The organism is Bacillus sp. TH30, assembly GCF_016650875.1.
GTDB lineage: Bacteria > Bacillota > Bacilli > Bacillales > Bacillaceae_G > Bacillus_A > Bacillus_A mycoides.
Window position 1 is genome coordinate 1,612,865 of the sequence record NZ_JAEKEY010000002.1, and the last position, 57,671, is coordinate 1,670,535.

The 57,671-nt window shown below is 35.6% G+C and carries 46 protein-coding genes and 1 pseudogene (2 of these 47 running past the window's edge); 11 read left to right on the forward strand and 36 right to left on the reverse strand.

Going from position 1 to position 57,671, the window contains the following annotated elements; genetic code table 11:
* From JFU20_RS10550 to JFU20_RS10590, 9 genes and pseudogenes are all read right to left on the reverse strand, one after another.
* Positions 1–17, reverse strand: partial view of a WXG100 family type VII secretion target gene (locus JFU20_RS10550; RefSeq protein WP_000918596.1) — the start only. The gene continues 280 nt to the left of window position 1, outside the view; the window shows 17 of its 297 coding nt (coding positions 1–17); its start codon is at positions 15–17; the stop codon falls past the left edge of the window.
* Between the two features lie 149 nt (positions 18–166).
* Positions 167–319 carry an ornithine cyclodeaminase gene (locus tag JFU20_RS30415; RefSeq protein ID WP_265182787.1) on the reverse strand — a complete coding sequence of 51 codons (153 nt, stop codon included), beginning with the start codon at positions 317–319 and terminating at the stop codon, positions 167–169.
* A gap of 124 nt (positions 320–443) precedes the next feature.
* The gene (locus JFU20_RS10560; protein ID WP_002010871.1) at positions 444–1,073 is read right to left on the reverse strand and encodes a hypothetical protein; all 630 of its coding nucleotides are present in this window, start codon (positions 1,071–1,073) and stop codon (positions 444–446) included.
* A gap of 169 nt (positions 1,074–1,242) precedes the next feature.
* Positions 1,243–1,465: pseudogene (locus tag JFU20_RS10565) on the reverse strand (GIY-YIG nuclease family protein); the annotation flags it as partial.
* A gap of 117 nt (positions 1,466–1,582) precedes the next feature.
* Positions 1,583–2,554 (reverse strand): ABC transporter ATP-binding protein, encoded by a 972-nt coding sequence (locus tag JFU20_RS10570; RefSeq protein ID WP_002166287.1) that lies wholly within the window; start codon positions 2,552–2,554, stop codon positions 1,583–1,585.
* Positions 2,547–3,539, reverse strand: coding sequence for an ABC transporter ATP-binding protein (locus JFU20_RS10575; protein WP_201038604.1), 993 nt, complete (start codon positions 3,537–3,539; stop codon positions 2,547–2,549). The genes JFU20_RS10570 and JFU20_RS10575 overlap by 8 nt, the downstream gene beginning before the upstream one ends.
* A gap of 26 nt (positions 3,540–3,565) precedes the next feature.
* Complete coding sequence (locus JFU20_RS10580; RefSeq protein ID WP_002010878.1) at positions 3,566–4,417, reverse strand: ABC transporter permease; 852 nt, start codon at positions 4,415–4,417, stop codon at positions 3,566–3,568.
* Positions 4,418–4,423: 6 nt separating this feature from the next.
* Entirely contained in the window at positions 4,424–5,374 is a 951-nt protein-coding gene (locus tag JFU20_RS10585) for an ABC transporter permease (RefSeq protein WP_201038605.1), read from the reverse strand.
* A gap of 197 nt (positions 5,375–5,571) precedes the next feature.
* Complete coding sequence (locus tag JFU20_RS10590) at positions 5,572–7,158, reverse strand: ABC transporter substrate-binding protein (RefSeq protein WP_201038606.1); 1,587 nt, start codon at positions 7,156–7,158, stop codon at positions 5,572–5,574.
* Positions 7,159–7,629: 471 nt separating this feature from the next.
* Between JFU20_RS10590 and JFU20_RS10595 the strand changes: the two genes are divergently transcribed.
* Positions 7,630–7,968 (forward strand): hypothetical protein, encoded by a 339-nt coding sequence (locus tag JFU20_RS10595; protein WP_201038607.1) that lies wholly within the window; start codon positions 7,630–7,632, stop codon positions 7,966–7,968.
* 1,069 nt (positions 7,969–9,037) lie between these two features.
* Here JFU20_RS10595 and JFU20_RS10605 read toward each other — a convergent pair.
* The 8 genes from JFU20_RS10605 to JFU20_RS10635 all read right to left on the reverse strand — a co-directional run bounded on the left by JFU20_RS10605 (position 9,038) and on the right by JFU20_RS10635 (position 17,905).
* Positions 9,038–11,539 (reverse strand): SIR2 family protein, encoded by a 2,502-nt coding sequence (locus tag JFU20_RS10605; protein ID WP_201038608.1) that lies wholly within the window; start codon positions 11,537–11,539, stop codon positions 9,038–9,040.
* Positions 11,540–11,774: 235 nt separating this feature from the next.
* A complete protein-coding gene (locus JFU20_RS10610; protein ID WP_201038609.1) occupies positions 11,775–12,752 on the reverse strand; it encodes an ornithine cyclodeaminase family protein in 978 nt (325 codons plus the stop codon).
* A gap of 19 nt (positions 12,753–12,771) precedes the next feature.
* Entirely contained in the window at positions 12,772–13,824 is a 1,053-nt protein-coding gene (locus tag JFU20_RS10615; protein WP_002010887.1) for a proline racemase family protein, read from the reverse strand.
* A 296-nt stretch (positions 13,825–14,120) separates the two neighbouring features.
* On the reverse strand, positions 14,121–14,582 hold the full coding sequence (locus JFU20_RS10620; protein WP_002010888.1) for a VOC family protein: 462 nt from the start codon (positions 14,580–14,582) through the stop codon (positions 14,121–14,123).
* Between the two features lie 240 nt (positions 14,583–14,822).
* Positions 14,823–16,025, reverse strand: a complete 1,203-nt coding sequence (gene lhgO, locus JFU20_RS10625) for an L-2-hydroxyglutarate oxidase (protein WP_201038610.1) — start codon at positions 16,023–16,025, stop codon at positions 14,823–14,825.
* A 58-nt stretch (positions 16,026–16,083) separates the two neighbouring features.
* Positions 16,084–17,022 (reverse strand): glutarate dioxygenase GlaH, encoded by a 939-nt coding sequence (gene glaH / locus JFU20_RS10630; protein WP_201038611.1) that lies wholly within the window; start codon positions 17,020–17,022, stop codon positions 16,084–16,086.
* A gap of 310 nt (positions 17,023–17,332) precedes the next feature.
* The gene (locus JFU20_RS30420) at positions 17,333–17,461 is read right to left on the reverse strand and encodes a hypothetical protein (protein ID WP_002010892.1); all 129 of its coding nucleotides are present in this window, start codon (positions 17,459–17,461) and stop codon (positions 17,333–17,335) included.
* 90 nt (positions 17,462–17,551) lie between these two features.
* Complete coding sequence (locus JFU20_RS10635; protein ID WP_002010894.1) at positions 17,552–17,905, reverse strand: DUF3870 domain-containing protein; 354 nt, start codon at positions 17,903–17,905, stop codon at positions 17,552–17,554.
* A gap of 311 nt (positions 17,906–18,216) precedes the next feature.
* Here JFU20_RS10635 and JFU20_RS10640 point away from each other — a divergent pair, with 311 nt between their 5' ends.
* Positions 18,217–18,363 (forward strand): YflJ family protein, encoded by a 147-nt coding sequence (locus tag JFU20_RS10640; RefSeq protein ID WP_002010895.1) that lies wholly within the window; start codon positions 18,217–18,219, stop codon positions 18,361–18,363.
* Between the two features lie 152 nt (positions 18,364–18,515).
* Here the strand turns inward: JFU20_RS10640 and JFU20_RS10645 are convergent, their stop codons facing one another.
* The 6 genes from JFU20_RS10645 to JFU20_RS10670 form a co-directional block, all read right to left on the reverse strand.
* Positions 18,516–19,469, reverse strand: a complete 954-nt coding sequence (locus JFU20_RS10645) for a TRM11 family SAM-dependent methyltransferase (protein WP_002166292.1) — start codon at positions 19,467–19,469, stop codon at positions 18,516–18,518.
* Positions 19,470–19,630: 161 nt separating this feature from the next.
* Positions 19,631–21,220 (reverse strand): N-acetylmuramoyl-L-alanine amidase, encoded by a 1,590-nt coding sequence (locus JFU20_RS10650; RefSeq protein WP_002010897.1) that lies wholly within the window; start codon positions 21,218–21,220, stop codon positions 19,631–19,633.
* Positions 21,221–21,439: 219 nt separating this feature from the next.
* On the reverse strand, positions 21,440–22,489 hold the full coding sequence (locus tag JFU20_RS10655; RefSeq protein ID WP_002010898.1) for a M42 family metallopeptidase: 1,050 nt from the start codon (positions 22,487–22,489) through the stop codon (positions 21,440–21,442).
* Between the two features lie 276 nt (positions 22,490–22,765).
* Positions 22,766–23,092 (reverse strand): nucleoside triphosphate pyrophosphohydrolase, encoded by a 327-nt coding sequence (locus JFU20_RS10660; protein ID WP_002125566.1) that lies wholly within the window; start codon positions 23,090–23,092, stop codon positions 22,766–22,768.
* A 17-nt stretch (positions 23,093–23,109) separates the two neighbouring features.
* Positions 23,110–23,430, reverse strand: coding sequence for a hypothetical protein (locus tag JFU20_RS10665; protein ID WP_002010902.1), 321 nt, complete (start codon positions 23,428–23,430; stop codon positions 23,110–23,112).
* A 137-nt stretch (positions 23,431–23,567) separates the two neighbouring features.
* Positions 23,568–24,356 (reverse strand): enoyl-CoA hydratase, encoded by a 789-nt coding sequence (locus JFU20_RS10670; protein ID WP_002010905.1) that lies wholly within the window; start codon positions 24,354–24,356, stop codon positions 23,568–23,570.
* Between the two features lie 329 nt (positions 24,357–24,685).
* Here JFU20_RS10670 and JFU20_RS10675 point away from each other — a divergent pair, with 329 nt between their 5' ends.
* The gene (locus JFU20_RS10675) at positions 24,686–26,080 is read left to right on the forward strand and encodes an O-antigen ligase family protein (RefSeq protein ID WP_002166293.1); all 1,395 of its coding nucleotides are present in this window, start codon (positions 24,686–24,688) and stop codon (positions 26,078–26,080) included.
* 36 nt (positions 26,081–26,116) lie between these two features.
* On the opposite strand, the gene JFU20_RS10680 is transcribed toward JFU20_RS10675, so the two are convergent.
* On the reverse strand, positions 26,117–26,311 hold the full coding sequence (locus JFU20_RS10680; protein WP_002010910.1) for a putative quinol monooxygenase: 195 nt from the start codon (positions 26,309–26,311) through the stop codon (positions 26,117–26,119).
* Between the two features lie 384 nt (positions 26,312–26,695).
* On the opposite strand from JFU20_RS10680, the gene JFU20_RS10685 reads away from it, so the two are divergent.
* Together JFU20_RS10685 and patB1 are read left to right on the forward strand one after the other, a co-directional pair.
* Complete coding sequence (locus JFU20_RS10685) at positions 26,696–28,111, forward strand: MBOAT family O-acyltransferase (RefSeq protein ID WP_002166294.1); 1,416 nt, start codon at positions 26,696–26,698, stop codon at positions 28,109–28,111.
* Positions 28,112–28,290: 179 nt separating this feature from the next.
* A complete protein-coding gene (patB1, locus tag JFU20_RS10690; protein ID WP_002010914.1) occupies positions 28,291–29,481 on the forward strand; it encodes a secondary cell wall polysaccharide O-acetyltransferase PatB1 in 1,191 nt (396 codons plus the stop codon).
* Between the two features lie 312 nt (positions 29,482–29,793).
* Here the strand turns inward: patB1 and JFU20_RS10695 are convergent, their stop codons facing one another.
* The 3 genes from JFU20_RS10695 to JFU20_RS10705 form a co-directional block, all read right to left on the reverse strand.
* Entirely contained in the window at positions 29,794–32,238 is a 2,445-nt protein-coding gene (locus JFU20_RS10695; protein WP_201038612.1) for an S-layer homology domain-containing protein, read from the reverse strand.
* A 646-nt stretch (positions 32,239–32,884) separates the two neighbouring features.
* Positions 32,885–33,985, reverse strand: a complete 1,101-nt coding sequence (csaB, locus tag JFU20_RS10700; protein WP_002125544.1) for a polysaccharide pyruvyl transferase CsaB — start codon at positions 33,983–33,985, stop codon at positions 32,885–32,887.
* A gap of 165 nt (positions 33,986–34,150) precedes the next feature.
* Positions 34,151–35,671: a putative polysaccharide biosynthesis protein gene (locus tag JFU20_RS10705; protein WP_201038613.1), complete on the reverse strand. Its 1,521-nt coding sequence runs from the start codon at positions 35,669–35,671 to the stop codon at positions 34,151–34,153.
* Between the two features lie 269 nt (positions 35,672–35,940).
* Between JFU20_RS10705 and secA2 the strand changes: the two genes are divergently transcribed.
* Together secA2 and JFU20_RS10715 are read left to right on the forward strand one after the other, a co-directional pair.
* Positions 35,941–38,310 (forward strand): accessory Sec system translocase SecA2, encoded by a 2,370-nt coding sequence (secA2, locus tag JFU20_RS10710; RefSeq protein WP_201038614.1) that lies wholly within the window; start codon positions 35,941–35,943, stop codon positions 38,308–38,310.
* An 11-nt stretch (positions 38,311–38,321) separates the two neighbouring features.
* Entirely contained in the window at positions 38,322–39,203 is an 882-nt protein-coding gene (locus JFU20_RS10715) for an accessory Sec system S-layer assembly protein (protein ID WP_002030040.1), read from the forward strand.
* A 70-nt stretch (positions 39,204–39,273) separates the two neighbouring features.
* On the opposite strand, the gene JFU20_RS10720 is transcribed toward JFU20_RS10715, so the two are convergent.
* Together JFU20_RS10720 and JFU20_RS10725 are read right to left on the reverse strand one after the other, a co-directional pair.
* Complete coding sequence (locus JFU20_RS10720; RefSeq protein WP_002166296.1) at positions 39,274–39,645, reverse strand: hypothetical protein; 372 nt, start codon at positions 39,643–39,645, stop codon at positions 39,274–39,276.
* A gap of 234 nt (positions 39,646–39,879) precedes the next feature.
* Complete coding sequence (locus tag JFU20_RS10725; protein ID WP_201038615.1) at positions 39,880–41,358, reverse strand: SulP family inorganic anion transporter; 1,479 nt, start codon at positions 41,356–41,358, stop codon at positions 39,880–39,882.
* A gap of 233 nt (positions 41,359–41,591) precedes the next feature.
* Here JFU20_RS10725 and JFU20_RS10730 point away from each other — a divergent pair, with 233 nt between their 5' ends.
* Positions 41,592–42,062, forward strand: a complete 471-nt coding sequence (locus JFU20_RS10730; RefSeq protein WP_002166298.1) for a hypothetical protein — start codon at positions 41,592–41,594, stop codon at positions 42,060–42,062.
* A 192-nt stretch (positions 42,063–42,254) separates the two neighbouring features.
* On the opposite strand, the gene JFU20_RS10735 is transcribed toward JFU20_RS10730, so the two are convergent.
* Positions 42,255–43,103, reverse strand: a complete 849-nt coding sequence (locus JFU20_RS10735; protein ID WP_002166299.1) for a MerR family transcriptional regulator — start codon at positions 43,101–43,103, stop codon at positions 42,255–42,257.
* A gap of 79 nt (positions 43,104–43,182) precedes the next feature.
* On the opposite strand from JFU20_RS10735, the gene JFU20_RS10740 reads away from it, so the two are divergent.
* Both JFU20_RS10740 and JFU20_RS10745 read left to right on the forward strand, forming a co-directional pair.
* Positions 43,183–43,815, forward strand: coding sequence for a GNAT family N-acetyltransferase (locus JFU20_RS10740; RefSeq protein ID WP_002166300.1), 633 nt, complete (start codon positions 43,183–43,185; stop codon positions 43,813–43,815).
* A 200-nt stretch (positions 43,816–44,015) separates the two neighbouring features.
* A complete protein-coding gene (locus tag JFU20_RS10745; protein WP_002166301.1) occupies positions 44,016–44,621 on the forward strand; it encodes a DedA family protein in 606 nt (201 codons plus the stop codon).
* A gap of 40 nt (positions 44,622–44,661) precedes the next feature.
* Here the strand turns inward: JFU20_RS10745 and JFU20_RS10750 are convergent, their stop codons facing one another.
* From JFU20_RS10750 to JFU20_RS10775, 6 genes are all read right to left on the reverse strand, one after another.
* Positions 44,662–44,802: a hypothetical protein gene (locus JFU20_RS10750; RefSeq protein WP_002166302.1), complete on the reverse strand. Its 141-nt coding sequence runs from the start codon at positions 44,800–44,802 to the stop codon at positions 44,662–44,664.
* Between the two features lie 91 nt (positions 44,803–44,893).
* A complete protein-coding gene (locus tag JFU20_RS10755) occupies positions 44,894–47,233 on the reverse strand; it encodes a Cna B-type domain-containing protein (RefSeq protein ID WP_201038616.1) in 2,340 nt (779 codons plus the stop codon).
* Positions 47,234–47,888: 655 nt separating this feature from the next.
* Positions 47,889–49,445, reverse strand: coding sequence for a fatty acid--CoA ligase (locus JFU20_RS10760; RefSeq protein WP_002166306.1), 1,557 nt, complete (start codon positions 49,443–49,445; stop codon positions 47,889–47,891).
* Positions 49,446–49,716: 271 nt separating this feature from the next.
* On the reverse strand, positions 49,717–51,207 hold the full coding sequence (locus JFU20_RS10765; protein ID WP_002010930.1) for a coproporphyrinogen III oxidase: 1,491 nt from the start codon (positions 51,205–51,207) through the stop codon (positions 49,717–49,719).
* 141 nt (positions 51,208–51,348) lie between these two features.
* A complete protein-coding gene (locus tag JFU20_RS10770; RefSeq protein WP_201038617.1) occupies positions 51,349–55,677 on the reverse strand; it encodes an MSCRAMM family protein in 4,329 nt (1,442 codons plus the stop codon).
* 407 nt (positions 55,678–56,084) lie between these two features.
* Positions 56,085–56,957, reverse strand: coding sequence for a Cof-type HAD-IIB family hydrolase (locus JFU20_RS10775; protein WP_000640394.1), 873 nt, complete (start codon positions 56,955–56,957; stop codon positions 56,085–56,087).
* A 134-nt stretch (positions 56,958–57,091) separates the two neighbouring features.
* Between JFU20_RS10775 and JFU20_RS10780 the strand changes: the two genes are divergently transcribed.
* Positions 57,092–57,671 carry the 5' portion of a DNA-3-methyladenine glycosylase gene (locus JFU20_RS10780; RefSeq protein WP_201038618.1) on the forward strand. 35 nt of this gene lie beyond the right edge of the window, so only the first 580 of its 615 coding nucleotides appear in the window; it begins with the start codon at positions 57,092–57,094; the stop codon falls past the right edge of the window.

A 57,671-nucleotide genomic window follows, 5' to 3' on the forward strand; every position in this document is an offset into this window, starting at 1 on the left:
CGAATTTGTCCAGCCATTTTCATTTCCCCTTTAATACATAATAAGTAAAATATATTTTGGTTAATTTTACTAAAAATATTATAATGTATTATTTTGAACTTTTAAACATTTTATCTTTCTATTGAATATTAGAATATTATCAATTTTAATCATTAAATATTCTACTTTATCTTGCTTTACAAGATTTTATGCAAAAAAGAACACCAAAAGGCAGTCCCTCAAAACTCAATCCTATCCCGCACTCCACCGCTTTCTCATACAAATAATTCGCAACGATAATATCTACTACAGCCAAACCAACTGATTTGAAAATAGTAATCTCTTCGTCTAGGGGTAGCGTCCTATCTCCATCAACTTAAAAATTTAATAGTGTCCTCAGAACGGAATTTTGTGTTAACTTGTAACAAAAAAAAGAGGAGCCATCTCCTCTTAATAAATAAACACTATTTAATTTGTTCCTTATACTCATGGTTAACAAGTACATACCATTTTCCTGTATCAAATTTTTCTTTATTAATCACGTAAACTTTATTTTGTCTCCTTACCTCCCCTGGTTTTAATTCCTTAGTAATAGTAGAGGTCTCACCTTTTTCAACCTCATAACTACTAGCTGCCCACACATCACTTTGGTAAGCATTATCATTTTCATCCACTAAATCCACTGATGGTAAAACGGCTAATTTCATCGGTTCGTTTGTGATGTTTTTCCCTTCTGCTTCTACAACAATAAAGACATGTCCATCTTCAGGTTTTTGGAATCCTATACTTTCTTTACCAACCTTATCTCTTTCTACAACTCTTTTTACAGTTACATCAAATTTAGGTGTATGAAAATCCTTGTTTACAGCATACTCTTTTTCTTTTATTTTTGATTTCTCTTTTGTTTGTTCTGTATTTTTCTGCTTTGTATTCTCTTTCGTTTTCGCCTCATCAGTTGTTTGCACTTTCTTTTCTTCTTGTTTAGAATTAGTTTCTTTAGATTCTGAAGAAGTTTTGTCGGATGTATTGCCGCAACCAGATAAATTGAATACTAAAGCGCCCCCTAAAATACATGTAGTAAATTTTTTCAACATCTCTTTTTATCCCCCAATAACACGATATATAAATTCCTTACTTATCATAGCAAAAAATACGATCTTAAATTGTTGTATTTTGTCGAATGATTAAGAATAATCAATCGTTTTTATTACATATAAAAAACATGATCTTGATGTAGTACCAAGATCATGTTTTACGTTAATGTTATTTATAAAATACTTTATCCACATTATACTTCGCTTGAAATTCGTTAATCATATATGTTTCGTAAATTTCTCTTTCCATCGGATCTTCTACAATACACTTCATCACGATGATTTTTAATTGGTGATACATTATCTTCAAAATGCTTTTTAATACGTTGTCTTACTTTACGTGCTTTCCCAACAAAAAGAAGTTCATCATTAAAATTATAGTTAAAAAATAAGGAGAATTATATGATAGGAGATGCAAATATAAACAGTCGCTGGCCATTAGTCCACAAGTAATCCCACGCCCCTTCCAAAGAAAAAAAGCACCAGGTCCCCCCAGTGCTTTCCCCACTCTAAAACAAATGACAAGCCACCTCATGTCCCTTCGCAATCTCAACCATCTTTGGTACTTCCTGCGCGCATTTTTCAGTAGCGAATTTGCAGCGCGTTCTGAATTTGCAACCGGATGGTGAGTTTAGTGGGCTTGGTACTTCTCCCTCTAGAATGATCCGTTCTTTACCTGTGTTTGTTGGATCTGGTTCTGGCATGGATGAGAGTAGTGCTTGTGTGTATGGATGTGCCGGTTTGGTGTATAGGTCTTCGCTGTCGGCAATTTCTACTATGTTTCCTAAGTACATGACTCCGATTCGGTCTGATATGTGTCTTACCATGGATAGGTCATGTGCGATGAATAAGTATGTGACTCCTGTTTCTTCTTGAATATCCTGCAGCATGTTTACGACTTGTGCTTGGACTGAGACGTCTAGTGCTGAGATTGGTTCGTCACATAGGATGAAGTCCGGTTTTACAGATAGCGCGCGCGCGATGCTGATGCGCTGGCGCTGGCCTCCGCTAAATTCGTGCGGGTAGCGATATAGGTGTTCTTCTTTTAGGCCAACCTTTTTTAGAAGGTCTAAAATGATTTCTTTTCTTTCTTCTTCTTTGTAAGAGCCGTGAATGTTCATCGGTTCGCTAATAATTTGGAACACGTTCATCGTCGGATTTAATGATGCGTACGGGTCTTGGAAAATGATTTGCATTCGTTTTCGATATTCTTTTAGTTCACTTTCTTTTAGATCTGCGATATCTTTTCCATCAAATAGGATGTTACCTGAAGTGACGTCGTGTAAACGAATGATACTTCTTCCTGTCGTTGATTTTCCGCAGCCAGATTCTCCTACTAGTCCGAATGTTTCACCCTTTTTAATTGTGAAGCTAAGGTCATCGACTGCTTTTAATTGCTCTGTTTTTCTGCCGAATAGCCCCTTTTTAATAGGAAAATATTTTTTTAAGTTTCGAACTTCAATTAAGTTTTCTTCATGCATGTGAATCACCTACCGCCCTATCGTTTAACCAGCACATAGAGCGTCTTCCGTTTCCGATTTCAAAATATGGTGGACGTTCTTTTTCACAAATGTCCATTTTATGTGGGCAACGCTCTGCGAATGGGCACCCTTTCGGCGGGTCTAATAAGTTTGGCGTTACACCTTGAATCGGTGCTAGTCTTTCTTTTACTCCGTTCGATATTTTCGGCAGAGAGTTTAATAGCCCTTTCGTGTATGGATGATTCGGCGATTGGAAAATATCAAGTACATGTCCTTCTTCCATAATAAGTCCGCCGTACATAACGATAACGCGTGTACAGTTTTGCGCGACAATTCCAAGATCATGCGTAATAAGAAGTAACGACATATTCGTTTCGTTTTTTAAGTTTTTCATTAAATCTAGTATTTGCGCTTGTATCGTTACATCAAGCGCTGTCGTCGGTTCGTCCGCAATGAGAAGATCTGGGTTACAAGATATCGCCATTGCGATCATAACCCGCTGTTTCATTCCACCGCTTAATTCATGCGGATATTGTTTTACCCTTTCTTCTGGTGAAGAAAGACCGACTTGTTTTAGCAAGTTAACCGCGATGTGCTCTGCTTCTTTCTTTTTCACTTTTTGATGACGTATAATTACTTCCGTCATTTGCTTCCCAATTTTCACAACTGGGTTTAATGCCGACATTGGATCCTGGGATATAAGTGAAATTTGATTTCCTCTAATAGAGCGTAATTCTTTTTCCGATTTAGAAAGCACGTTTTCATTTTGAAAAAGAATCTCTCCTTCTTTCACTTTCCCTGGTGACGTAACGAGCGCCATAACGGATTTCGCCATAACACTCTTTCCGCTCCCAGACTCCCCAACAATCCCAACGACTTCTCCTTTATTTAAATGAAATGAAACGCCGCGAACAGCTTCTACTTCACCACTTTCTATGAAAAAAGAAGTCTTTAAATTTTTCACTTCTAATAGTTTTTCAGACACGCTTCTCACTCCTTTCACTTAACACTTTAGTTCTCATTCCCAGCCCCTTTTGGTGCGAAAGCTTTCTTGAGCGCTTCACCGATTACGTTAAAACTTAGTACAGTTAATAGAATAAGGAACCCTGGGAAGAGTGTTAAATACCAAGCTTCACCTATGTATCCTTGCGCATTATTTAGCATGCTGCCCCAAGAAGAGTCTGGTTCTCTAATACCTAAACCTAAGAAGCTAAGTGATGATTCCATTAAAATAGATGTCGCAATTGTTAATGTCGCTGCGATTATAATGGTCGATAAAATGTTTGGAATGATGTGCCTTACAATAATCATCAATGATTTTTGTCCTGATACTTTTGCGTATAACACGTACTCACGCTCTTTTACAGATAACGTTTCTGCCCTTACGATACGTGCGGTGTCCATCCACGTTAATAATCCGATAATAAGAACAAGCGTTGTAATTCCTGGTTTTAAATAAGCATTTAATAACAGCATTAAAAAGAATGATGGAATTGACATTAAAACTTCAACAATTCGCATTAAGAAGTTGTCTAACTTTCCGCCAAAATATCCGCTAATTGTTCCTACTGCGGTGCCGATTGTAATGGAAACTACCATCGCTAGAAAACCAACAGCAAGCGAAACTCTTCCGCCATATAACGCTCTCGTTAAGTAATCCCTTCCGTAATCATCTGTGCCGAAAGGATGACTTAAACTCGGTTCTTGTAAACGATCTGGAATCGACATTTTACTAGGATCATATGGCGATACGAATGCAAAAATTGATGCAATCGTTAAAACCGCAAGTATAATAACTCCCATTAGTACAAATTTATTTTTCGTAAAACTATTTTTTATCGTTTGAAATCTCCTATTATTCATTCCAAATCACCCCCTCATTCGAATGCGCGGATCTACTACGCCATATAAAATATCAGCAATTAAATTACCGAGAATTAACATGAATGATGATAGTAATGTAATTGCCATAATAATTGGATAATCAAATCTAAAAATAGCATTTACCCCGAGTGAACCAAGTCCCGGCCATGAGAATACTGTTTCCGTAATGAACGCTCCGCCTACTAAACTTGGAATGGATAATCCGAAGATTGTAATGATCGGTATTAATACGTTTCGAAGTACGTGATTAAATAAAACTGTTTTCTGTGAAGCACCGTACGCATATTGAATTTGTACGTAATCTTCCTCTAATTGCTGAATTGTACTTGAGCGAATATATCTCATATAGACAGAGATGTTTTGGAACGCTAGCACCATGCAAGGTAAAATACCGTGCTGGACAATATCCCAGAAGGAATCTTGACCGACTGTGCGCATACCCATACTCGGAAGCATGTTCAATTTTAAAGAGAATAAGTAGATTAATAGTAACGCGAACCAAAAGACTGGCATTGAGATTCCCACATAAGAGATGAAGTTCACAATGCGGTCAAAGATAGAGTTCTTTTTCACCCCTGTAAATAGTCCAAGCGGGATTGCGATTACAAATGAGACGAGTAAAGATGATCCCATTAACCCGATTGTTGCGGGTAATCTTTCTGTAATAAGTTCCAAAACAGGGCGGTGATTTTGAAGTGAGTATCCAAAATTCCCTGTTAAAATATTTTTTAGCCATAAAATATATTGCACGTAAATCGGCTGATCTAGTCCTAAACTTTTGCGAATACGTTCAACGTCAATCGGACTCATATTCGGCGTTACAAAGTTTCGAACGGGATCGCCCGGCGCTAGTTTTATTAATAGAAAAGAAATAATAGAAATAACAAATAAAAGCGGAATTGCATTTAAAAGCCTCTTTGCAATTACTTTATACACAAACTTCCCCCCTCAAGATAAAGTGAAACTTTAATCAGTGGGGGGTGTTTATCCCCCACTGATTATTAGTTGAACCAATCGGGCTTTAACGGGCAGTCCGACTCCAACCTCGCATTCGCCGAATTTTGAAGTCGGAGTCTTATTGCCCGTTAAAGCGGGATAAAGAAGCTGATTTCCACCAGCTTCTTCACAGTTTCTTATTTCACTTCATAAATCTTCGATAGATCTTCAAACATTGTAACTGGAATTGCTTTTGCTTCTTTTAATCCATCAAACTTTTTATCTACTGCAATAACTGCTTTCGGATATGCGATTGGAAGATAAGGTAAGTCATCTCTCGCTGTATCTTGGATTTTATGGTATAGCTCTGCGCGTTTTGTTTTATCTGTTTCAACCGCAGCTTCTTCCCATAACTTATCAAAGTCAGCATTTTTATAACGTGCATAATTGTATTCTGCATTACTTAAGAATAAGCTCTTATATGAATCAGGCTCTGGTCCCATTATGTAACCACCGAATGTAATGTCATATTCTTTATTCTCTTTATCTAAGCCTTTTTCACTTGCTGCACTAGCATCTAATGCATTCAGTTCAACTTGTAAGCCAACTTCTTGTAATTTTTGCTGTGTATAAAGTGCTAGACTTTCCATAATTTTATTATTCGTTACATACATAACGCGTATTTTTTCTTTATCTTTCACACCAGCTTTTGCTAATAAATCTTTCGCTTCTTTTTGATCATACTTATACTCTTTAATATCTTTCGCATAATACATAGCGTCTGGCGTTAAGATTGAATTTGCCGGTTCTGCAAATTGACTAGAAACGAATGCTGAGTTAATCATTTCTTTCTTATCTAATGCATGCGCAATTGCTTGGCGCACTTCTTTTTTCTTCATAAGATCTGTATTTTGGTTATAAGATAAGTAGAATAATCTACCTTCAGGGAATGTCACCATTGAGAAGTTCCCAGTGCTATCTAATTTCTTAAAGTCTTGCGGCTCAATCATCTTCATGTTGATTTGACCATTTTGTAGTGAAACATTTGCCGTATTACGGTCTTTTACAACACGATATACGATAGAGTCTAATTTAGCTTTACCACCGACATAATCATCGAAACGATCTAATGCAACGTACTCATCTGATTTATACTCTTTAAACTTAAATGGACCTGATCCTACAGGCTGTAGGTTTTTCTTACTCTTCACTAAATCCGCTTCACCTTCAAATACATGTTTTGGAATTGGGAAGAAATCATTCATAACCCCTTCGAAAGATGCACTTACTTGTGGTAATACAAATTGAGTCGTTAGCTCATCCACTTTTTTCACCTCAAGTGGCTTTCCTTTAAAAATAAAGTTTTCACGGCTTGAACTATTTTGCTTCTCATCTAAAATAGATTGGAATGTAAACGCTATATCGTCTGATGTAATTTTCTTACCATCATGCCATTTCAAATTATCCTTTAATTTTAAAGTCCATGTTAATTGATCCTCTGAAGGCGTAAAGCTCTCAGCAAGAACAAACTTTTTCTTACCGTCTTCCATATGATACAGCGGTGCATATAAAGCTTGCTGTATCGTTAACGACACACGATCATTCGCATAAAGCGGGTTCATCGTATCTGGATTATCACTAACACCAACTGTTAACGTTCCTCCATCTTTCGGAGTCCCTGATTTACTAGTTCCTGCTTGCTTCGAAGAATCTTTCTCCCCTGAGCAAGCCGCTAATGCAATAAGTAATAGTAGGACAAATGGTAATGCAAACAACTTCTTCATATTTCGACCCCTCTCGACTATTTACACCTATAAGAAAACTCGGAATTAATACCGAGTTTTCTTATAGGTTTTAAATTACCACTACCCGTATGTATTGTCAAACTTTTTCGCAAAGATAGACAGTTTGAAATCTATTAATGAATTCTTGCGATAAAGTGAAACTTTAATCAGTGGGGGTTTGTCCATCCCCCACTGATTATTAGCCTTCACCAATCGGGCTTTTACGGGCAGTTGATCTCCCACCTAACTCCTCCGCATTCGCCGAATTTTGAGGTGGGAGTCTTACTGCCCGTTAATGCGGGATAAACTATATTTATGCGGGGGAGAAAATAAAAAGACCTCGAATAGATGGCCTCGTAAAATGAGTTAAAAAACTAGCAGCCTACAGAAAGTTTCTCTGAAATGGTTGTTATATATAATTGAAAATGTAGAATGAGATTAAAGATAAAAAAACATTTTTAGGAGGTTATCATGACGTTTGATGAATTGAAAAAAAACAAACCAACAACCCCATGGGTTGAGCATGATGAAGATGGGGAATTTTTCACTGAAGAAAATATAAGTGCAACAAATAAAGTTCTCGACACTTACATTAACAATTTAGAGCTATTGGGAGAGAATCCAACCGAAGTCAAAATAATGCAAGTCGTTAAAGAAGTAGTTGTTAATATAAATGAATTAAATATCGAACATGACTATTTTATCGAAACAATGGAAAGAGAAGATCTCTATGAATTTATCGATACAGCAGCACGAATAGCTGGCTTAGAATCCGAAGAAGACATAACAGAAGAATGGCGAGAATGGTAAACAAGCTGCATACTTGATGTCTAAATTTACTCCTTCATAAAACTTTTTCCCTTGTTCTCCAATTGGGAAATAAGGGACAAACAAAAACAACTCCAATAGAATCCAATACTAATATATATTAAAATTTTCATTCAAATTAATAATATGATTAGATGTTTTTCTAAGTTCTTCTTCTCTAAATAAAATTAATCTATTTTCCAAACTCATTTCCCTAATCAATTACCAAGGTATTTTGAACATAAATATCTTATATTCTTTAAGATGTGTATCTTTAGAGTATTAAATAAACAGAAAAACAGCCGATCCTTTGTATAAAAGTTGGCTGCTTTCTTAGAATTCGAGCTCTTCCATGCGATGGAGTTCAACAACTGCTTATGAACTTCATTTAACTCCTAGCTTTTGCATTGTATTAAACAACGAAATAAAAACCAAAAATATCCAGACATTAAATCCCTTATCAATTTCTTTGAAGCAGCAAAAAACTATGGATTTCTGTCCTACACTGCAGATTTAAAAAAGTTACCTCTAGATGAATATTTTCATATTTACCATCATTCAAGTAAAGGTAGTGGCGGGTATCAGCAAGCTTTCCCAATTCCCAGCACGTTATACCATTCTTTAAAAATCGATCATTATTCACTTAAATGGTTAAATATCTTTTATCAAGATTCCCCTCCACCGCCTTGGGAATGGGAATCTTGGGATTCTTATATAGTTGAAAAGTATGTATGGATCTATAAAACTGAATAACCATTTCTACTATGTTATCATCTTCAGCAAGACAAAAAACTCCTGATTAACCAGGAGTTTTTTTGTCTTACTGTTTTATAAAATACATTTCTAGTGCTTCAAGAAACGCTTTTTCAATTTTCATCGTACCGTACATTTCATTGCCTAGTTTAAGTGGAGAGGTTTTCATAGTCATAGTTCATCACCTCATGACCACTATATGCAAGAAAACTTAAGGACTACCCTAGAATTTAAAAGTAATTGCATTCTATGTATCACAATTACCTAGTATACGAAATAAAATCAACAATATTTATGACTAAAAATTAACTTTCTAATCTCATTTTAACGTTTTCAACATACTTTCCTCTTTATTATACATAAAATCCTGTACAAACCAATTAATTTTGGCTTTATCTAGTCTCTCTCTTAAAGTAAGCCCTTTAGGGTCTTCTATTAATTGATGTCGTAATAGCCATCCAATTACTAAATCACCTTCTACATCATTTAAACCGGCTAAATTTATCCACCAATCTAAAGCACGCTCTATTTCATCAGAAGCCAATTCAGACATTTCTCTTATTAAAGTATCAGCTCTTAACCAATAATCTAAATCCCATTTATTTTGAACTAAATACAGAGCCTGATTAATGATTGCAAATACATCCTCGTTTTCAAGTCCTCTTTTTAGCAATTCTTCCACAGTGTATTTCCCAACAGTATAATCAAATTCTCCCCTTCTAATCATATAAACAAGATTTATACCAGCTATGTCACTTCCCAATTCAAATGCGTCTATAAAGCAACTAGCGGCTCCTGTATAATCGTGTTTGTCATACAACATAAAAGCTTTTTTAATTTGTGCATTACATACTATTTCATCAAAATCCTCTTTTTCCTCTATATCAGCACAAACCGTAATTATTTTATTACATGTATCTATGACTTCTGGACCACTAACATCATTTGCTATAACTAATTTTAATTTATTATCTAAAGAAGAAACAAGTAACCTTTTTATCAGAGTTTCCCTTGTATCTATAAATTTGCTTTCAAATTGCTCTAGCAAACTCAAAGCATTAAGGAAATCTTCTCTTTGTAAATTAACCCCAATTTTTTTGAATAAACTTATGGCATATGTTTTTTCATCCAATTTCTCATCTAAATCAAGCAATTTTGTATAGAGTTTTTCCGCGTTAGGAAAATCTTGTAATTCCTCCTCATAGATCATCCCTATCGTCAATAAAGAGCTCCACATAATCTGTTCATCTTCTAAAATATCCATTTTTTCCAATATGCTGATTAACTCACTATAGCTAGCTATAGATTCTAAAGGCTTACCTAAATCCAGAAGCAATTCCCCTTTAAGGGAATATGCATGCCAATATTTCTTAACATTTCGAGAATCATCAGCGGAAAAATCAATTCTCTCTAATACTTCATTAATAATTTCCAAACCTTTTTCTAATTCACCTAAATCTTGATATAACTGGGCTTTTAACATATACATTGGAGCAGCATGCTTTTTTATCTCTTCTATTTTTTCACTTTTTATGCATTTTATCGTTTCTTCAAAAAGTTCATGTGCATAAAGTGCTTCTTGTTTCTTTTCATCGTCTTCAGTATCTACGTTAAAAATTATTGTAGCAAGCACTTGCAATAATTCAGTTCTATGTCTTTCGTCTAAATTATTGATATTTATCGAATCCAAGAGTTTTAATGCTTTATCATACTGAGATCTACGAACAAATTGTCTAGTTGTTTGGAAAAAATTATAATCTTCTGTCTCATCAGGGTCTTTGCCTTCATTCTCCCTTAGCTTCTTTAACTTCTCTACGACATGATTAAGAAAAAATGCATCATTAGATACTGAATCATTAGATACTGAATCATTTCCACCAATAAATTTTATAAAGAAATTTATTGGATCACTAGTAATTTCTGGCTCCGGTAAATCTAGTCCGCTTATTATTTTATCTAAAACGATATTAGCATCTAGAACTTTATTTTTTTGTAATTGTTCTGTAAAGGAAGCGTCCTCATTTCGCCTTTCACTCGGTACAACAAACACAACATCATTGTGATGCACAAGCCAATCTGGTAAATTTTTATAAGCATCATGACTATAGCAAAACCAATAAAGATTGTATGGCAAACGCATCTCCAATCTCTTCTTTAAAGATGTCATAACAACATCATTTTCCCATCCACTATAGCCAATAATAATTGGAGACCTTGTATCAGCTATCCTATCAAATAAAGATGCCATAGTTCGATTCGTAATGTTCGATATTTGATTTCTCTCATTGATTTCACTTGTTAAATTACAGCAATCATAAGACAAGTAAGTGCCATGTACATGCACTATCTGAATGTCGCTTCGTTCCACATTGATTTTAAATGACGTACCTGGGTGATCACACACAATATGTTTTATGTTAAATAACGTCAAAGCCCTAGATAAAAAATCATCAAAATTCGGTGTGACTACAATATTAGCTAAATTTCCCGCAGACAGAAGATGAGCTAGTTTAAAATTAGCAGTTGTAATTTGCTTATTTTCAATCAGATTTCTAAAAAAATTCTGTCGTGAAATTGAATGCGGAAATGCTTGTTGCAACCATTGGGAATACTCTTCCGCACTATCCCCTCTGAGTACATTAATTTCTCCATCTTTAACATTTAATTTATTCTTACATCTAGTAATTATCTCACTTGCCACAGGCACAGAGCCCGATGATATACCTGCACCTACAATAAAGAAAAAAGGATTTTCCTTTTCAGTGGTTGCAAAAACTATTTCTCGAACAGCTTCATCTATATGTATCTTCCGAATAGTCATATATGCCCCTTTCCTTATTACCTAATATAAGGTCTATTATATAATGTGTTGGGAAATATTTCATAGAAAAACTATAACATTCGCAAACACTACACATCACATTTGAAATACATACACGCATTATAAACCAAAAGAACACCACACCCCCAATACACTTTCATGTACAAAAATATATAAATCGCCAAATAAAGTAACTTATCCCCCAAAATTAAAAAGACCACCAAAAGGCAGTCTCTCAAAACTCAATCCTATTCCCAACTCCCTGCTCCACCGCCTTCTCATACAAATACTTCGCAACGACGATATCCACTACCGCCAAACCAACCGATTTAAAAATAGTAATCTCTTCATCGTTCTCTCTACCAGCTTTTTCTCCGCTTATAATCTGACCAAGTTCGGCGTGGATGTCGCTCGCTTCAAATAATCCTTCTTTTATAGGAACTTGAAGGTCACCTGTTTCTTCTAGCGCTGCCTCTTTTGATTCGACTACTACTTTGTTTGCGTTCGCGATGGCGTGGGATGGTAGTTCTTGCATGCTCGGTCTAAATGAACCGACGGCGTTTATGTGGACGCCTTTTTGTAGTTTTTCTGAGAAGACTGGTGTGGATGCATTCGTTGTTGTGACGATGATGTCTGCTTCGCTTATTGCTTCATTTGGATCCCTGTAAACGTACGCTGGTTTGTTAAATTTCTCTTGTATATATTGCGCGAATGCATAGGCTTTTTCTTCCGTTCGGTTGTACAAAATTACTTTTTCAATATCCCTAACCGCGAGTACAGCTTCTGCAATTCCTTCCGCTTGTTCACCGGTACCGATGATGCATAAAGTTTTTGCGTTATGACGAGCTAAATGTTTTGTCGCTACTCCTGATAAGGCTCCTGTTCGAATCATCGTTAAGTACGATCCTTCTAAAAGTGAGAGTGGTTCTCCCGTTTGAAAGTCTGATAGCATAACGATCCCGTTTATCGTTTTCTTTCCTATCTCTTTATTATGCGGAGCTACCGTTACTACTTTTAAACCAAGCACTTCGAGTCCTTCCGCTACTGAAGGCATAATTAATGCGGTATTTTGCTCGTTCGCAAATGGTAATGAGCCACGAATTGGTGTGATCGTTCTTTCTGCGGAAAACTCTTTTAAAGCAAGCGCCGCGTATTCAATGACTTCATTCATATTTACTAAGTTTCGTTGTTCGTTCGCGCTTATGACTAGCATATCTTTCCACCTCCTCCTCTTATCCTAACAAAAATCCCCGATTCAAATCATCCCTCGGATCTACAACGAACTGATGAAATCCTGTAATAAATGCATTCCCCGTTACTTTCGGAACGACAGCTTCATATGTATCTACCGCTGTTACCGACAATACTTCTCCCTCAAATTGGCCGTCAGTAATGCATTCGTGGATGAACATCTCTCTTTTTTGTAAGGCATCTTTTTCAAAAAGAGTCGCGATTCTTGCGGAAGTTCCTGTGCCGCAAGGGGAACGGTCTACTTGCCCATCAGCAAAGATCGTTACATTTCGTAAAGTAGCGTCTTTTCCTTTCGGTTCATCTGAGAAAATAACTCCGTATATTCCTTTTAAATCTTCTTCAAGTGGATGTTTTACTTCCATTTGACTTTCAATGTAGTGTTTAATTTTACCGCCCCACGTTTGAATTGCAGCTAAATCTTTAAAATCGACTTTCAAACCAAACTCTTTACTATCCACTACAGCGTAGAATGCTCCGCCAAACGCGATATCTACTTGAAATTCATAGTCATCTATTTTGATAGGAACGTCTTTCTTATATACGAACGAAGGAACGTTTTCAAATGATACTGACTCTACTTCGCTCCCGTTAAATGTTGCATACGCAATAACTTCCCCGGCAGGGCTATCAATAATGAATTTTTGTTTTTCCCCTGTCACTTCAAACATACCTGTTTCAATTCCAACTGTAATAACAGCGATAATTCCGTGACCACACATCGTACTCCAGCCTTCATTGTGCATAAATAATACGCCAAAATCAGCATGAGGACTTGCGGGCGGAGTAATGATACAACCGTACATTCCGTGATGTCCTCTCGGTTCATACATAAGAACCTCACGAAGATGATCCAAATGTTCCATGCAGTATGCGCGTCTTTCCAGCTGCGTTTCTCCTTTTATTTCTGCTACCCCGCCCGTAATGATTCGAAGTGGTTCCCCAGCTACGTGAGCATCAATTGTTGTGTATATTTTACTAACCTTCATTTCTATCTCTCCCCTATATGTTAATACTATTTTCATTGCAAGTATCATGCCAACGCATAGAGTATAAAGTGAAACTTTAATCAGTCGGAGGGTCTTCATCCCCCACTGATTATTAGCCCACACCAATCGGGCTTTTACGGGCAGTTAATGCGGGATAAATCTGTATACATTTTTTGAAAAATACATACTACTGTCTATTTTTTTATACAGTAGGTGATTATTAGCCCCAAAACAAAAAGACCCCCCGAAAACTCAGGGGGTGATTTAAACCATAACTTTGCCACTTAGATAAGGTTATGGTTCCCTTTAAAATAGCTTTGCGAAATTCGAGTTTAAAATCGAATTTATTCTTCACTCCCCAAGCTTTCCCACTCACTCAAATACATGACATCTTGTTTTACTTTTTTCTTTTCAGGAAGTAAACATAGAAATTCTAAAGAATTGCCGTCAGGATCGTAAAAATAAAGATTTGCACTAGGTGTCCACGTTTGAACCATAGGCTCGGAAGGTTCAAGACCGAAAGCAGCCCTTGGGTTTATTCCTTTATTAAGAAGCCATTCTCTTGCATGAATGATTTCTTCATAGTTAACCTTGAATGCAAAGTGACTTGTATGGAATGCTTCTTCCGATACTTCCCAAATGCCCAGCATTTGTTCCTTCTTATTTTCTTTATCAAACCAAAAGAAAGCTACACGGCGTTCTTCAATAGTGCGAGCATGAAATAATCCAAGTTTAGTATAAAACTCTTTTGCCACTTCTAAATTTTTTGTTTTAACATGTGTTTCATATAAAGTACCTGGAAACAAAGCATATCCCTCCTTTATATTTTTAGAAATCCTTACTATAAAGCCTACTTTAATAAACTAGAAATAGAAGTGATATCGTATTTTCTTTAAATATTTTTCAATTTCGTAGTCCTAATGCTAAGGAAAAACTACCACTGATTAAAGCTTCACTTTGTGAGAAGGGATTCTTCAAATTCATGATTCACGGTAATATTACGCTTCAAAACGAGGCGGATTTATGACTCAAATCACCCTGACCCATCAAACCCTAACCGCCACCACATCTGGCACTTGCTTAGCAATCTCCTCACCAATCTTTATACTAGCCGTTGCCGCTGGAGATGGTGCATTGCAAATGTGCAGAGAATTGATGCCGGGGATAATACAAAAGTCATCAACCATATTTCCGTTTGATAAAATGGCTTGTGCCCTTACTCCTGCATGGGTTGGCACGATATCTTTCTCTGTAAGCTCTGGTATTAAGCGCTGCAAGCTTTTTAGGAATGATTGTTTACTGAATGAGCGCACCATTTCTTTTATGCCTTCTTTCATATTTGGCATCGCCATTTTCCAAAATCCTGTGTATGTCATTGTTTCCATGAAGTCTTTTATGTTGAAGTCTGTTTTCGTATAGCCTTCGCGTTTGAAGCTTAATACGGCATTTGGTCCTGCATGTACATCCCCGTTTATCATTCTTGTGAAATGAACACCTAAAAACGGAAATTCTGGATTTGGAACTGGATAAATTAAATGTTTTACAAGATGGCGTTTTTCTGGGACAAGTTCATAATATTCACCACGAAACGGAACAATTTTCATATCCGTTAATATACCTGTCTTTTTCGCAATACGATCACTATGTAATCCGTCGCAGTTAATGAGAAATTTCGTTTTAAATACACCTTGATTCGTCTCAATTGTTACGGCGTCTTTCTTCTCAGTAATACGCTCTGCGGCTGTTCCTAAATGTACTTCTCCCCCGCTTTCTTGAATTAAGCGAGCGAATGCATAGCTTACTCCTCTATAATCAGCAATTCCGCAAGAAGGAACACGGATTGCTCCTAGTCCCTTTACATGAGGTTCAATTTCAGCTAATTCTTCCTTACCTATTTTTTCAATATGTAAATCGTTTTGTAAGCCCCTTTCATATAAGTTATGTAAAAGAGGAAGTTCGTCCTTTTCTGTAGCGACAATTACTTTTCCGCACATGTCATAAGCGATGTCATTTTCTTTACAAAATTGAACCATAGCTGCATTTCCTTCTTTGGCAAACTTCGCTTTATAACTCCCTGGTTTATAATAAATTCCAGAATGAATTACTCCGCTATTATGTCCAGTTTGATGATGTGCAAGTTCCTTTTCTTTTTCAATGATTGCGATTTTCGCACGAGGGAATTTTTTCGTTAAAGCCATTCCCGTTGAAAGCCCAACAATTCCTCCGCCAATAATTATAAAGTCATACATCCTACTTCCCCCTTAATATGATGAAAGGCAGGCCTTTTTTAAGACCCGCCGTACAAACTTATTTAGAAAAACAACCACGTTGACGCATTAGTTCTCTATATAAATCTTTATTTTTCTCAAATGCAGCTCTTCCGTGCATCCAAAATAAGTTGTTTAAAAGAACTAAGTCACCAATTGGTAATTTCAATGCATGTGTTGCTGGTGAGTTTTCAACAGAATATGATAAGTCTTTCAGATAGTTTGCTTGTTCAATATTATCTGGATAAGCGAACTGATCAATAAAGCAAATACATGGTGCGTTATTTACGTCAAAAAATGTTTCACGATAGACGATTTCTTGCGCATTCTTACTTGGTGGTGCTTTATACGTAACCTTAACAGATGCGAGCGAATGATTTCTAAATTTCTGAAGGTCTTCCCAATCATCTAAATGTAGTAAACGAGATTCTCCGCCTACTGCATTTTGCTCTTCAATTTTCATCATAAGAAGCCAATCTGTCGGCTCATCAACGAATGTACCGTCTGTATGCAGTGTAAACAATCGGTACGCTTGACGAAGGTAAGAATCACTACTATCCGTATCTTTCACATTAAACCTAGCATAATACGTTCCTGTCATTGCATCAAAGTTCGGCTCCCCGATTAAATGTGTTAATGCTGTTGCAAATTTCACGTAGTCTGCTGGATCTGACGTTTCACCTTGTACCCCAATTGTAAATCCGCCCGTTTCACGATCATGAATAATGCCGCGAATGTTATCCATAAATGATTGCCCAAAAATCTTTCTCATTCCATCCGCAAGATTAAACCGAGAATAAGGAATGTATTGTAATGACTGCTCTGAATGCTCTTTTACCTCTTCAAAAAACTGCTTAAGCAATTGCTGATTTAAAACAATATGATATAAACGCTTATGCTCTGGATGAGGAACAATCTCATACCCCTCATATTTCTTTGCAAATTTCATCTTTGCATTTTGTTCTGTAATAATCGACATTTCAATTCCTCCCTAATTTAAATATGAAGAACTTATTGACGTTTTTTACAGACAGTTATCCTTATCTTCTTATGCTGAGATTCGGTCTTACTGTCCTAACAACGAAAAAGCCAGTCATACGCATACCACGACATAAAATCGTAGAAACGTACAACTGGCTCATAATTACGAGTGTTCTTTAATCTCTTAAAGTACAATAATAATAGACAGTTTGTATGGAAATATTTGCAAAACAGGAAAGCAAGATCGAATATAGAGAAGGCTAATTTCTCGTATGGATCTTATTAATTAAATAATAATTCAAAATTTTCTAACTGTCAATTCGTTTTTTATTATTTTCTCGACATACTTTACACATGTTACAAATCCCCTTACTTTCCGTACATCCTCTTTTTTTCGTCTCTTGTTTTACAACTTGAACTTCATTTAACTTTTTCATATTCCTTGCCTCCTCAATAAAATAAGCCAGTCGTATCTCTTTAAAAGAAATACAACTGGCTCTCGTTTATGGTTGTAAACTAGATAGTTTTTATGGTGTTGTTTCCTCGTACTCTCCTCTGGGCTGTTCATCATTTAAATAACTTACATATTGGCGATGTAAATCTTTTACCGCACTGACGATCGCATTTTGCGCTTTTCCTTGATAATGATCCGTAATATCTTGAACGATTTCTTCAATACCATCTTGCAAACTATGTCCTCTCAAAATTTGAGCAACGAAGTCTCTACCATGCTCTGTCGCAAGCGTACATGACGCTTCAATAATGACATGATATTTATGATCTGCCTCAATTGTAATTGTTAGTGTCTCGTACATACTGCGAACAGCCATCCCTTTCGGAAGTCTCGAATGTCCTGCCATAAAAAAAGTCCCTTTACGCATATTTCATCCTCCATTACTATGTTAAGAGCCAGAAAAACAATGTACACATTTGCATTGAATTTTACTACCCTTATCCTTATAGCTCGTACTTCTGCTAAGGAAGTTCAAGTGGAAAGAAGTTGTTCCTCTATTCATTTTCAAAAAGGCATTCGGGCTTACAGCGAGGCTAATCACTGTCATCCGATAATAAGTTAATCATAATGAAAATAAACCGAATATTCAATATTAAACTCCGCAAATTTCATGAATAAACAAGAAAATTCTCTCGCCCAGGCACATATACTGTTCAAAAGAAAGAAGGAAGTGGTCTCATGTATTACGGAACGAAAGGCTGGTACGTAGCTGAGCTAAAAAAATTAGGTGTTCGCTATCATGAGGGACGAAAACTAGAAAGTTACCGCGCACACGTATTACGCAATTTATTAATCGCACAACAAGAGACAACGAAAGAAGAGTAATTTGATATCGGTTGATTCTCTGAATATATCAGCGATTCGACATAAAATATCGACTTATCAACAAATCCCGCCAAATCATCCCTCCATTCCACCAACCAATCACACATCAATACAAACCAAAAAAGGTCACCCAAACGGGTGACCTTTCTTTCTTATTCACAAACAAGAATTTGTCTAGAAAATGATCCTTTTCTTGTGATACAGCGGTCTGTAATTTCAAATCCCGCTTCATGAATCATGTCGTCCATTGTTTCCATCGTGACAACGACTACTTTTTTTGCAATACGGCGCGCACTTGAAAGAATTGAGAGTTGATCTTCTGGCGTTGCGTGCGTAAATAGATCGTACGGCATATCGATAATCGCAACGTCGTAGTTCTCAGTCAGTTCTTCAATCGGTCCTTTTGTTACTGTTCCTTCAAACCCGAAATGTGCGATGTTTTTTCTCGTTCCAAGAACCACAAGTGGATTTATATCTCTACCAACGATGTTAATTCCCATAGAAAGTGCTTCTACTACTACTGTTCCAATTCCGCAGCACGGGTCAATCGCTCGTACTCCCTCTGGGTTTGGTACAGCGATATTTGCGACAGCTCTAGCAACACGTGTGCTCAGTGATGTCGAATAGCTATGCGGTTTTTTTATGTGATGATACCAAACTGGATCACTTTCTACATAGTGTCCGAAGTACCAGCGTCCTCCAAGAGGAACAATTCCGAATACACGCTCTGGATTACGAACATCCGCTTCTCCTTCAATATGCATACCGAGGTCTCGTTCAATAAGGCGTCTTTCTCCATATTCAATTTTATTTTCTTTACCAAGATCATTGATTTTAACGAAGATAACTTTGAATGTCGCTCCCGCTAAATCAATTTGTTCCACTTGTTTTAAAATGCTTTCTAAGTCGTCCCCTTCATACATAACCTCGACGCGCTCTTTAATAAACGGACTTCTACTCGGAGCAATCTTGACTTCACTTTTTAAAATATTAACGTGAGACTCCATCCCAAAGAACGAGCGCATTTCCAAGTAACATAAAGCACGCTCCTCTTCGCGAAATGCATACGTATATATACATGCAGGTGTTTTACTATGATTACTCAATCTATTATCATCCTTTATCGTTTAAAATTGTTATGATCAAAATTACTCAAATACTTTTTTCATATAAAATTAAATGATATCATATGCCCGAAATAAAGAGAAACCTTTATAATTTGTTTTATAAATAAAAAGAGACTGCCTATGGCAATCTCTTTTATTCATTAACGGAAAGAAGATACGTTGTTACCCATTGCTTCGTAGTAATCTAAAATACCTTGATAAATAGCTTCTGCTGCACTTTGTCTCTGTTCTGGTGTAGCAATTTTATCAGCATCGCTTTTATTATCTACAAATGCTAATTCTGCTAATACAGCTGGCATCGTATTTTCTCTAATTACATATAAATCGCCTTTCTTCACACCGCGATCTTTTGTTCCAAGTGCATCTACAAGACGCTCTTGAATTTTCTCTGCTAATAAACGACTTTCTGATACATTCGGGTTTGTCCCTCTTGCTGTCGCTGATTCATAGTAGAATGTTTCTGTACCTTGTCCTTGTTTACTATCCGTACCATTACCATGAATACTTACAAAAATATCACCTTTATTTGCCTGAGCAAATTCTACACGTTTTTGTAAAGACTCAGCTGCAGTGTTTCCTGGACGTGTATCATTCTCACGAGTTAACAACACAGTAAACGGTGTCTTTTTCTCAAATATTTTCTGTAATCGTAATGATACATCTAATACGGTTTTACTTTCTTTCTCATAATAACCAGGGTTCCCCGAATCAATTCCACCATGACCTGGATCAATAATAATCGCTTTACCTTCTAGGAAGTTACCTTGCTTCACTGGGTTTAATTGATTTTTATCCACCCATTGGAAACCAGCCCCCATACGGATACGAATCCAGCTATCTTTTTCTTCAATAACAGTTACTTGTTGTGCTTTATGTGTGCCTGCCACTGTAGACGTATGTGAAGCTTCTTGATATGTAGTGAATTCTTGATTAATAGACTCTGTTTTTTCTTGTAATGGTGTCCACTTCTCACCTTTACTCGTTACAACCTTCAACCAACCGTCCGCTCTTTGCTCTTTCACTTCAATCATTTGTGGCTTATGTTGAACGTCAGTAATACCAGATGATAACGATGCTTGATGATATGTAATAAAGTTTCTATTCATATACATTCTTTTCGATGTATTTGTTTTATTTTTATCTGCCATTGCGATGAACTGAGCTGCTTCAGCACGAGTTACAATACCGTCAGGATTCCAGCCATTTCCTGTACCTATTGAAATCTCTAAAGCAACTAAAATATTAGCTTGTTTCTTACCCCAATGAGGTTCCAAATCTTTAAACTGCGTTGGAAGTTCTCCAATAATTTTCTTATCTAATGAATATGCTTGTACAAGCATAGATGCCATTGATGCACGGTTAATTTGGCTTGATGGATTGAATTTCCCAGTACCATCTCCATTAATTACACCCGCTTTTTCTACCGCAGCAATATATGGTGCTGCCCAATGATCTTGCGAATCTTTAAAAGATGGTTTCGCTTTTGGATCAATTGGTAAGCCAAGAACTGCTGCTAATATTTTTGCAGCTGATCCTTTATCTACTGCTTCAGATGGAGAAAACGTTCCGTCTGGTTTTCCATCAAGCGCTTTTTTCCCTACTAAATAGTCAACCGATTCCTGCGCCCATGTAGGAACATCCGAAAACTTTTTCCCTGCTGCGAAACTACTTACTGGAGATGATAATAAACTTGCGGCTAAAATACCAGCCGCGACTGCACGATACTTCATAAAAAATAATACTCCTCTCAAAAACCATTTATAATAACGCGTAATCTTAATATGCAAATCATAATAAATCCGAACAAAAAAAATTAGTGCGCCTCTATCATTTTATAATACTAGAATTCTGTAGTAAACCTACTTTCTTAATATTGTAAAATAAAATACAATTTAAGTAGTTTTTATACACAAAAAAGTGGCTGATTCATAGAATCAACCACCCGCTCACTATTCTACTATCATTTCTGATAACACATATGCATAAACAAGTGCTTCTGTATGTGCAATTGAGCTTTCATGCGTACGCTCAAATGCGTGAGAAGAATCAATACCAGCTCCAATTAACGCATGTTTCACATCAAATCCGGCGCGAATCGCAGCTGATGCGTCTGATCCGTAGTATGGATAAATATCCACTTTATATTCAATAGCGTTCGCTTTCGCCAGTTCAACTAAATGTTTACGTAAAGCGTAATGGTATGGACCGCTAGAGTCTTTCGCACAAATGGATACTGTATATTCATCAGATGTTTGTCCATCACCTAACGCTCCCATATCAACTGCTAAATATTCTACCGTTTCTCCTGGAATATTTGAGTTTCCACCGTATCCAATTTCTTCATTATTAGAAATTAAGAAATGTGTTGTATATGGCAATGTTACCTTTTCATCTTGCAATCTTTTAATCAATTTTAATAGAATTGCTACACTTACTTTATCGTCTAAATGACGTGATTTTATGTATCCACTCTCTGTAATTTGAACGCGTGGATCAAATGAAACGAAGTCTCCTACTTCAATTCCTAACTCACGTACTTCATCAGCTGAAAAGACACGCTCATCAATACGCACTTCAATATTTTTCTCATCGCGCTTCGCTTCCCCTGCATCTTTGTACACATGGACAGAAGTTTGATGCATTAAAATTGTACCTGTATATTTCTTACCGCTTGACGTTTCAATTTCGCAATATTCCCCTTCTACAGAGTTCCAGCGAAATCCACCAATCATAGATAGACGAAGACGACCGTCAGGCTTAATTTCTTTCACCATCGCACCTAACGTATCAACGTGTGCAGTTAATAAACGATGCTGCTCATCATTCTTTCCTTTAACCGTTAAAATAAGAGCGCCTTTATTATTACGCTTCGTCTCTACATTCCACTCACTTACATAGTTTTCAATAAAACTAATAATTTTCGCCGTGTTTCCAGATGGACTTGGAATAGAGACAAGCTCCTTAATAAGTTCCATCGTTTCTTTCGTATGATGTGCCATTGTCGTTTCCTCCTCATTTTCTCTACTATTTAGTATAGCGAAATTACGATAAAACCTCTACTCATATAGTTTAATTTTCTAAATTATAATAAAATTCACTTTATCCTAATCTCAATGACAAAAAAGCACCGCATTATCTCCATTAACACTGTGCTTTTTCTATAAAGTGAAACTTTAATCAGCCCGCATCAATCGGGCTTTTACGGGCAGCCCGACTCCTTCGCATTCGCCGAATTTTGAGTTGGGGTCTTACTGCCCGCAAATAGCGGGATAAAACTACTCTTCCGAAACGTCCATCAAATAAATCCCTCTTGTAAATCCGCCGCGCTCTTCTTCTTTCTGCTTACGAATAAGCTCTACATCTTCCATTGTTGCACCTTCTGCACGCGCTAATGAAATAATAATTTCAAGTGCATCTGCAAGTGAATCTAGCGCATGTTCACGCTCTTTCATCGAAGCAAATTCACGAATTTCTTCTGTACCAATTTTCGCTAGCGCTTGTATGTAAGCTTGTCCTGTTAATTTTTGTGCTGTATATGTTTTTCCAGACATCAAAATTTTCTCCGGGACACGATCTCTTACTAATCTGTTATAAGTTGACATCACTTTTCCTCCCACTTTTAATAACACCCAAGCTCTGCTTTATAGAAAAACCACTCTTTTTTCACACAAGCACTTAACATATCAATTCCTGATCCGTGCGCCTTTACTACCGGGAAGAAGTAATGCTCTGGTTCTTCTTTCTTATCACCGTATAAGGTTTGGTACTCATCAGGAATCGCCTCCTTTTTCACATCCCGTTCTTTCTTCACTTCACCAGAGAAAGCAACAGTTGGATGTCCCTCAAAGAATAATGCAGTCCGTACCGCAAGAGATGGTGTACTATGCAAAGCATAATATGTAAGTAAAATAATAACGATAACACCGATAATTTTCTTCATTTATTACTCCTAAAAAAAGTGCTAACACAATTATACTAAAATGTGTTAGCACTTTCTTCCCTTTATCTCGAATTAACGGGCAGTAAGACTAATAATCCGCGGGGGATAAACAAATCCCCACGGATTAAAGTTTCACTTTATTCCCCTTTAAATGCTGGTAAACGTTTTTCTAGAAAAGCTGCAATACCTTCTTTATGGTCCGCTGTTTGTCTCATCGCATATTGACCACGCTTTTCGAGCTGAAGCGTTTGTTCTAAATTAGAACGATTCACTTCACATAAAATTTGTTTCGTTTGAATCATCGCCTTGATTGGTTTTTGTAACCATTCATTAATTTTTTGCTTCACAGCCGTTTGGAAATCCTCACCGATTACTTCATCAATTAAACCGATATCTAGCGCTTCTGTCGCTGATAATTTCTTCCCTTCCCAAATGATTTTCTTCGTCATATTTTCACCGACGCGCTTTTGAAGGAAGAAATGGCCACCACCATCTGGAATTAAAGCGATTCCAATAAAGTTCATCGCAATAACTGATGATATATCTGCCATGACATAATCAGCTGTTAATGCAATACTTAATCCAAGTCCAGCAGTCGGCCCATGAATTGCACTAATAACAAGCTTCGGCATCGTATATAACGTCACAACGATTTCAGAAATTGTATTCATGATGCCTTCAAACTTACTTTCATCATTACTTGAAAGCATTGATTTAATATCTCCACCCGCAGAAAAACCACGGCCACTTCCGCACAACACAACAACGTGAACAGAACTTTCCGCCACTTCTTTCAACTTTTGTAATAACTCTTTTAACGTTGGTTCATCTAATGCATTTAAAACCTCTGGACGATTGACCATAACCGTTGCTACGCGCCCTTCATATTTCACAACAACAGATTCTGTTTTACTTGTTACTTCCATTATATATACCCCTCTTTTCAACATAAAGATTATACTTATATAATTATAGAAAGCATGTTAAAAATCCTTCTTTTTTCTCAATTTTCTGTCTAATAACCTCATAATTTGTATATATCTCCGTATAAAACATACAATTTCGTTAAAAAATATAGAAATTAAAGTCGGTTTATCAATGCTTTTCATCTATTTACCATTACAATGAAATGGTGTATTCTTAAGTTTGATGCAAAAAAACAAATATTGAAATTCATTCGCCTTATTATGTAAATAAGGCTTTTATCCCCATCTCTTGGGTATTGAACTAAAGGAATGAAGAAATGGAGGAATATATGGTTAATAAGTTGAAACAAACGGATAACTACTTCCCGCATTTCCTATTGCTATTCATTGTGTTTCAACCAATTTTAGATTTATTAACGTCTTTTTCAATCTATGTATTACACATGAGCGCAACAGTTGGAATCGTAGTCCGTTTCGCCTTTATGCTTCTTGCATTAGGTTATCTACTTCTTCATAGAAATCAACATGGAGCGAAAAAGTACATTCTCTATTTATGCCTACTCGGTATCGTACTAGCAATTGGTCTTGCAAATAATATGATGATTAAATCCCCAGTTTCATTTGGCGAAGAAGTGAAATTTATTTTAAAGAGCATATATCCAATTGTGCTACTGTTTGGATATATTATCGTCTTTAAAGAATTAAAAAATAAAGAATATACGTTTCATAAAATCATTACATATTTCTTATATGCAACTTTAATTTTAAGTATCACACTGATTGTTGCAATGCAAACTGGTACAGATTTCCCAAGCTACCCTCACTCAAAAATTGGTTCAAGAGGTTGGTTCTTTGCTGGAAATGATTTAAGTTCTATTTTTGCAATTATGTTCCCAATCGTAGTGTTATATTCGATTCATAAAACAACTTCTTTCTCGAAAATCTATTACTGGATTCCAACAATACTCGCGATGTATGCAAGTATTATGGTCGGAACGAAAGTAGGATATGGTGCAATTGTTCTAACGCTTGGCGTGGCACTTTTATTCTCATTCATTGAATATATGGTTCATCGCAAAAAAGAAGGAAAAGGATTCACATATCTCGTAAATACAGTTGTTGCCGCTATTATACTAGGAGGTTTAATTGCCCTTACACCGCATACTCCTATCGCAAAAAATATGGGCATCCACATGCAAATATACGAATACAAAAAATCAGTACAAGAAGAAAAAGATAGAAAAGAAGGAAAAATAATTAAAGAAGATCCTGACGCAGAGAAAAAACATGCAAAAGGTGAACTAACAGACTCTGAGGTCAAAAGTTTAATTTACAGTGATCGCGATAAGTTTTTAAAAGTATACAAACAATACTATAAAGACGCACCACTATCACAAAAATTATTCGGAATGGGCTATGCTGGTAACTATACGGTTAAAATTAAATTAATCGAAATGGACTTCCATGACATATTCTTTGCGTTCGGAATCATCGGTTCTCTTATTTACTTCGTACCATTCCTTTACTTCGGTATTAAATTATTACTCAGCATCATAACAAACTTTAAGAAAATATTAACTGTGAAATATATGCTATTAGCTAGCACCGTTGTACTATCACTTGGAGTTGCCTTTATGTCCGGGCACGTATTAACAGCGCCAGCCGTTAGTATTTTCTTCGTTGTTATACTCGCTTACTTAATTGTTGATTTAGAGGTGGAATAAAAAAGAAGCAGCATCCAAATGGATGCTGCTTCTTTTTTATTCCAATCCTTTACCGCCTCTAGCATTCAAAGTACTAATTCTTTCTACTCCAGTAATAATTGGTTTTGCTCGCTTAATTAAATTTTGTGTAGACTCTAACGTTAAAGATGCTTTGTGTGCGTCTTCATTACTCCATACTTCAAAAACATATACAGCATTCGGCTCATCATTAGAAGTACTTACAATATACACTTCACAAGTATCCCTAATGACTGCATTGATTCCTTCACCTCTAACAAAATGTCTGCTAATATATCTCGATTACTTTCTTCCACGATAAATTTGCCATACAATCCGAATTTACTCCCTATTCTCCTCCTTAGTTATGTCACTTCTCTTATCTCAAAATTAATAATCCCCATAAATCACTCAAATACCTTCTTTTCCATTTAAAAAAACACTGAATTGCCCACCTTTCTTATGTATTAAATTAGAATCTATTTATATAGAATAATTATTTTAATCGAATTATTAACATGCTAAAATATTAAAGGCACTATTATATAAAAGAATATATAATAGATATGTCGGTTTTTTTTGCACGAAATGTATTTCGAAAAAAGTGAGGAGAGTCCTTTGGTATTTAGTAGTTCGATTTTCTTATTTATCTTTTTACCTCTCGTATTATTTCTCTATTTTATAGTGCGTGCCGAGCTACGTAATTTCGTATTACTTGCATTTAGTTTAATTTTCTATGCATGGGGCGAACCGCGTTTCGTTCTTTTAATGCTCTTTTCCATTGTATTAAACTACTGCTTTGGCCTACTCGTGCATCATTATGATAAACGAAAAAATATGAAAGTCACATTTTTAATTATGGCTGTAGTTGGAAATATACTATTACTTTCTTATTTTAAGTATATTTCATTTTTCACAGACATTTTAAACAACGCTTTACATTTATCTATCCATGTGGAGCCTATTCCACTACCAATTGGAATTTCATTTTATACATTCCAAGCGATGTCCTATGTCATCGATATATACCGTAAAGATGGGGATGTTCAAAAAAATCCACTTAACTTAGCGCTATATATCTCTATTTTCCCTCAGCTTATTGCCGGACCAATTGTTCGTTACAATATCGTCGCTGAGCAAATTAAAACGCGCATCCATTCTTTTGAACGATTCACAGAAGGTATTCAAATTTTCGTTCTCGGACTAGCAAAAAAAATATTAATCGCTAACCAAGTTGGGTTTGTCGCTGATAAAATTTTTGCCTTACCACCATCTGAAATGAGTGTTGGAACGGCATGGATTGGTATAATTGCCTATACCCTGCAAATTTATTTCGATTTCTCAGGATACTCTGATATGGCAATCGGACTCGGAAAAATGTTCGGCTTTGATTTCCCGAAAAACTTCAACTACCCATATATCTCTAAATCTATTTCAGAGTTTTGGAGAAGATGGCATATTACACTCGGCTCTTGGTTCCGCGATTACATATATATCCCGCTCGGCGGAAACCGCGTTTCAAAACTAGCAAATTATCGTAACCTCTTCATCGTATGGGGGTTAACTGGTTTATGGCACGGGGCGAGCTGGACATTTATCGCCTGGGGCTTATATTACGGCTTTATTATTTCAATTGAAAAAGCTGGATTCGAAAAAATATTAAACAAACTATGGAAACCGCTGCAACATGCATACGTATTATTAATCGTTATGATCGGTTGGGTCTTCTTCCGAGCTGATAACTTCGCCTACTCGTTCCAATATTTAAAAGCGATGTTTGGCATGCAAAGGCAATCTTTCATCGATGACAACACAATGCTATATATACATGAATACATTGTCATATTTATCATTGCCTTTATCGCAGCGACACCAATTTTAAAACGAATTAAAAACATACTAGAACTTGAGCCAAAAACGTATATGTTCACGATGCAATTTGTACGTCCTATATTATTACTAACATTATTTATGATTTCGGTTATGTACTTGATTAACTCAACATATAATCCATTTATTTATTTCAGGTTTTAACTTATCCCGCTATTTTCCGGACAGTAAGACCCCCACCTCAAAATTCAGCGAAAGCAAAGAAGTTAAGTTGGGGGCGGGCTGCCCGGAAAAGCCCGATTGGTTAAGGCTGATAATCAGTGGTGGATGAACAAGACCCCCACTGATTAAAGTTTCACTTTATGTAGGAAGGAAAAGTTATTATGAAAAAATTGGGGAACCTCATCCTGTTTATCGGTTTTCTCACCATTATCTTTTCATTTGGCATATTATCGTTACTCAAAACAGACCGAGACATTTCACCAGTTGAAAATCGGCCGCTCGCTCAAAAACCAGCACTTACGAAAGCAACTCTCCTAACTGGTAGCTTCTTTAAAGATTTTGAAACATACACAAATGATCAACTAATCGGACGAGATGAGCTAATTAAAAACTATACGATTGCTCAAATTAATATGGGCAAATCTTTCATTAACGATATTATTTTAACTGATGATAAATGGCTCCTTAAAAATCCAGCGTGGACAAAAAAATATAATGAAATTGACCAATCCATGCCTGCTATAAACGACTTATCTCAGTTTTTAAAAGAAAAAAACATTGAGTTTTACTTTGCTTTACCACCGTCAAAAACGAATGCATTATCATTTAAATTACCTTCTCATATTCACACATATGCACAGGAAAATTTAAATTACTTTCTAACGAAACTTCCGGCGGACGTAAAGCCAATTAAACTCATGGAACACTTGAAACAGAACTATACGAACGAAGAAATACAAGACATGTATTTCAAAACAGATCATCATTGGAATATGGACGGTGCCTTCTTAGGCTACCAATATATAATGAACACAATCGGGCAACAATCTTCTATATATAAAGGAAAAGAAATAAAAAAAGAAGACTACACTCGTACATGTGCGCAAAATAAACATTTAGTTGGAAGCTTCAACAACCAACTATACCAACTCATCGATGCAGCTGGTGAAAAATTGTGCTACTACACACCGAAAGACGGTTTCAACTTCACAAGCGTAACCGCAAAAGATGTAAACGGTACTGTATATCGCACATTAGATGAACTATATGGCGTAGAAAAACAAAAAGACACAACATCATACGCAGGCTATTACACAAACGACTATCCAGAAATCGTCATCGAAAATAACAATGCACCAAATGAAGTACGCGCCTTAGTCCTAAAAGACTCATTCGCAAACGCAATCGTGCCACACTTAGCACAAAGCTTCAAACACACATCCATCCTCGACCTTCGTCACTATCACGAAAAGGATGTATATCAATACATTAAAGACAACAACATTAACATGGTATTGTTTGTGTATAGTGATTCGAATTTGAGTGGGGACATGTTTAAGTTTAAACAATAACCATATAACACAGCCATAAAGCTTATACATGGCTGTGTTTTTTATTTTAGATTCTCTCTGACTATCCCCCTCAAACTAAAAAATAAAGGCATCTTATCACTAAATAGCTAGTACATTTTGTAAGTACCTCTTAAAATCTAAAAATTTAGATCTCAAATAAAAATTAATAAACCCTACAAAACTTATCTCCTTCCCCTTAAATTTTTTTACATGATTCTACTATTAACGTAAAATAAAAGCCTATGATACTCATAGACTTTCATCTATTTTCTCATAGGCTTTATTAAGCACTTACTATTTAATTATTTTAAATTAGTTTTGTGCAGGCTTTACTTCTTTGATAGAAACTGCTACTCTTACTGCTTTATCAAATTCTACCTTTTGTTCTTTACCTTCTTTTACAACTGTCAGGTTTTTCACGTAGATAGATGTTGCACCTTTTGTACCAACTTTTCCATCTTCAGCTACAACACTTGTGTCAGCAGAAACAAATTCTACTTTAGAAACTGTTGCGTTTGCTGTAGTTGCAGGTACGTTATCAACAGATAGAATTTTTGCAAGCTCAGCTTTTAAATCAGCGTTTGCTGCTACATCTTTTAGAGATGTGCTTGTGAACTCTACTGCTAATCCTTTAGCAGCTGGTGCTGTGTCAACAACTTTGAATGAATGAGTTGCGATTAACTTACCATCAGCTAATTTCACAGCTACTTTGTAAGTTTCACCAGCTTTTGCACCTGCTCCAACAGTAATTACACTGTTATTGTCCACAGTTACTTGCTCACTAGTTGCCGCTACTTCTTTACCATCTTTATTTGTTGTTACTGTTAGTTCAGCACCTTCAGCCTCTTTTAAAACTAATCCATTTGCATCAACTGGAAGGACAGAAACAGTCATAGCATTCTTTTTATTGTCTTTAGTAACATATTTATCTAACTCGCTCTCTAAGCCACGAACTTCAAATTTAGAGAATGTACCTGGAGCTTTTAATTCTAGAGCTACTTTAGCTTTTACTTCTTTTTTACCAGATGTAGCTGTTAATTCTAATACGTATTTTCCAGCTTCTTGACCATTAGCATTTACTACTAATTCTTTATTTTCATGCTTAGCAGTTACTTTTTGATCTGTTAGCTCTTTACCGTCTTTATCAAGAACTTTTACTTCTACTTTATCAGCAGTAAAGTCTTTACCGTATTGATCTAATACTGGAGCTTTTATTTTTAAGTCTGTTACGTCTTTCGTAGAAAGTGTTAAGTTTGTTTGCTCTAACTTAATTTCTTTTAGAGATTTTTGAGCGAAAGCTTCAATTTCAACTGTTTTTGAAGCAAGCTCTTTACCGTTTGCATCTTTAACAGTTACTTTTACTGGTGCTTTGCCTGCAGCTAATACAGTTACTTTACCAGTAGCTTTATCTACTACAGCAACTTCTGTATTTAATGACTCATATTCAACTGCACCAGTTGTTACTGCATTAAATTGGTCTTTCAATTCTACTTGAACGTAAGCTTTGTCGCCTTCATAAACTTTATTGTTTTGTTTGAAGTCTTTAGAAGTAAAGTCAGCTTTACCTTGCTCTGCAACTGTCCAGTTAGAGATTGAAGCTACTGCAGCACCTTCAGCAGAAACTTTTACTGTTTTACTTTCAGCTACTACTTTACCTTCTTTTTTGTAAACAGCTTTTACAGTAGTTGAAGTACCTTTTGCTAAAGTAATTTCACCATTTTTGATTGTTCCCTCAGCAGCTGGAGTTTCAAATTCAATTCCAGTTGGTGAAACAACTTCAGTACCGTTTTCATCTGTAACTTTGTATTGTAATTTAGTTGCTGTATTAGCTACCACTGTTTGGTCAGCCATTTCGATTGTTTTTGCTTCTAAAGAACCTACAGTTACTTCTGTTTTACCAACTTTATTTACATCTACAGTGTAAGTTTGTTTAGCTGCTAGGTTATCGTATAACTCAACTGTAGCAGATTTTTTATCTTCTGATAAAGTTACGTTTTTAACTAACGCTTTATCGTTGTTAGCTTTGTTAGTTACTTTAACATCTTCTTTAGTTAATTTTTCAACAGCTTTGTCGAATTTAACTTCTACTTTTTGAGATGTAACTGCTTTAGCTGATTCAACTTTTGCAGCAGCGCCGTAGTTCATATCAGTTTTAGCAATGAATTTAGCAGCTTCAGCACGAGTCACAGATTTATCTGGCTCCCAACCATTGCCAGTACCATTAGTGATATCTAAAGCAACTAAAATGTTAGCAGCTTTTTCACCCCAGTGATCTTTTAAATCAGGGAATTTAGTTTCTAAGTCTCCGCTTACTTTACCATCTAATTTGTATGCTTTTACGATCATTGTTGCCATAGAAGCACGGTCAATTTTGTTGTTTGGATTAAACTTACCAGTTTCATCCCCTTGAATTACACCAGCTTTTTCAACAGCTGCGATATATTTAGCAGCCCATGAATCTTGAGCATCTTTGAAAGTTGGTTTTGCACCATCTTCAACTTTTAAGTCTAACGTAATTGCCATAATTTTTGCAGCAGAAGCGCGGTCAATTGCTTCAGATGGAGCGAATGTTCCGTCTGGTTTACCTTCGATTGCTTTTTTTGCTACTAAATAATCAATGTACTCTGCACTCCAAGAACCTGGTTCAACGTCTGGGAATGTTTTTCCTGCTGCTGCTACTGGAGATACAACACCTGCTACCATTGCTGCTGTCATTGTACCAGCGATTAATTTTTTGTAAGAGTTAGTCTTTGCCATTTTATATATTTCCTCATAGAAATGCGGAACCCATTCCATAATATAGAACAATACACATATTACACCATTTTATTGAAAAATAAAATCCCTAAACGCCAAAAAAATAAAAAGATTTACAATTATCCAACTTTATTTTTCGACATCTCATAAAAATTATGTATAGGCTTCATTATCAAGTATGTATTAATTGTGTATCAACATAAGCTTCATACAATCTGTACATAACCACTTACAACTATAGCAGAAAAACGTTTACAATTTCAACATCCGACTATAAAGATATTACGACATAAATCAACAAGATGTTTCTATGATTTTCGACATCATTCTTAAATTCATTTTTCTGAACAAAACCTGCCTCGTTATCCAAGTGTTTTTATATAAAACGCTTTATATTAATATTCTTTATATGCTAATGTTGAGATTTTAAGATTAAGAACCACTAAAAACATACATATTCAGGAAAAACAAAACTAGAATCTTTTGTTTTTTTTCGACATTATTCTACATTTTTTATATTTTTTGTCGACATTTTATTTTTTCTTCAATACGCTTCTCTTTCAAACTTTTACTTACATAGCAAAAAAGAACAGGTGATCCCTGTTCTTCTTTCTACTCAATTATTGAATAAAAAGAGGAATGGCCTCTATTCCATTCCTCTTTTTATAGACTCTTTTGCATGTAAGTCATTAATAATATATTTGGACGCTATGGAAATTTGCTCTCGTAATTCCTCTACCCTTTGTCCTAATGTTTCCTGTACATATTCTGTCTGCTCTAATTGTTTAATCGCCATACTATGTAATGTTTCTGTCGTCCAGTCTCCATCCACATTCCCAATAATCGGCTGATTTACTTGTTGTAAAAACGAATCGATCTTTGGATCATATGAAATTCCAATCATAGGCGTGTTTGCAACTGCCGATAATATAAGAGCATGCAGTCTCATTCCTATTAAAAGAGAGCATTCTGATAAAATAGAGATTTTCTCATGAATATCCATTTTATACGGGAGCATGTGCGCTTCTTCTCCCATCAAATTAATGATATCCCTTGATGCATTTTGATCAAATGGTCCATGCATCGGTACAAATAAAATATGGTATCCCTCTTGCTTAAGCTTTTTCAGCGTATCTGCTAACTTCTTCATATAATCTTCTTTTGCATCCCAGTACCTTACACTAACCGCAACGACCTTTCCTTGCAGCGCATGTTTTTGAAGCCAATCGGATTTCTTTTCTTCTGGCTGACAAGCTAATACTGGATCTGGAACAAGTTCGATGTCTTTCTTAATACCAATTTCTTTTAAGTACAAAAAAGAGTCTTCATCACGTACTGATATATATTCAGCCTTTGATACATGCCATTTCACTAATAAACGATTTTGCTTCTTCGTAATAGGTCCGATTCCTTGGGCGTAAATATAATACGGCTTTTTCAAAAAACGGGCAAGCCGCATAATACCCGTATAGTATAAAATACTCTTAATACTCGTCTTATCTTGTAAGAGACTTCCGCCTCCGCTAATTAAACCATTACTTCTCTTTATTTCTCGGTAAATCGCTCTTATATCCCATCGGTTTACTGCTTCTACACCGTACATTTTTCTTGTATAGTCGGGGTCATTTGAAAGTACAACAAGCTCAAGAGTAGGATCCTCTTCATGTAGCGCTTTAATAATTGATTGCAAAATTGCTTCGTCCCCAACATTATAAAAACCATAATATCCTGATAAAACTAACCGCACTCTTAATCTCCTCCAACATTTCGCAATCAACTCTTTTTGTAATTAAACAAATTGTTATCCATTCCTTGCCGAGAAAGGTTTGATAACTTCAAATTGATTTCTTTCACAAACATCTAACAAGTCATACCCATGTATAATATTGTTCATTTTCTATAATCAACGATTTTATTTACGTAAAAATGGAATTTGTTCTTTCGATATCCAGTTTAGTTTCAATGCACATATGCCATATAACACTGAAGCTATACTTAGCGCTACAGCACTATATATCATTGCTAAAATCCTGGAATCTGTCACATTGATTAATGTAGTCCCAAAGTATAATGCTATACCTAAAATACTAGATACTCCAATCACAGCCAAAAATTTCCCTATAGCTATTGGATAGGAAAGATCTTTTCTAATATAAATATGATTTACGATACAAATCATTATATAAATAATTAGAGTACTATACGCTGCTCCATTTATACCGAATTGGTTTACTAGCGCTATATTTAATACAATTTTTACAAAACTTACACCGATGACAATCCATGCTGCTTGCATCGAACGATTAATCCCTTGCAAGATTCCTATTGATAATACCATAAGTGATGTGAAATACGAGCTACCAATTAAAATAGCTAACATGCCACTTCCTTTTGTATCTGTAAATAACGCAACATTAAGCGGTACTGCAAGCGCCATAAGCCATATCGTTATCGGCATTGTTAAAACGTGTGCAAACTCATTTGTACGTTTTACTGTCAGTTTAGCTAAAGCTATATCTTTTTTTGTTAAAGCCGCTGTTAATAATGGAATTAACGGAAATACTATCGCACTTGCAAATACAACGATTAATTGCGTAAATGCAAAACCACGGCTATATATACCAAATTGTTCCTGAATCGTTGTAGAAGATTCATGTAATACATGTGGAATTGTTACAGAATCAACTAAATTTAAAACAGGCATCGATAACGCTCCGATTGCAATAGGAACTGAAACACGGAGTATACTTTTCGCGTTTTTCTTAAAGTCTTGTAATGAATATGTTTCACTCTTATAGCGATACGTACTTTTCACGTATTTCATTCGTAAATATATGAGTGACGTGATAACACCAAAGCAAGAACCGATCATCGCTCCACCTGTTATGATATCACTACTTTTATTCCAATATACAAATATATAAGCAATTGTTAGCATAAAGAACACGCGAATCAACTGTTCAATTACTTGCGATACACCAGTAGGTATCATATCTCCAAACCCTTGGAAATATCCACGGTACACTGCCATATACGGTGCGATTAATAAAGCAAACGAAGTAACAATTAATGGTAGCCTCGTCTCTTGTCCACCAAGCATATTTGCAATGCTACTCGATCCAATGATAATAATTAAAAATCCGAGCACCCCAAATATAACACCGATAATAGATGCGGACGTAAACAATTTAGATATTCCGTCACGATCATTCTTTTCATGAAGATCAGCTATTAACTGTGATATTGCTAGCGGGACTCCCGCTACTGATAAAGTTAAGGCTATCATATATACAGGAAAAACAAGGCGGAAAATCCCAAGTACTTCATCCCCTGCTATATTTTGCAATGGAATTTGGAAAAAACTCCCCACTACTTTCGATATAAACGTTGTAACGGTTAAAATCGCAGCGCCTTTTACAAACTTTTTATTCATCTTCTATCTCTTTTCTTTCAATATATAATCTACATAAAATATTAAATCCATATTATTCATTCATCTTGAGAATCATCACTTTATCTCATTTAGTTATCATACCAAATTTCTTATATATTGAATACTCTCTTTCTTTTTATGTTTTAAATATAATATGTGCAAGATACGCGTATTTTTATCCAGTATTTTCTTCAATTTACTACTTCTACTTGTTCAAGATAAACATGTGCTATAATGTAGCTATTGTCAGTAAGAGGAGTGTTTACAACATGCTGAATTCGGTAAAGAAATTGTTAGGAGATTCTCAAAAGAGAAAGCTAAAAAAATATGAACAACTCGTTCAAGATATTAATGATTTGGAAAAACAAATGTCTGATTTACCTGACGAAGAATTGCGTCACAAAACTGTCACATTCAAAAGTATGCTTACGGATGGTAAAACAGTTGATGACATAAAAGTAGAAGCATTCGCTGTTGTACGCGAAGCCGCAAAACGTGTGCTTGGATTACGCCATTACGATGTGCAGTTAATCGGAGGACTTGTATTACTAGAAGGTAATATTGCGGAGATGCCAACTGGTGAAGGAAAAACATTAGTTTCCTCTCTCCCAACATATGTACGTGCCCTTGAAGGAAAAGGCGTTCATGTTATTACTGTAAACGATTACTTAGCGAAGCGTGATAAAGAGTTAATTGGCCAAGTTCATGAATTCCTAGGCTTACAAGTTGGATTAAATATTCCTCAAATCGATCCTTCTGAAAAGAAACTTGCGTACAAAGCTGATATTACATACGGTATTGGAACAGAGTTTGGCTTTGACTATCTTCGCGATAATATGGCTGCTTCACAAAATGATCAAGTTCAGCGCCCCTATCACTTTGCTATTATCGATGAGATTGATAGCGTTTTAATTGATGAGGCGAAAACGCCACTTATCATTGCTGGGAAGAAATCAGGTAGCTCTGATTTGCATTATTTATGTGCAAAAGTTATTAAATCATTCCAAGATACCCTTCACTATACATATGATGCAGAATCGAAATCAGCTAGTTTTACAGAAGACGGTATTACAAAAATAGAAGATTTATTTGACATCGATAACTTATACGATTTAGAGCATCAAACTCTATACCATTATATGATTCAATCATTACGTGCCAATGTCGCTTTCCAGCTTGACGTTGACTATATTGTGCATGATGAAAAAATACTACTTGTAGATATTTTCACAGGACGTGTTATGGATGGTCGCTCTTTAAGTGACGGCTTACATCAAGCACTAGAAGCAAAAGAAGGTTTAGAAATTACAGAAGAAAACCAAACACAAGCTTCTATTACAATTCAAAACTTCTTCCGTATGTATCCGGCATTATCAGGTATGACAGGTACCGCAAAAACGGAAGAAAAAGAATTCAACCGTGTATATAATATGGAAGTTATTCCAATTCCAACGAACCGTCCTGTTCTTCGTGAAGATAAAAATGACGTAGTATATGTAACAGCTGATGATAAATATAAAGCTGTGCGTGAAGAAGTTCTAAAACAGCATAAGCAAGGACGCCCTATTTTAATTGGGACGATGTCTATCTTGCAATCTGAAACTGTTGCTCGTTATTTAGATGAAGCAAACATAAAGTATCAATTATTAAACGCTAAAAGTGCAGAGCAAGAAGCAGACTTAATTGCAACTGCTGGGCAAAAAGGTCAAATTACAATCGCTACCAATATGGCAGGCCGAGGTACTGATATTTTACTAGGTGAAGGTGTCCACGCCCTTGGTGGATTACATGTAATTGGAACAGAACGTCATGAATCTCGCCGCGTTGATAACCAGCTTAAAGGACGAGCTGGTCGCCAAGGTGATCCGGGAAGCTCTCAATTTTTCCTATCTTTAGAAGATGAGATGCTAAAGCGCTTTGCTCATGAAGAAGTAGAAAAGCTGGAGAAATCACTGAAACCTGACAAAACGGGGCTTATTAATACATCTAAAGTTCATGATTTCATTAACCGTACACAATTAATTTGTGAAGGTGGTCATTTCTCAATGCGTGAATATAATTTAAAATTAGATGACGTAATTAATGATCAACGTAATGTTATATACACACTACGTAACAACCTTCTAAAAGAAGAAACAAATATGATAGAACTTGTTATTCCAATGATTGAACACTCTGTGGATGCAATTGCTAAGCAGCACCTTCTTGAAGGAATGCTTCCTGAAGAATGGGATTTCACTAGTTTAACAGCATCTATTAAAGAAGTTTTAGCGGCTGAAACTTTGCCGCCATTATCTGCGAACGACGTACATTCACCTGAGGATTTACAAATCGTTTTAAAAGATACAATTTCTAGCTATATCGAACGTGTACAAGAATTAAATGACCATGCGGATTTACAACAATCACTGCGCTACGTTGGTTTACACTTCCTAGATCAAAACTGGGTAAATCACTTAGATGCAATGACTCACTTGAAAGAAGGTATTGGCTTAAGACAATATCAACAAGAAGATCCAACTCGCCTTTACCAAAAAGAAGGTTTGGATATTTTCTTATACACTTACGGTAATTTTGAAAAAGAAATGTGCCGATATATCGCGAGACATTTAGCAGTTCCAGAAAACGTACAATCATGAGGTGAAAATTTATGTTATCATTCCTGAAAAAGGCAAAGAAAAAAGGAAAAGATACTACTGTTTCTAGTAATCAATTATTTGGACAAGAAGAAACTACTTCTCAAAATAAAACGGTAAAGCCAGTTCTTTACTTCCATCCTAGCTGGGGTGACGTAGCACAAGAACAAAAATACATTTATCAATTCTTACATAAAGAATTACCACGTTTACAAGAATATCAAATTTCCTTATCAGGAATTGAAATTGAAAAACGTGATGGCGCATACGATGTAGCTGCTTTCATTCGCAGCAGTGTCCCAAAACCAATTTCTTTCGAAGAAGTTACATTACTTCTATTAAACAAAGATAAAAAGCTGTGCGCACGTAAAACATTTAACTTATCTGCACTTGGCGATATTCCCGAAAACGTGAATATGCCTTTCGTATTTACATTTGAGCAAGAAACAATAACGGAAGCTGAACTATCTCAATCAGATTGGGAATTAGCTTTCGAACTTGAAAGTAAGCATCAACTAGATTTAGATCCATCTTGGGAATCTCAGTTACCTGAAGCAAGCAAAGATGCTTTACGTAATTTTGTAGACAATTTAACACCTCCAAATGAAGGTGAAATTAACTTCCTAGGTTTACAAGCCGCACTGAAAGAGAACGGCGATTTACATACAACACTTCTAATTCGTAACGGCTGTAAAGATAACATTCAACTAGAACAACTTCCTCTTCATATTGAAGATGCTTCTGGAGAAGTCGTTGTTAAAGGTGCTTTCACGTTACCGAATCTTGAAATTAAAGCGAATACTACAAAACCGTGGTCATTTGTTTTCCCTGCTTCATCCATCTTGAAACAAAACATGGATTTATCTAGCTGGAAAGCATTTGTACCACAAGACTAATATACAAAAAAGCCTATCCTAAAAGATGGTCATCACACCTTTAGGATAGGCTCTATTTTTTATGTAAAATCTACTTCGTTACTAATAAACGTTCAATATGATACTCAGCTTCTAGTTTACACATTTCATCTACATACTTTACTTCGCTCTTGTTTAACAGCTCTAATTGTTCTTCGCTCGGCTGCTCACTAATAAGCTCACTAATTTTTTCATTTACTTTCATCGCTAATGCTTGATGGAAATCTGGATGTCCTTTCAACTCGTCATCTACTTTATTAATCCAAGTTGATTTTGTGTATAAATATTGTTTCCACTGTTCAACAAATTGCTGCATATCAAATTTTTCTTCATTCCATTCAATTTCTTTCATATATCTCTCAAAAGAAACAACAATTGATCGTGTAATCCCGATCTTCACTCCATGTGGTAACTGTTTGTACATCAAATATTCCCTCCAGCTTAAAGCTCTTCCTTCTGAATATAAAGGAACCTCAAAATTCATATACCTTCTTATAATAGCACATTGCTAATCTAAGATGTTACTATACTGTGTAGAAAATCAATTGTCAACAGACGTATAATATTTAGATATAATGATTTTATACATAGTAAGCACATATACAAATAATAAGAACCTTCACACTCTATAACGCAATTCATGTGAAGGTTCCTATTCCTATATTGTCTCAGCTTTCAAAAACTGTAATTTCTCTTTTTGCTCATCATTCGCCATCATTACTATTGTCTTTTCAATATGCGGATGTACATGTTCAAGTGTCACACTCGCTCCTACTTTATTCGATTGCTCAACAAAGTTTAATAGTGCCATAGCTCCTGATACATCCATATAGCGTACATCTTTCATACGCAAACTAACTGGAGACTTCACATCTTGTAAAGCAGCAAAAATACGATCTACTGATAGAAATGAAAGTGGTCCCTGAATCGTATACGTCGCTTCTTTTTCTTTTATAATAGAAGCTTTACGTTCTTTACACTTCACCATGTATATAATGAAGGAAAGAATAATGCCAAACGCAACAGCAACCATTAAATCGAATTTCACTGTCACAACCATCGTCACGAACATAACAATCACATCACCTCTTGGTGCTACATGTGCTTTCTTCATACTTTCCCACTCAAACATCCCGATGCCAGTTAAAATTAAAATACCTGATAATACAGCAAGCGGAATATATTGTACCACTGAACCGAGTCCCATAATGAAAATAAATAATATGACACTATGCATACAAGCCGACAGTGCCGTCTTCCCCCCGCTTCTTATATTGACGATAGATCTAACAGTTGCACCTGCTCCTGCTAATCCACCGAACAAACCACTCGCAATATTGCCAATACCTTGTCCGATTAACTCTTTATTACTTTTATGACGTGTCCCCGTCACATTATCCATTACGACAGACGTTAATAATGAGTCAATTGATCCTAGTAAAGCAATACTAAGTGCTGGTAATACAAGTGCTAACATGCCATTTGCGTCTAAAGTCGGTACGTGAAGAGATGGCATCGCCTCTGGAATTGCACCTATCTTTTCAATCATCTTATTTAAAGAAAGAGTTCCTACAAATGGTAATTGCACTGTAATCCCTTGTAGCATAGAAGAAAATAACGGCAACGTTACTGTAACACCTACTAATGCTACTAAACTTGATGGAATGGCCTTAATCCATTTTCCAGAAACAATCATTACAATGATCGTTAATAACACAAGCAGAAAGCTATTTTGTACGTGCTTCATTTCACCTAAAATAATAATCAGTGCAATCCCATTCATAAACCCTGAAACAACAGGATACGGAATGTAACGAACGTAAGAGCCGAGCTTACATACACCAAATAAAATTTGAAATAACCCCGCCATCATAAATGCAATAAAACTTGCTTCTAATCCGTGAGTTGCAATAACGCCCGTTGCAATTACTGTAATCGGCCCAGTAGGACCCGTTACTTGCCCCGGTGTACCGCCAAATAACGCCGCAAACAAACCTGCAAAAATTGCACCATACAATCCGACCAGTGCTCCCTCAGACGTTCCCGTTGCAGCAATACCAAATGCAATCGCTAGCGGCAAAGCAACAATCGCAACAGTAAACCCTGCTAAACATTCCTTTGCTATTTTTTGAAACATATAAATAACCACCTTCTTATAAAGTCCATGTTCCATTGTACATCTAAAACAAATCATTCGTTAACGTATTTATAAAAAACTCTTTACAGTCTCGTGAAGTAAACGTCTACATTGATAAATAGCCTTCCCAAATCAAACTAAAAAACAGCAATATGACGAATCTACCTTTGGAAACAAACTTGACTATGCTATAATGAACAAATTAAATCTTTTACTATATACTTGGAGGCACTATGCTAACTTTTGAAGAAAAATTATCAATTATTGAATCTTTCCCGGAATTAGAAAGAAAGAACGTATCATTAAAACGCGTAAACTTTCACTTTGAAGAAAGTCGTTTAGATAAAAAGAACGTTGTATATCATTTACACCCAAATGGAAACGGATTTGTATATGCAAACTTCATTAAAGGTTATAGAACAGATGATAAAGGCATGATTAACATCCGCGAGTTTTCAGAAGAAGAACTGCGTTCATTAATTGAAAAAGTAATTGAACGTCTATCACAGGAGCAAGAGGAAATTGTAGCACCAATGGAACCTGCTGCAGAAGAAGAATGGAAGAACGAAGACGGTCATATCCTAACTCTTATTCAAGAGGATGACATGTGGAACGTTTACGCTGGCGTAAACTTAGACGGTACATTCAACTCTTATCCAGAAGCTGCGGAATACCTTGATGAAGAAGGTTTCTCACGTAAATAATACGTTTCTTACTACTAATGAGGCCGTCCCAAATTTTTTTGGGGTGGCCTTTATTAATAGATAGGCTATCATTGCCGTATTTTATAGTTAAGTCGACTTAATTTCATGCACTGTTGCAATTTTACCCAATAAGAACCTAACTCCATTTCAAAGTTAGGATTTTGGGACAGTCCCCTCCATAAAATTATGGAATCAAAACTTCTTATTCTCACTATCCCCTATAAAAATTTGAATTTGACAACTATAAGACTCCGTATTAAAAAAATCATTAACTAACTCTACTTCAATAAAACTCTCCACTTCTATATTATTTTCTTTTGTATATTTAATTAGCGTATTTCGGCGTTCTTCTTCATTTTCTTTACTATACGCTAATGTTACATATTTCCCGCCCGGTAATACTTTTATATTTGGCATCTCTTCCATATGTACATGATCTTGCACCTTATTAAAAACATACTTTGGCTCTACATCCCACTTTTCATTAACATTGTATAAAATACCCATTTCCATTGACATCTTATCTTCATATTCTTGAATGATTTTCTCTAAATTAGAATAATACAGTAACTCTTGTAAACTCCCCACTTCTTTGCATGGCGCCACAATCACATTCCGCTGTTCAAGGAACTGAATACACACTTCATCACTTTTTAATATTTCCTGTGAACTCCCTACTTCCTCATTTAAACCATCAATCGTTTCAATTACCTCTTTCATTTTCTTTATATGTTCTTCCGCTTCCTCTCTCTTTACTTGTAAAAATTGCAGCAATTTATCCATATCACATTCCTTAAAAATCTCTTGAAGTTCTACTATACTGGTGTTCAACTCTCTACAACTTTTTATAATATCAATGTGAATGAATTGATCTATAGAATAATATCTATATCCTGTTGATTCATCAATATGTTTCGGAATAAGAATTCCCATCTTATGATAGTACCTTAACGCCTTTATCGTTATATCCTTTATTTTTGCAACTTCTCCAATAGAAAATAATGTTTTCACCTGAATCTCTTCCTTTTTATTTTTTCGCATGCAACTATTGACTCTCCCCTTAGAGGAGACCTTACTATTTATAATAAGTCATTTACATTAATAAAGGGAGTATACAATTATGAACACAGTAAAATATAGAAGTCTTGTCAAAGAAGACTATGAGCCTATAAAACATTTAATTGGTGAGGCATTTGGATTTAATGAATTCATTACAGATAAAAAATTTTTAAATTCAATATTAAACTTCTACCTACACAGTTGCATTTTAGGAAGTTCCTTTAGTAAGGTAGCTGAAAAAGATAATAAAGTTATCGGTGTCATTTTAGGCGATTCCGAAAAAGATAAAAACCGTTTAAAGAGATTCCATAATACTGTTAGCTTTACCTTTAACACGCTGAAACTATTCATGACTAATAAAGAGAATAGAGAGTTTTTAAAAGCATTTATAAAAGTTCAAAAAACATATAAAGAACTCATTCAAGGAAAAGAAAATCAGTTTCAAGGCTGTATACAATTATTCATCGTATCCGAAGAATCTAGAGGTCTTGGAGTTGGGAAATCTTTACTAAATCATTTATTCCACTACATGACAAAAGAAGATGTAACATCTTTATATTTATATACAGATAATGAATGTAACTATGAATTTTATGACAGACAAAACTTCCAACGTATACAAGAAAAAGCAGTTAATTTTGGACCAAAAGAAGAAGATTTCAACGTATTTTTGTACCGCTATAACTTTAACTAATAGTAACATTTACACTTCAATGCTCTTTGCTAATTAGCAAAGAGCTATATTAAGTATGCCTATCACTCGCGAGTGGTTGTCAAAAAATCATACTAGCTTAAATCCTCCTGCCCAACTCTTCTACTACTATTGTTTCAGTTGGATTAGCGCGAAAAAGAGGAAGATGTGTAACAACTTCAATGTAAAAAGGAGCGCACAACATGGAATGGATTCACGAATTATTTCAGCAATACGGGTATTATGTAGTACTTGTTGGATTACTTTTAGAATATATTGCTCTTCCTTTTCCAGGAGAGCCAACATTAGCCTATGCAGGATTTTTATCACATCAAGGTGATTTGAGTTTACCAATTTTAATTATTTTATCCTTTATTGGGACAAGTGTCGGTATGACATTCCAATACTTTTTAGGAAATAAACTTGGTATGCCTTTCATTCAGAAATACGGAAAATATGTATTTTTAACAGCACGAAAGATTAATTTAACGAAAATGTGGTTTGATAAATACGGATATTTTCTAATCTTTATCGCCTTTTTCATTCCAGGCGTTCGCCACTTCACAGGATACTTTGCAGGAATTATCAACTTACCGTTTCGCCGCTTTGCGATGACAATTTATTCAGGCGCCCTATTTTGGGTATCCTTCTTCTTAATCGGTGGTTACTGGTTAGGGGAAAACTTAGAAGATATATTCCTAATACTTGAACAACACATTTGGAAAATCATCTTCGGTATTATTATCATTACGCTAATCACCCGATTTCGTAAAAAATTAAAGCATGTGATTTTAAAACGTATAAAGTGAAACTTTAATCAGTGGATGTTTTGTCCATCCCCACTGATTATTAGCCTTCACCAATCGGGCGTTTACGGGCAGTTATCTCCCACCTAACTTCTTTGCTCCAGCTGAATTTTGAGGTGGGAGTTTTACTGCCCGTTAATGCGGGATAAATTAAAACAATAATCATTTCATTTAAATCTTTCATCGATAAGTAGCATCCCACTTAGCTACGTACAAAAATAATAAAAAGCGGAGACCTATCGTCTCCGCTTTTTTACATACATCTTGTTTCCGAACTAACTCTCACGCTCATTAATTTTTTTACGTCTAAACAACAGCGCTCCTAAAATTAATGCGAACATACCTGCAATAATAGAAGTAGATTCAGTTGATGCTCCCCCTGTTTGAGGAAGTAATTTTGATTGCTTATTATTTTCTTTACTAGATGGTACTTCAGATTTATTTTGTACATCTTGTTTGCTTTGTACTTCTACTTTATCTTGTACCTCTTGTTTATTTGATACTTCTACTTTATCTTGTACCTCTTGTTTATTTGATACTTCTACTTTATCTTGTACCTCTTGTTTATTTGATACTTCTACTTTATCTTGTACCTCTTGTTTATTTGATACTTCTACTTTATCTTGTACCTCTTGTTTATTTGATACTTCTACTTTATCTTGTACCTCTTGTTTATTTGATACTTCCGGTTGCTCTTTTACCTCTGGTTTCTCTAACACATTTGGTTCTTCTGTCACCTTTGGTGTTTCCGGTTTTATTGACTCTTCCATTTCGTTTGTTGTTTCTTCTTTATTTTCTTCTTGTTCTGGTGTTACCAAAATCTCCGGTTTCTCTTTTACCTCTGGTTTCTCTAACACATTTCGTTCTTCTGTCACCTTTGGTGTTTCCGGTTTTATTGACTCTTCCAGTTCTTCTGTTGTTTCTTCTTCAATCTTTTCTTCTTCTGGTTTTACCCAGATTTCCGGTTTGTCTGTTACCTCTGGTGTTTCTGGCTTATTCGGCTCTTCTGTTACCTTTGGTTCTTCCGGTTTTAATGACTCTTCCAGTTCTTCTATTGTTTCTTCTTTACCTTGCTCTTCTACTTCTGTTGCTTCATGGATCTTTATATTTTTAATATCATATCCGTTAACTTTCGATTGATATCCTGATACTGGTTGTTCTTTCACTTCATACTTATAAGCTTTTCCCTCATTATCAACTGCTGGTAACTTTTCAAACTCGTATTTCCAATCATTTGCTGCAGTAACTTCCTTCGTTGCAATGACTTTACCATTTTGCAGTAAATCTACTTTAATGTTTTCTGGGCGATCGTTTACTTTGTCGTCTTTCCACGTTTTCGTTCCTGCAACAGATGTAGTTTTCAACTTATTTGGAACCATAAGTTTTATTCCGTTTACATCATCCTTCTTAATTGTAAAAGGAATTTTTGCTTTCGGATCAAACTCTACGTAGTTCGGAGCAGCAATTTCTTGTACATAATAATTACCTGGAGCTAGGTTTGGTGCCTCAACTACTCCGTCTTGATTTGTTGTATAGGAATCACCAATTTGCTGACCTGACTCTGTGTACAATTTAAAAGAAACACCTGGGATAACTTTCCCTTCGTTTCCTTCAATATGCTTAACAATTTGCAGCGTTCCTTTCGCAGGTAAATCCCCTTCAGCTTCGCCACCAAATGATATATTTTTTACCTTTACACTATTAGATTCAGAAGTAGGTTTCTCATATAAAATTTGATAATCAAGTTTATAGTCATTTTGTAGAAATTCTAATTTTTTCCCACTCTCAGTTATAGTTGCTGTATAGGCAACAGTAAATGAAGTGGCGTTCCCCATATGTCTATAAACTACAACTTCAAATGAGTTATCACTAGTAAGCTTAATATATCCATAGCCTCGGTCTTGAAATTGCTTAAGAGACAAATACTCTTTATTATTGATAGTAATAGTAAAGCTATCCTTATTTAGCATTTGTCCTTCTTGTAAAGTATCTTTCAAAATAATATTGTCATGTAAATATTGTTTCTTTAAATTTATATTTAAAAACCAACGTACTTCATTACTTTTATCTGGCTGAATATCACCAGATTTATAGAAAAAGATTCCCGGTTCTTTCCCGTCCCCTTTTGAATGCGTAATTCTAACCGTTTGTTTTTCTAAATTTGTCCCCAAATTCGTTTGTACATCTTTCGTTTTTCCTGCTTCTACATTCGTACCTTGAACAGTAAAATTAAAGTTCCCTCGAATATTCTCAAGCTTCTCTACCGTATCGTTAAATGTACAAACCACATTATTTCTATTGATCTGGCACGTTCCAAAAACGCGTCCTGACTCATCCTTTAATGGAATCGTTCCACTAAAACCCTTTAATTCTGGAGGAAGTGCTAACGTTAATGTATCACCAGATTTCATCTCTTTTCCAGGTTTTTCACTAAAGTTTACACGTATGCTAGTCTGTTCCCCATAATTTAATGTTGTTTTTTCGATTGCAAAACTATCAACAAACCCTGTTGTGTTTAATTCTTGAGCATGCCCTATGATAGGTGTAAAAACTTGCCCAATAATAACAGTAAAAATAAAACAGATTACAGATATTCTTTTTAAATATGTACTCATAACGCCTCCATCTTTAATTATCAAATTTTCTTGCAGTGAAATCCTTTCCATCCTAAACCAACTTAAAAAAAGGTTACAACTAAAGAATATTTGCAGCATCAAACTATCTTTAATCATGCAAAACAAAGCGGTAAACAACACGATTCATTAACCATATTATTCTCTTGTTTTGGCAGCCAACAATAAATATTAGTACTTATAAAAATGCATTACAAGACTGTTCATTTATATATTAATTTGTTACTATATTCATGCTACCAAAATATACTAAATGACCATTTTGTCCATACGGTCATCTGATGACTGACCATTTTTCTCTTTCGAATATTATCCATTACCATTCTCCCCTAATAACTTTATTCCACTAATACTGAAGAACGAACATATTCCGAAATTACACATCCATATTTACTATTTTAATATTTCTCATCACTTCAAAACCCAACCTATTTAACACAAATCATATGGTTTTAAAATTAAAACAGTAAGCAATAAAATATATCCTACTATAATAATAGAAAGTAAGTATAAATAGAGGGTACATACAAATTTTTCAAGCATGCTATCTCCTCATTTTTAATAATTTCACAATAATAAGGCTACCTTTCCTTATTAAGAAAGATAGCCTTATTTGTATAGATAACTGCTCTACCGCCTAGTTTTTCGCGCCTTTCAACGACTCTCTCAGCACAAATTTTTGTAATTTTCCACTCGCATTACGCGGAAGTTCATCCATAAATAAATAATGACGTGGACGTTTATAGTCTGCTAATTCATCACTTTCTTTACAATACATTTCTAAATCAGCTTCTGAAATATTTTTATCTTTCTTTACAACGACCGCAACGACACGCTCTCCCCATAGTTCGTCTGGCTCACCAAGTACTGCAACATCTAATACACCAGGGTGACTATGAAGAAAATCTTCAATTTCGCGAGGATAAATATTTACGCCACCGCTAATTACCATATCATCAACGCGGTCTGCAACGAATAAATAACCGTCTTTATCGAAGTAGCCTAAATCACCAGAATGATACCATCCTTTATACATCGATTTTGCATTTGCTTCTTCTCGGTTATGATATCCAGCCATCATGGTCGGGCCACGCAAAATAATTTCCCCTACTTCATAAGGAGGCAATACATCATCTGGCTCTGCTGGTGCATCTTCGTTCGGTTTAACAATTCGAATTTCATGGCTAAAGCACGGCGTTCCTGCTGAACCAGCTTTCGTAATTTGATCCTCTTCTACGAGAAACGCAACAACTGGTCCCATTTCTGTCATTCCGTAAATTTGGACAAGATCAATATAAAGACGCTCTTTACATTCCTTCACTAACGCCGGAGCCATCGCAGCCCCGCCATATACACCGATTTTCATCGAAGTTAAATCATACTTAGTTAGATCTTTTTGCAGTAACATATTCCACATCGTCGGTGCTGCAAAAAACGTCGTAATCTTCTCTTCTTGAATGGTATGTAATACTCTATCCGTATCAAAATGATGTAAAATAACATTCTTTCCGCCAACTTGAATGCGCGGTATGATTCCAGCGTTTAACTCGCCGCAATGATATAAAGGCGCTACCACAAGACCGGCGCTATCCCTGTTATATTTTATGAAATACGTACAAATCATACTATGCTCAGCCATATCACGATGGCGATGTAGTACGCCTTTCGGATGACCAGTCGTTCCGCTCGTATAAAGCATAGAACAAAAATCCATTTCATCGACTACAATATCTACTTTCTCAGCTGATGCTTCATTTACTTTTTCATGGTAAGAACTAGCATAGGAAGGTGCATCGTCTTCCACGTACCAAAAAGACGAATTTGGAAAATCTCGTTCAATCATAGCAACTGTTGATTCGACTGCTTTTTCAAAGACAACTACTTTCGAGGCTGCATCTTGGAGGATATACGATAATTCTTTTGCTTTTAAGCGGAAATTAATTGGATTGAAGATCGCGCCAATTTTCGCACAGGCTAAGTAAACGTTTACAAATTCACGACAGTTATATAGGTAAACAGATACACAATCTCCCTTTCTTACTCCTTCTTTCAATAGAGCTTGCGCCGTTTTATTTATTTGCTCATCCCACTGTTTATATGTCCAACGAATATTTTTTTCTGGTTCTACTAACGCCTCTTTATTCGGATACTTGCCAACTGTCAAATCAAAAATTCTCCCTATCGTCATGTACATGCCAACAATTTCCCCCTTTTCTCTTTCATAAATCTATCATTTCGTCTATAAGTAGACATTGTCCTCTAATAATCTGACTAATTTTTCTGATTATTATCGACATAGTTTTACATATGGACCGTTTTATGGTAAATGAAATTATATCGGCGATTTTTTGAATATATCGAAAGCAACTCAATTTATATCAGCTATTTTTCGAATATATCGACTTACCGACAAAAACTGACAATATAAAAAGAGGCTGTTCCAAATCGGAACAACCCCCTTCTTCTTACACGAATAGCTCTTCTAAAATTTTCAGTTTATCTTCTGTATATTTCACGAAGCCATCGTTATATGATTTTGGATCTTTCGGATTCGCAAAGTGTGTAATTGCTCCTGTTTGTGGGTGAACAAATTTACTTGATGCCCCGCAACCAAGTCCGATAATCGATTGTACTTCTTCCATAATAACAATATTGTAGATACTTTCTTGCGTCGGTATTGCATACCCAACGTTTTCTAAGTTACCTAAAATATTTTTTTGACGATATAAATAGTATGGCACGTAATTATGGTTCTTCGTCCACTCTTCCGCCTCATGCATCATCGCAGTAATTTCTTCGCGACCTGCTACTTTATATTTACGTTTGTTTTGCGTCATTTCAGAAGCACGTTTAAATGATAACGTATGAACTGTTAACGATTCTGGCATTAACTTTTCTGTTTCATCTAACGTATGCTTAAAGATGTCTAATCCTTCACCAGGAAGACCAATAATTAAATCCATATTAATATTGTTCATTCCCATTTCACGTGCTAAATGATACTTCTCAATCGTTTCTTCTACAGTGTGATGACGTCCAATTGCTTTTAGTGTTTCTTGATGGTATGACTGCGGATTAATACTAATACGGTCAATGTTCCATTTATTTAACACTTCTAGCTTTGCTGGTGTGATTGTATCTGGGCGACCTGCCTCAACTGTTACTTCACGTACATCTTTCACATCAGGGAAAGCTTGGTACATTTCTTCATACAACATATCCATCTCTTCTGCTGTAATACTCGTCGGTGTACCGCCGCCGTAATAAATCGTCGTAACTGTAACACCTTTTTCTTTTAAAAACTTACCAATTTCACGAACTTCATAATGTAACCCGCCTAAGAACGAATCAACTGATCCTTGGCGTCCGTTAATTGCATAAGCCGGGAACGTACAGTACGCACATTTTGTAGGACAAAACGGAATACCGATGTAAATACTTACTTCTTCTTTCAAACGGTATAAATCCGGAACAACCGCTAATTGGCAATCAACAATACGCTGAAGAAGTTCAATTTTCTCTTCATGAATTAAATAACTTTCACGAAGTTCTTTATGCGCTTCTTCTTTTGACATACCATTTTGAAGCAGTTTGTGAAGAAGTTTCGTTGGGCGTACCCCAGTTAATATTCCCCAGCTCTGTTCAAGTCCAGTTAGCTGTTGAAGTACAGAAAGATATACGTAAGAAACAACATGTTTCACTTGCTTCATACGTTCTTTTTCTTCTGTGAAAGCAGATAAATCTTTTGCGAATGTTTCTTCATATACATTTCCGGTTGCAACATCTGTTAAACGAGCCGATGCTGTCACATTACCTTCTATCTGTATATCAACGATAAGATTTGCTTCTTCTTTCTCAAACCCTATCGTGCTCTCTTCAAAAAATAAACCGCCAATATTTTGTAGCGGGCGTAAAAAACGATCATCTTGTAACGTTTTAATTGAAATTAACAACATTATCACCTTTTCATTTGCAAACTCTCTTTAGTTTACTTGAAGGGCGTTTGAAGGTCAATACAGAAGGTTTTACCTTATTTCTTCTATTAAAAACTTAAAGGCATAAGAGATAACATTTCTCTTATGCCTTTTATAAATCTATTAACTATTTTTAATCATAAATCTTAAACGTATTCCTAATAACACCAGAATTACACCTATAAATGGAAGGTAATCCGTATTATGCCCTGTAGCTGGAAGTTTTTGATTATTAGAACCGCCTTGTTCTTTTTCTGGTAAGTTAGGCTTTTCTACTTCTTCGCCTGGGCTTTCTGTTCCTTCACCTGGCTTTTCTATTCCTTCACCTGGCTTTTCTGTCTCTCCACCTGGTGTTTCTGTCTCTCCACCTGGTTTCTCTGGACCTTTTCCTGTTTCTTTTTCATTGGTAATTTGAAGCTTTATAACTTCTACTTTCTCATTAGAAATCGTAAATTCAATTCCCTTATCAGATAAATTATATCCTTCTGGAGCCTGGACTTCTTTTAAAACGTAATCTCCTGGTTCCAGTTTCTTCGAAGTTGCTTTACCATTTTTATCTGATGTTAATGTGTCTATTTTTATTCCGTCTTTCAGAATTTCAAACACTGCACCTTCTAATTTTTTATCTGTATCATTAGCATCTATCTTTGTAATTTCTACTTGACCTGTGATTTTTTCTTTCACTTTTTCATTCAATACTTCTTGTTTTGCTACTTCATTTGCTACAACATTTACTTTTACTGTAACTTCTACCGCTTTGTAGCCTTCTGGCGCTTTCGTTTCTTCTAACGTATACTTACCTGGCACTAAGTTTTCGAATGTCACAACACCATCTTTATTCGTTGTTTTCGCCGCTCCAACTACTTGACCAGTTTCGTTTTTCAGTCTGAATTCTGCGCCTTCTAGAACTTTTCCACTCTCTGCATCCTTTTTGATTACTTGTAAGCTTCCTAGTTCTTTCGCATTTTCTACTTGTACTTGTACTACTTTGTTTGCTTCCACAACGACTTCAATTTCTTCTTTTAGTAATTTATATCCTTTTGGTGCTTTCGTTTCTTTTAACGTGTATTTTCCTGGTTCTAATTTTCCAGAGATGACTTTACCTGTTTTATCTGTTTGTAACATCTCTACTTTCTTACCATCTTTATACACTTCAAATTCTGCGTCTGATAAAAGCTTCGTTTTATCGTTTGCATCTACTTTTACGATTTCAAATTGACCAAGGCTCTTACTATTCGTTACTTTTACATCAACAACTTTTTCACCGTCGACTGTTACATGAATTACTTGTTTTGTTAACTCATAACCTTCTGGTGCTCTTGTTTCTTCTAACGTATACTCACCCGGTACTAGTCCTTCTACTTTAACCGTTCCAGACTCATCTGTTGTAATTTTTTCTTTTACAACATTTCCTTTAGCATCTTTCAATGTAAATACTGCGCCTGCTAAACGTTCCGCTTGATCTTTATCATCTGTTTTAATAATTTGTAGAGAGCCCAAGAGTTTTTCATTTTCTGCCTCTACTTTTACTACTTCTTTCTCATTTTGAATTGTTACTTTCCATTCTTTATTTGAAATCTTGTAACCTGCTGGTGCTTTCGTTTCTTTCACTGTGTATTCACCTAATGGTAATTTCGGTAACATCGCTTTTCCACTCTCATCAGTTTTCAACTCTACTACCTTTTTACCATCTTTATACACAGTAAATTCTGCATCTGATAATAGCTTTGTTTTATCTTTCGCATCTACTTTTACGATTTCAAATTGACCCAGAACTTTTTCGTTCATTACTTCCTGTTTTACTACTTCATTTGCTACAACATTTACTTCCACTTTTAATTCTACCGCTTTGTAGCCTTCCGGCGCTTTCGTTTCTTCTAACGTGTACTTACCTGGCACTAAGTTTTCGAATGTCACAACACCATCTTTATTCGTTGTTTTCACTTCTCCAACTACTTGACCAGTTTCGTTTTTCAGTCTGAATTCTGCGCCTTCTAAAACTTTTCCACTCTCTGCATCCTTTTTGATTACTTGTAAACTTCCTAGTTCTTTCGCATTTTCTACTTGTACTTGTACTACTTTGTTTGCTTCCACAACGACTTCAATTTCTTCTTTTAGTAATTTATATCCTTGTGGTGCTTTCGTTTCTTTTAATGTGTATTTTCCTGGTTCTAATTTCTTAGAGATTACTTTACCTGTTTTATCTGTTCGTAATGTATCTATTTTTTTACCATCTTTATACACTTCAAACTCTGCGTCTGATAATACTTTCGTTTTATCTTTCGCATCTACTTTCACAATTTCAAATTGACCTGTTACTTTTTCGTTCGTAACTTCTTGTTTTACTACTTCATTTGCTACAACATTTACTTCCACTTTTAATTCTACCGCTTTGTAGCCTTCCGGCGCTTTCGTTTCTTCTAACGTGTACTTTCCCGGCACTAAGTTTTCGAATGCCACAACACCATCTTTATTCGTTGTTTTCGCTTCTCCAACTACTTGACCAGTTTCGTTTTTTAGTCTGAATTCCGCGCCTTCTAGAACTTTTCCACTCTCTGCATCCTTTTTGATTACTTGTAAACTTCCTAGTTCTTTCGCATTTTCTACTTGTACTTGTACTACTTTGTTTGCTTCCACAACGACTTCAATTTCTTCTTTTAGTAATTTATATCCTTGTGGTGCTTTCGTTTCTTTTAATGTGTATTTTCCTGGTTCTAATTTCTTAGAGATTACTTTACCTGTTTTATCTGTTCGTAATGTATCTATTTTTTTACCATCTTTATACACTTCAAACTCTGCGTCCGATAATAGCTTCGTTTTATCATTCGCATCTACTTTTACGATTTCAAATTGACCTGTTACTTTTTCAACGATCTTTTTATTCAACACATCTACAGTAACTACTTTATTAGCCTCTACATCAACACGAACTGAGCTAGATGATAGTTCATAACCTTTTGGTGCTTCAACTTCTTTTAATGTATATGCTCCAACTGGAAGTTGTTTTGATAAAGCTGCACCTTTACCATCTGTAATAATTGTTTCAACAACATTTCCATCTTTATCTATAACATCAAATTTTGCACCTGGTAGAAGTTGACCAGATTTACTATCTTTTTTCAATAATTTAAATTGGCCATTCTCTACTTTTTTCGTATTCTTCATAACAATTTCAATTACGTTTGTACTATCAATTGTTACTTTTACTGGTGTATCAACTTTTATATATCCTTCTGGTGCACTTATTTCTTTTACAAAATAGTCACCAAGTGGTAAATCCTTGATTTCAGCAATACCCTTTTCATTCGTTGTAACAGTAGCCACAACATTATTATCTTTGTCTATAACATCAAACTTTGCGTCTTTTAAAACAATATTTTCATCATTTGCATCAACTTTTTTAATTTGTAAGTTTCCTTTTTCAACTACTGGCTTATTCCACTTTGGCCAATTAAATTTAAAGTTATGAACCTCAAATCCATCTCTTTGGTGTAATCCTCCAACATAGGCTTGTCCGTTAATAGAACCACCTTTTGTCTCTACAACAGCATTAGGCGCAAACACACTACCTACTACACCATAACCTTTAGTTGTTATCTTTGTAGCATTAGGGAACACCCAAATGACTTTACTAGCTAACTCAGTAAAAGCTGAATTAGGGTCATATGCTTGAGATGTATTAATTAAGTCTGTTGCCATCCCAGTATTTCTCGTATCGTACAAAATTGCACCGCTACCAAAATTCACTTCTTCTGCGTCTGAATAAATAACAATAAAGTCTTTGTTATTTACATTCGGAAGATAAACATCTTTTACATCAAATATTTTCTTTCCTGTTAAGCCTGAAGAAACGTAAATATTAGGGTTGTTTACATCTTCACCGATTCCAAAGCTCATATTAGGTTTTGGTTTATCAGTATGTAATTGACTCGCATCTCCAATTACACCATCAACGTCTTTTCTAAATTCTTTGAACTTGGCATCAATCTCTGCTTGCTCTTTATAAGAGATACGGTCATAAGATGATTTCATTGCACCTTCTGGGTCGCCATCTTTTGTCATCGCCACTGTTCCATCTTGGATGATTACTTGTCCTGCTCCCGCTTTCGTAAATTGACCACCTAGTAATAATGATGGATATCCTTCATCTTTCCATGTTGCTCCAGCTAAGTTGTTTGCTCCAGTTGCAGCCGCTAGGACTGTATAACTTGATGCGTTCATATTTTTTTGAACAGCCATCGCACCCTCAATATCCGCACTCGTTGCACTATGATCTCCAAAAATGATAGCGTTGTAATAAGATACATCACCTAAACCTTTTAATTCTGTTGTAGCTGCCTCTGCTTTAAATGGTAAATGGATTAAAAAATTCATACATATTAGTAATACAACTATAAAACTACTACTTATTTTTTTTACTTTTTGATTAAATGATTTCCTCAAGAAATTCATTCCCCCTTTTAAACTTCCTAAACCCACAAAAGAAGTACATTTCATATGTACCAAGTCTTACTCACATTAATTTAAAATAATCCATTTAAATAAAACAAAGAAACTCTACAACTAATTAATAAAATTACTACAATTCATTTTTGAGATAATACGTGAACTAAACTATCACGCGGAAATGTTTTTACATACGGGAGCTCAATAAAATTAATCTGAAGAATATTTCATGTGGTGTAACTATTTCGGCAACATCATCCACTCTACAACAGTTTCCTAGAGTATTCAAGTGAATTGTATAGATTCCAGACACAATTAACCCCCTGGAACGCTTTCATTTCTTATTGGAATATTGATTTAAACTTTTCAAATAAAGTCGACAAAAAAACGTAGCAAAAAGCTACGTTTTTCTTTCATCGTTTCGGTGTATGTTTATGATTCTTTAAAAAAGGAAGCGGGAATTGCTTACGAAAATGCTCTTTAATCATGTACTCTACGCCGTTCTCAGTATTAGAACGTGTAATCCAGTCCGCCGCTTGCTTTAATTCTACAGGAGCGTTCCCCATCGCTACCCCAAGCCCAACATTTTCAATTACCTCTAAGTCTTCTACGCTATCTCCAATCGCAACCATTTCACTAAGGTTAATATTTAAATGCTCCCCAAGTAATTGTAAACCACGTAGTTTTGATACATTTTGAGGGAGAATTTCTATATGTCTTTCATCACACTCGACGTACTCTACATCTTGAAATGCCTTTTTTAACGTATTCATCCCTCTTTCTTTTTCACCTTTCGTATGGAAAACAATATCAATTTTTGGCGCAGCTACTGGATGATCACGCAGTGCATCCCCTAGCGAATCTACAAATTGAACTGGATAAAATAACGGATCTGCGCTTGATAATACAGTACGCGCAATTAAGTTTGGTGTATTTCTCTCACGATTCCCAATTGAATATCGTTCATGAGAAATGCGAACATTACAATCAAAATGCTCTAACACTTGCACAATATTAAAGGTTTTCTCTTCAGATAATCTCCTTTGAGCGAACGGCTTATCTAACGATGCTGAAACGAAAGCACCGCCATGCGTAACTAATATAGAATCTAATTTTAACGCCTTCGCTATTTTATGAGCAGATTGAAAATTACGATTCGTAAATAATGTAACGTATACATCTTTTCTTTTCACAAAGTCAATTGTTTCTCGTATCCCTTTTGCGATTTTTCCGTTGTTGTATAGTAGTGTCCCATCTATATTAAGAGCTAGTAAGCGATAAATCATGTCGCACTCCCCCTCTTCGCTGTTGTACTCTATCCATAATTTATGAAATAAATGTAGTAAATAGAACGAGTTAGAATTACTACTGAAAATTTGGTTTACTATATACATATACAACTGGCAAAGGAGATAGTACAATGCAGGCACCACCTTCTTTTTATGAAGGCGATACATTAGTGGTCGCAAAGAAGTTACTCGGACATAAACTCGTTCATATTGTAGACGGCATAAAGCGGAGCGGAATTATTGTAGAAGTAGAAGCATACAAAGGTCCAGATGATAAGGCCGCTCATAGTTACGGAGGCAGACGGACTGATCGAACAGAAGTAATGTTCGGCGCACCAGGACATGCTTACATATATTTAATTTACGGCATGTATCATTGCTTTAACGTAATTACAGCAACAATCGGCACCCCGGAAGGAGTTCTCATTCGTGCTCTTGAACCTGTAGATGGAATCGAAGACATGAAACTAGCGCGCTACAACAAAACTGACATTACGAAAGCTCAGTATAAAAACTTAACAAATGGCCCCGGAAAACTATGCCGCGCGCTCGGAATCACTTTAGAAGAGCGCGGCGTATCACTTCAAAGTGATACGTTACATATTGAATTAGTTCCTGAAGAAGACCATTTATCATCCACACATAACATAATAGCTGGCCCTCGTATTAATATTGATTATGCAGAAGAAGCCGTTCACTATCCATGGCGGT

Bases quoted from the DNA above. Each gene is read 5' to 3' on its own strand.
- JFU20_RS10560 (WP_002010871.1), bottom strand. From the start codon at position 1,073: ATGTTGAAAAAATTTACTACATGTATTTTAGGGGGCGCTTTAGTATTC.
- JFU20_RS10570 (WP_002166287.1), bottom strand. From the start codon at position 2,554: ATGCATGAAGAAAACTTAATTGAAGTTCGAAACTTAAAAAAATATTTT.
- JFU20_RS10580 (WP_002010878.1), bottom strand. From the start codon at position 4,417: ATGAATAATAGGAGATTTCAAACGATAAAAAATAGTTTTACGAAAAAT.
- JFU20_RS10590 (WP_201038606.1), bottom strand. From the start codon at position 7,158: ATGAAGAAGTTGTTTGCATTACCATTTGTCCTACTATTACTTATTGCA.
- JFU20_RS10595 (WP_201038607.1), top strand. From the start codon at position 7,630: ATGACGTTTGATGAATTGAAAAAAAACAAACCAACAACCCCATGGGTT.
- JFU20_RS10605 (WP_201038608.1), bottom strand. From the start codon at position 11,539: ATGACTATTCGGAAGATACATATAGATGAAGCTGTTCGAGAAATAGTT.
- JFU20_RS10610 (WP_201038609.1), bottom strand. From the start codon at position 12,752: ATGCTAGTCATAAGCGCGAACGAACAACGAAACTTAGTAAATATGAAT.
- JFU20_RS10615 (WP_002010887.1), bottom strand. From the start codon at position 13,824: ATGATACTTGCAATGAAAATAGTATTAACATATAGGGGAGAGATAGAA.
- lhgO (WP_201038610.1), bottom strand. From the start codon at position 16,025: ATGTATGACTTTATAATTATTGGCGGAGGAATTGTTGGGCTTTCAACG.
- glaH (WP_201038611.1), bottom strand. From the start codon at position 17,022: ATGTCGATTATTACAGAACAAAATGCAAAGATGAAATTTGCAAAGAAA.
- JFU20_RS30420 (WP_002010892.1), bottom strand. From the start codon at position 17,461: ATGAAAAAGTTAAATGAAGTTCAAGTTGTAAAACAAGAGACGAAAAAA.
- JFU20_RS10635 (WP_002010894.1), bottom strand. From the start codon at position 17,905: ATGCGTAAAGGGACTTTTTTTATGGCAGGACATTCGAGACTTCCGAAA.
- JFU20_RS10640 (WP_002010895.1), top strand. From the start codon at position 18,217: ATGTATTACGGAACGAAAGGCTGGTACGTAGCTGAGCTAAAAAAATTA.
- JFU20_RS10650 (WP_002010897.1), bottom strand. From the start codon at position 21,220: ATGAAGTATCGTGCAGTCGCGGCTGGTATTTTAGCCGCAAGTTTATTA.
- JFU20_RS10655 (WP_002010898.1), bottom strand. From the start codon at position 22,489: ATGGCACATCATACGAAAGAAACGATGGAACTTATTAAGGAGCTTGTC.
- JFU20_RS10660 (WP_002125566.1), bottom strand. From the start codon at position 23,092: ATGTCAACTTATAACAGATTAGTAAGAGATCGTGTCCCGGAGAAAATT.
- JFU20_RS10665 (WP_002010902.1), bottom strand. From the start codon at position 23,430: ATGAAGAAAATTATCGGTGTTATCGTTATTATTTTACTTACATATTAT.
- JFU20_RS10670 (WP_002010905.1), bottom strand. From the start codon at position 24,356: ATGGAAGTAACAAGTAAAACAGAATCTGTTGTTGTGAAATATGAAGGG.
- JFU20_RS10675 (WP_002166293.1), top strand. From the start codon at position 24,686: ATGGTTAATAAGTTGAAACAAACGGATAACTACTTCCCGCATTTCCTA.
- patB1 (WP_002010914.1), top strand. From the start codon at position 28,291: ATGAAAAAATTGGGGAACCTCATCCTGTTTATCGGTTTTCTCACCATT.
- JFU20_RS10695 (WP_201038612.1), bottom strand. From the start codon at position 32,238: ATGGCAAAGACTAACTCTTACAAAAAATTAATCGCTGGTACAATGACA.
- JFU20_RS10705 (WP_201038613.1), bottom strand. From the start codon at position 35,671: ATGAATAAAAAGTTTGTAAAAGGCGCTGCGATTTTAACCGTTACAACG.
- secA2 (WP_201038614.1), top strand. From the start codon at position 35,941: ATGCTGAATTCGGTAAAGAAATTGTTAGGAGATTCTCAAAAGAGAAAG.
- JFU20_RS10715 (WP_002030040.1), top strand. From the start codon at position 38,322: ATGTTATCATTCCTGAAAAAGGCAAAGAAAAAAGGAAAAGATACTACT.
- JFU20_RS10720 (WP_002166296.1), bottom strand. From the start codon at position 39,645: ATGTACAAACAGTTACCACATGGAGTGAAGATCGGGATTACACGATCA.
- JFU20_RS10725 (WP_201038615.1), bottom strand. From the start codon at position 41,358: ATGTTTCAAAAAATAGCAAAGGAATGTTTAGCAGGGTTTACTGTTGCG.
- JFU20_RS10730 (WP_002166298.1), top strand. From the start codon at position 41,592: ATGCTAACTTTTGAAGAAAAATTATCAATTATTGAATCTTTCCCGGAA.
- JFU20_RS10735 (WP_002166299.1), bottom strand. From the start codon at position 43,103: ATGCGAAAAAATAAAAAGGAAGAGATTCAGGTGAAAACATTATTTTCT.
- JFU20_RS10740 (WP_002166300.1), top strand. From the start codon at position 43,183: ATGAACACAGTAAAATATAGAAGTCTTGTCAAAGAAGACTATGAGCCT.
- JFU20_RS10745 (WP_002166301.1), top strand. From the start codon at position 44,016: ATGGAATGGATTCACGAATTATTTCAGCAATACGGGTATTATGTAGTA.
- JFU20_RS10750 (WP_002166302.1), bottom strand. From the start codon at position 44,802: ATGAAAGATTTAAATGAAATGATTATTGTTTTAATTTATCCCGCATTA.
- JFU20_RS10755 (WP_201038616.1), bottom strand. From the start codon at position 47,233: ATGAGTACATATTTAAAAAGAATATCTGTAATCTGTTTTATTTTTACT.
- JFU20_RS10760 (WP_002166306.1), bottom strand. From the start codon at position 49,445: ATGTACATGACGATAGGGAGAATTTTTGATTTGACAGTTGGCAAGTAT.
- JFU20_RS10765 (WP_002010930.1), bottom strand. From the start codon at position 51,207: ATGTTGTTAATTTCAATTAAAACGTTACAAGATGATCGTTTTTTACGC.
- JFU20_RS10770 (WP_201038617.1), bottom strand. From the start codon at position 55,677: ATGAATTTCTTGAGGAAATCATTTAATCAAAAAGTAAAAAAAATAAGT.
- JFU20_RS10775 (WP_000640394.1), bottom strand. From the start codon at position 56,957: ATGATTTATCGCTTACTAGCTCTTAATATAGATGGGACACTACTATAC.